The organism is Pseudoflavitalea rhizosphaerae (assembly GCF_003991355.1).
Classification (GTDB): Bacteria; Bacteroidota; Bacteroidia; order Chitinophagales; family Chitinophagaceae; genus Pseudobacter; species Pseudobacter rhizosphaerae.
Genome location: NZ_RCSU01000004.1, coordinates 346,028 through 403,698, shown reverse-complemented (window position 1 = coordinate 403,698; position 57,671 = coordinate 346,028). Strand labels below are relative to the sequence as shown.

Sequence of the window (57,671 nt, the reverse complement as noted above, 5' to 3'; positions counted from 1 at the left end):
ATCATCCTGATACATTGCCGCCATTCCTCGTCAGAAAGTGCTTCTCCTGGCATACCAAGGCGAAACTGGCGATTGGTGGTGGTCTCAGTAAGCATGATGTTTTCACGGGTACTGTGCACAACTTTCACAACACCTGATTGTATATCTTCTTCCCGCAATAAGTCTTCGAGCAAGCCCCCTGTTGAACCTCCGGATGGGAACAAAGCTTTTACTGATGCACCAAGCCTCCTGATCACACGCGCTACATTGATACCTCCTCCACCAGGTTGTCGCATCAAAACAGAACAATATAATTTCTTGTCGGCGATCAGCACCGGAACAGATACAATCTTGTCAATACATGGATTGGGTGTGAAAGTTAGAACCTGCGTCACGATGTACTATTTAAACCTGAAGGTAAATAAAATAGCGCTTATTCAAACACCATGAGCTATCTCATAAGCGGGCCTGACAGCAGACAGGCGAAAAAGGAGCCAGGAAGCTTACATTCAGTGTAGAATTGTTCCTTACCAAACACAATTGTATGTCAATTCTTAAAATCATTGAACTGCTGATCATCAGCTTTACATACCAGCAGCATACATTGAGAATAGTACAACACGAAGTCCCCGTGATATGCTATCATAATATCAGGCCATTGGTTTCAGGACAGGCTCCTGATTATACCATCAGCACTGAAGTTTTTAGCAGACATATCAAAATGCTTCACGACAGTGGCTATCACAGTATAACACCAGAACAATTATACAATTACCTTACCCGTGGAGACAGCCTCCCCTCGCACCCTGTTCTGATCAGCTTCGACGACTCCAGGGAGGAGCAATACTCAATAGCCCCGCCAATACTCAAACAATATGGCTTCAAAGCAGTTTTTTTTATAATGACCGTTACAATTAACAAACCGGGTTATCTGACGGCTGAACAAATAAAAATCTTGTCAGACAATGGGAATTGTATTGCTCTTCACACCTGGGATCATCCTGATATGCGCAAAGTCTCTTTGGAGGAATGGCCATTGCAAATAGATCAACCAAAAAAATTATTACAAAGGATTACAGGAAAGACGGTTGACTATTTTGCCTGGCCAAATGGGACCTGGAACGAAAAATCGGCTGGCGAACTGAGCAGGCACAATATTAAAGCAGCTTTTCAACTCTCCGGTAAACTATCCGGTACCTACCCATTGTATACTATCAGGCGTTTACTGGTTTCAGGATCCTGGAGTGGTGCTACGCTCCTGTCTTCTATCCGTTCCTCATTCAGGTAATGCCCTTACCTGCACAATGCCTGTTTTCATTTGAGCATAATCAACAATGGCAATGACAGCTGTCATCTTTAATCACTGAATGTTGTAATTAATTTTATCAAAACAGCAATTACAATGAAAAAGATCCTGTTAGTGGTGGACCCGGTTCATCTAAACCAACACACATTGGCATTCGGTTGTTATCTGGCCAGGCTTACCAAATCCGGCATCAAGGGCATTTTCCTGGAGGACCAGTCCGCAGACAGGGACAATTTGAGTACCGGCAATGAAGAACAACCATATGTAGAATACGAATTGAACGAAGCATCCACCCTGCTTAAAGAAAAACAGAAATCGATTGAACAGCAGATCCAATATTTCAAATCTTATTTCGACAATCACGGAATCATCAATCATGTTCATGAAAACAAAGACATGACCTTACAGGAGATCATCCGTGAAACGAGGTTTTCCGACATGGTGGTAATCGATGCAGAAGCAGGTTTTGATGCAAGCATCAATGAAGTACCAGGCGCTGTGGCAAAAAAAGTACTGGCAGAATCAGAATGCCCCGTAATTATTGCTCCATTAACGTTTGAAGGAATTGACGAAATCATTTTTGCCTACAATGGTGGTCAGGCCTGCATGTTTGCGATCAAACAGCTCGCAGACCTGCTGCCGGACCTTCATGAACTCAGAATTACCGTATTGGAAGTAGTGGAACCGGGCAGAGAGCCGGCTTTATACAGCAACAGCTTCAAAGAATGGATGGAAACCAGGTTTAGTAATATCAACTATGTGCTGCTGCCGGGACCTACAGACAATGCAATGCTCGGTTACCTGATAGAAAAAAACAAAAGCCTGATTGTAATGGGCGCTTATGGGCGCAATACAGTCTCTAATTTTTTCAGGCATAGTTCTGCTGATGTGGTATTGAAAACAACTTCACAGCCACTGTTTATCACCCATCATTAATCGTAGATCATGAAAAAATTCATAGCCGCTATCGATGGTCTTAAATATTCAGAGAGCACAGCGCTCTATGCCACACGGCTGGCAAACCTGTCAAATGCACACCTGACCGGAGTGCTGCTCGACGATTGGACCAACCATTCCTATAAGATCTATGAGCTTGTGAGCAATACAGCCAGTATTGAAGAAAAAAGGGAAGAAATGGACAAAGAAGATATGAAGACCCGGCAGGAATCGGCCCGGAAATTCCAGCAATTGTGCACAGAAGTGGATATCGAGTACAACCTGCATCGCGACAGAAGTTTTGCCATACAGGAGATCCTGCATGAAAGCATCTATGCAGACCTCTTGTTCATTGACGGGAAAGAAACATTTATGGCCTATGAGGAAAACCAACCTACCAGGTTCATGCGTACCCTGCTGGCCAATGTTGAATGTCCTGTTTTCATCGCTCCGGCACAATATGAACCCATCAAAAAAGTGGTATTGTTATACGATGGGGAGCCATCTTCGGTTTATGCTGTCCGTATGTTCAGTTATTTGTTGCCTTCGCTGAAATCGCAACAAATTGAAGTGATTACCGTGCAATCCGGGGAAGATCAATTATCCCTGCCTGACAAAAGACTGATGACTGAATTCATGGACAGGCATTTCAACAATGCGGAATACAAGATCCTGAGAGGCTTGCCGGAAACAGTGATACTTGATCACCTCAAACATGAGCCTTCCGGCACACTGGTAGTACTGGGCGCCTACCGGAGAGGCATGGTTTCCCGTTGGTTCAGACCCAGCATGGCTGATATCCTCATGAAATCACTTCATTTGCCTTTATTCATCGCACACAGTTAACTATGAACAACAAACAAATGCAAATGCAACTGCAAATACAAACACATACTACCATCTGGGAGTTGCAAAACAAGTTCTCCGATTATTTCCCATTTCTGAAGATTGAATTTTTCAAAGGTGGGCCGGTGATGAGTGAAATACCTGAGCAATTATTACATCCTTCAGTCAGGGTAAGCAAGGCCACACAGGGAAAATTCAAAACTGGCGCACTCACATTCTCCCCGCGTACAACAGTAGCAGAGCTGGAAGAGTCATTTGAAAAAACATTCAATCTGAAAGTACAGGTATTCAGGAGATCAGGCGAACTTTGGCTGGAAACCACCGCTACTGACAACTGGACGCTGGATCAGCAGAACAAGCATGGAATGGAAAGTACAATTACCGCCAGCGGAACTGAAACAGGTGATTATGATCTGAACCGCGACAATAACTGATCAATACAGAAGATTCTTCAATTTTTCTATTTCAAGGACCATGATCTTACCATCTCTGATTTCGATCAACTTCTCGGACTTGAATTCACTAAGGGTTCGTATAAGCGACTCCGTGGCAGTACCCACATACCTGGCAATATCTTCCCGGGGTATTTGAATATGATCGGCAACTGCCTGTTCCTTACTGAACTTCTGATGAATATCCGTGAGCGCTTTTGCTACCCGCTTTCTCAATGAATCGTAGGCCAGGTGTAATAACCTGTCCTCTTTTTCCTTTACTTCCTTTGAGATCAATCTAATGAACTTAGTGGCAATATTCAGATCATTGAAAATTGCCTGCAAGAAGTCCTCCCGGGGAATGGAAGTGATCTCTGCATCCTCCAGCACTTCGGCATTATCATCGTAATTGGCATTTTCCAATAATGCCATATGACCGATATAATCTCCTTTGCCATACAGGTTGGTCACATACTCTTTGCCATCCGGATGTAATTTATAGGTCTTGATCTTTCCACTCCTGACATAATAGAGAAACTTTGGCCTTTTACCTTCCTGGTAAAGCAACATTTTTCTTTGCAGGGCAACTGCATCATATTGTTCGGGGTCCAATGGCAGGAAACCGGAAACCTTCAGTTCCCTGATGAATTCATTAGCGCCCTTTTCTCCGGTTTCATATTTTGCCTGAACGATTTCCAGCTTCTTCAATCGGGCTTCCACCGCCCTGAGCAGATCAATGTTCTCAAATGGTTTGGTGATATAATCATCCGCTCCCATTTCCATTCCTTTTCGCCAGTCACCCCTTTCAATTTTGGCAGTGAGAAAAATAAATGGGACACCGGCAGTTTCGGGCTTCATCCTCAGCAGGTGCAACACTCCATAACCGTCTAACTCGGGCATCATGATATCGCAAATGATCAGATCTGGATGGCTGTCAATGGCCAGTTCCACTCCACGTTTACCATTCTCTGCCACAACAACATTGTAACCAGCCAGCTCCAGTATCTCAGCAATATTTTCCCTGATATCAGTATTATCATCTATTACTAAAATTGTTCTTTTCATCGGATGCAATTGTATGGTTATATTTTTCGGATGCCTATAAGTGCGGTATTTCAAGGGTAACGGTTGTACCAGCAGCACCGTAAAAAAAAAAAAAAATATAACCTCCAGTAATGAAACATGCAATGGCCCTTTTTAAAGTTATCGAATTTTAGCGCAATAGTCTTTATAAATCATACAAATCAATGATCACCGTCATTTCCACTGCTATTTACAGGCTGTACATTGAACCAAAAAATGAGAATTATCAATAGTGCCTTCTTCGCTTTAGTTTTAATCGCATGTTTGAGCGCAATACAACCAGCCTCCTTTCCTGACCAAATCAGTCCGCCGGGCTCTGTCTGTCAAAAAGATTCAATAACACTTTACCTTACGTTTGACGATGGCATCGTGCCCGGCAGCCAGGCTTTGCTGCAAATTGCCGACTCCTGCCAGGTGCCCATCAACGTATTCCTGATCGGATGTTTTGTATTGAAGAACGACAGCACTAAGCTGATCTGGAAACATATGCAGGCCTCACCCTGGATAGAAGCTGGTAATCATAGTTATTCCCACGCCAACAGAAAGTACCATCAGTATTACAGTCGCCCCGGTGATGTGGCGAAGGATTTCAAAAAGAACCAGGACTCACTGGGCTTTACCAATCAACTCGCCCGCCTGCCTGGGAGGAATGCATGGCGGACCGGTACACGCAGCAGGAATGACCTGGAAGACGGCAACGCTATCGCAGATTCGCTTGCCCGTAACGGTTACCAGGTGATTGGCTGGGACCTTGAATGGAATTATTCCGGCACAGACCTGTCCCTGGAACCGGAAGATGATCTTATTTTCAGGATCAGGCAAACCATCCGCAACCATAATACTTTCACCCCGCAACATCTTGTGATCCTCTGTCATGACCCTGCCCTGGATAATCCGCTGAGTGTATTGCGCCTGAAAGCGTTCATCCAAAAGATCAGGAATGCCGGACCGTTCAGGTTCAGTTTCCTGAGCAAATACCCGGGCCTGTCTTGATGATTCTCATGCATCTGTCTGACGCAGGTCTTTGCTCCGGGGCATTACAGGTAAGTATCTTTAATCAACATCATTCACAATTAAAACAGGAGGTTACAATGTCTACTAAGGAACTTACCAGGAGGTTGGACCAATTCCCTTCAGTATTTGATGATTTCTTTAAACCCTGGGGAGATTGGTTTCCAAACGGAGGATTTTTTAAACCAGCTACCGTACCGGCTGTAAACATCACAGACAACAAAGACCAATACCAGCTTTCACTGGCAGCCCCCGGTCTTAAAAAACATGATTTTAAGATCGACATTGATGGCAATATGCTTACCATCAGTTGTGAAAAGGAAGACACGAAAGAAGAGAAAGATTCCCGTCATACCCGTAAAGAGTACAATTATTCTTCTTTCACCCGCAGCTTTACCATACCAGAAGAAGTGATCAAGGAAAAGATCGAAGCCAGTTATGATGACGGTGTACTGAAAATTGCCTTACCCAAAAAAGAAGAAGCTAAAAAAACTGCTCTGTCAAAGCAGGTCCAGGTTAAATAGGGGGTCTATTAAGGTTGGTTTTTTGTAGTGTTTACCCGCCGGTTGCCGGCGGGTTTTATTCCTGATCATTGTTCAATTCCTTTTTTATGCATGGATCATTTAAGCTCATCAGTGTACGCGGCATCAATATCTTCCTGCACTGGACATTCCTGTTGCTATTCGGTTGGGTATTCCTGGTGAATGCTCACAATGGCAGCAATATCATTGAACTCAGCTGGGCAGTCCTTTTCATTGCCGGCCTGTTCATTTCAGTATTATTGCATGAACTGGGTCATGCCGTCACTGCTATGGAATATGGCATTGAAGCGAAAAATATTGTATTGATGCCATTTGGAGGAATAGCCAGTATCGGGAAATTCCCGGGAAACCCCAGGCAGGAATTACTGATCAGCTTTTCGGGCCCACTGGTGAACCTGATCATTGCCGGGTTATTGAAGATCATGTTTCCTGCTGAAACGATGATCCCTGCAGATTACACACAGGTCAGTATTGCTCACGGCCATGATTTCATTTTGAATTTGTTCCTGGCCAATATAGTTCTGGCGATATTCAATTTGATACCAGCCTTCCCCCTGGATGGCGGCAGGGTATTGCGTGCTTTACTCGCTTTCAGATTGAACTATATCAGGGCTACTTATATCGCCAATATTACAGGCAAGTTCATTGCTGCTGTTATGATTGGAGCGGGCATCGTATTCTTCAGTCCCTTACTTCCCATCGCAGGTTTTTTCATCATTTTTGCAGAAGATACAGAAGAATATTATCTGCAGATCCGGTCACTGGTGAAAGATGTCAGGATCAGGGATGTAACTATGTTTGATTACCACAGCCTGCCATCCAATTTCACTGCCAGGCAGGCCAGTGATATTTTATTGCACAACCATAGTGAGTATTTTGTGGTATTGGAAGAAGACAAACCCATTGGCTCTATCAACAGGCTCAACATTATAACTGCACTTGCAGAGAAGAGAGAAAACACGCAATTGAAGGACCTGCACAGGTATGACGATGAGATCCTGGATGCCAATCAACTGGTAGACCCATTACTGGAGCAATTGGCAGTCAACGACAAAAAAATATTTCCGGTAATGGAGAACGGCTACTTTACTGGCGTGGTCAGTTTGAACCATATTATAGAATATCTCTTGCTGCAAAAAGCAGATTCAGAAGATTATAAACGGGTAAAATCCCTTTCACTCCTGTTGCACTGACCATACAAAACCTTGCTGACCAAATTGGTCAGTATTCATCCTAAGAGTTAAATTGCTTCAGGTGTTAATGAATGACTCCACTACTCTCAATAACTGTTCATCATCGAATGGCTTGATAATGTAATGAGAAGCCCCATTCTGCAAACCTTTCTGCACTTCTGTTCTTTCACTGAAAGCTGAAAGGATAATTACGGGGATCTCATTCAGGGAAGGGTCCTTCTTTACATTTTCAAGAACACTATATCCATCCATTACAGGCATATGGATATCGCAGAGGATGAGGTCAGGTCTTTGAGAGCGGATAATTTGTAAACCTTCCATGCCATTGGAGGCAGCGTACACTTCATAATTTGCCAGTTCCAGCATTTCTAAAGCATTTTCTCGGATATCTCTGTTATCTTCTATAACAAGAATTCTCTTCATTAAATACTTATTGAGATACTTTAACGGGTACACTTATGGATATTAAAAAACGATAACAGGACAACGGGACTAATCACTTCTTTCAAGTTACAATATTTCCTATTATTCCGGCCAATTACTTCAACAAAACAGCTTGTTCCTTTGACAAAGATCATTGTTGCATGTGACGGACATCCTGGTTTTCAACAAATGATGATCCTACCTTCAACAACATAAATCCATAGTTATGTTGGGAAAACTGAACACCCCGGAAATCGAAGACCTGCTATATTCCCTGTCTTAACGGATAAACAATGCAAAAAATCAACCTGGGCGCTTTTAGCAAAGAGACACAATACCTGATCATCGCTATCAGTATATTGGTTGTTGTATATTTTGGACGATCATTGCTGGTCCCCATGAGCTACGGACTACTGATTGCCATGGTGCTGTATCCTGTTTGTTTCCGCCTGGAAAAACGGGGTTGGCCACGAAGTGTTGCCATTGCTTTCGGTTTGACCATTGTGATCCTGATTTTCCTGGCTTTGATCGGCCTGCTGGTACTGCAGGCATCCTATTTTTTAAAAGATGCCCAGGACCTGATGGATAAATTAAAGCCAGCACTGAACCAATTGCAGCACTCAACAGAAGCGAGTTTCCATTTGCCGCAGGCAAGTGACAACGATTGGTGGCAACAATTGACAGACACCTTAAACATGGCTGCAAAGAATATGGCTGAACGACTTGTAAGCAGTGGCAGCCAAACCGGTCTCTCGGTTTTTCTGGTGCCAGTATTTGCAGCTTTGTTCCTGTATAACCGCCACAATTTTGTTGAGTTCCTGCGAAGCATCATTTCCCCAAAGTATAAAGAGAAATTACCGCAAATACTAAATGAAGTGATACACACTTATTATGATTTCATCAGGGGGATGATCAAAGTATACATCATAGTTGGAATACTGAACAGCATTGGGTTACTGGCCCTGGGTATACGGCATGCCATACTATTTGGGATGCTCACCGCAATTATGACTATCATTCCCTATGTCGGCATTATCGTGAGCGCACTGCTTCCCATTTCAGTAGCGCTGCTCACCAAAGATTCTATCTGGTATCCCATTGGTGTGGTAGGTGTATTTGCATTTGTGCAATACCTGGAAGCAAATGTGATCTTCCCCAGGATGGTTGCCTTCCAACTGAAAGTCAGCACCTGGGCAACATTGGTGGCTATACTTGCCGGCGGATTGTTATGGGGCATTTCAGGAATGATACTCTTTATACCGTTCATCGGCATAACAAAACTGGTACTGGACTATATTCCAGAATGGGAACCACTAAAGATCCTGATAAGAAGGTAGCTGCATTGCTCAGTTCAATCGCAGTGGCGATTCACTCCTGCTTCATCCTGATCAAACTCACACTGCGCTTTGATCGGCCTCAAAGGAAAAAGCAGAGCAGCAACTTACATTTGGATATAAAACCTAAGCATATGTTCCCGGAAATCATTCAAGAAGAAAAAGAAATCCTGCAGGCGCCGCATGCTTACCCATCTGTGTCTGTCATTGTTCCTTTTGAGCCCAAAATGTCTTCCAGGAAAGACCTGGAATACCGGCTTGATCGAATGCTTGAACAGGTAAAGCAACAAATGAACGGCAGTTCCATGCAGGAGCAAACAGTGATGGAACGGTTAGAGGGTCTTGTGCGACATCTCAATTACAACACACATAAGAAAACCATTGCACTGTTTGCTTCGCCTCTATTGGAAAAAGTATATTACCTCGATATCCTGGTGGAGGAGAAGATCATTGTTGATAATACTTTCGAGATCCGTGATCTGGTATTCTCCAAGAAGGATATTCACAAATACCTGGTATTGGTGCTGAGCAATAAGCACAGTAAGATCTTCATCGGCAATACCACAGAATTTATCCGCATCGTATCCAATACACCGCAGGGAACAGGCGCCGCGCCCCGGGACCTGCCGGAACAGGTAAGCAATTTTTCCACTGTGCAGGACCTGCGGGAAACAGTGCTGGATAAATTCCTGCACCATGTGGATAGTAGCCTGGGCATCATCCTCAATGCCTACGATTTCCCTCTTTTCATCTTAGGCCCCGAAAAAGTAATTGGTCATTTCATCAAACTCTCGCATCATCATAAAAGGATCACCGGGCTGGTAAATGGCAATTTTGATGAAGCCACGGAAGCAGAGATCCGGGAAGCCATACAACCCCAGGTGGCCGACTGGAAAAAAGTGAAGCAGACAGATTTGCTCCATCACCTGGAGGAAGCCGGAAGCCATCATAAATTAGCCAAAGGCATGCGGGATGTGTGGAAGATCGCTTCTGAAAAAAGAGGCCGGTTATTGATCGTGGAGAAGAACTTTATTTGTCCGGCCCGTTACAAATCAGAATCCGATATTGAACCCGATAATGAAACAAATACAGGGCAACCATTCATCAGGGATGCTGTGGATGATGTGATAGAGAAAGTATTGTCGAGCGGCGGAGATGTTGAATTTGTAGATCCTGGCGTATTGGATGGTTATGAACATATCGCACTGATCCGGCATTTCTGAACCGCATTATGATCTTTCCGTTTTGATGCCTGGCAGTACCAGGATCGGCACAATTGACTCAAACACCAGTTTCCTGGTATCACTTGCCATAAACAACCAATCCAGCAGGTTTTGTTTGTGAGGCATCAAGGCCAGCATCTGAATATCATTTTCCCGGACGAATTCGCTCAAAACCTTTCCGAGATCCTTTCCATGAATATTCTCCAATTCTGGTTGAAGCTCTTTCAACATCCGTTGCAGCCGGAAGGGCTTGTTGAGTACAGCAAAAGCTTCCCTGTATTTGTTTTTTGATACATGCACCAAATAGATGGCGGAATGGAACTTTTCACCGATCATCTGCAAGACCTCCAACAAAGCCGGATCCGTATCCGAAGCAGCATCGGATTGCCAGGCAAGGGCAATATTCGAAGGCTGCTGGAATGAGGCATGTTCGGGCACCACAATCACCGGAATATTTGATTTGTGCACCAGTCCAGTTACAGTACTACCGAAGACCCTCCGGATATTTTTTCCTGCGGCTTTCATACCTGTTACAATAATGCCGGCATCCCACTCTTCAACAGCCTGCAATATGGTCTGTACAGGAAAACCTTCCCGGGAGCTGGTGACCACCTGCAAATCACGGAGCGCATGTAGTCTCACCATTTCTTGTTTAAGAAGGTCTTCATTGCGCTGCCGCATTTCATCGGCCGGAACTATCACTCTTGAAATATCTGTGACCACAACCGGTTCCAATTGCCAGGCATTGATCAATACAAGGCGGGCTTTGAGTGAATCAGCCAGTGAGGCAGCATATGAACAGGCATTCCTGGCTGCAGGCGAAAAATCTGTACACACCAATATCGTTTTCATGAGAATAGTTTTATGATGAATATTATGGTGAGGTTGAATTTGCGATCTCGATCGATTTTATCGAAGCAGGTTCATTCAGACGGCTATACAACAGATTATAATATTCAATCACCATCCTTTCACTATCGAATGCGCACATCACATCCTGCATACTTTGAGCAACGATGGATTGCCAGCGTATGGGATCATTGTAATACATGGGGATTACTACTTCCTCCAGCAGGTCATACATATTGTTCGCATCCTCATCATCCTGTTCATATACATGCGGCGATGGCTTTGCAGGTTTAATGGTGAAGCCGTTTTCCTGGTCCCTGATGAACTCCGGGAACCAGCCATCCGGAATGGATACATTCACCGCCCCATTCATGGCTGCAGACATTCCACTGGTACCAGAAGCTTCCTGGCCGAGCCGGGGAACGTTCAACCATACATCTGCGCCCGCTTTCAGCAATTTGGACAGTTTCAGCTCATAGCCAACCAAAATGGAGCAGTTGGAATAAAGCTTGCAGGCCTCCACCACTTTATTGAATACTGCAATATTGTTGTAGTCCATTGGATAAGGTTTGCCAGCCCAGATGACCTGTACCGGTCTTTCCCGGTTATTCACGATCTTATCGAACCTGTCCATATTGCGCAGCAGCAGATCCGGCCGCTTGTAGTTTGCAAATCGTTTGGCAAACACAATGGTCAACACCTGCGGATCATACATTTCTCCATTCTGGTCAGCCACTTCTTCGAATAGTTTTTTCTTACATTTTCTTTTTCTGTCACCAAACAGATCGAAGTTTTCATTCCAAACTGCTTTATACATTTCATCATCGGACCAGTAGTTGAAACACTGTGCATTGGTAACGGAGCTTATCTCGCAGATATCTTTACGTGCCCCCCATAATTTATTCAGAGTAGCGGCATGTGCTTTGGAAACGCCATTGGCCAGGCCGGCCATTCTGAAGGCAGTAAGTGGGAGATCGAGAATATGCCCGGATTCTCCGGTCACTTTTCTCACATCCTCCATGGGAAGCCCACAAAAGAATCCGATCTTATCCAGCATGAAAATATCCGCCATTTTGCTTCCTGGTGGTTCCGGGTTATGATTGGTGAACAACAAACGTTTTTTAACTGCATTCAAATCCCTGAACCGGTTCAGCAGGTAGAATGCGAGAGGAAGACCATGGTTTTCATTGAGATGGTATACATCTGGTTCAATGTTCAAATGTTCGAGTAGCCTGGCTCCTCCTGCACCCAGGAGGATGGCAGCTGCTGCGCTGGTTTCCGGATTGGAGCTATACAGATTATGAGAGATCGTTTTGGCGAGATAATCATTTTCATCCGAATCTGTACTGAGAAGGAACAGGGGCGCTGTTTTAAAAACTTCCGGAGGCAGGTACCATACCACTACGTGAACATCATGATTATTGATGCGAATGGTGAAACGAATATCTGTACGTTCCAGGTACCCGTATAGTTTTTCCATATACAGCACATCCATTGTTTGATCGGGCTTGCGCACCTGATCATAATAACCGTACTTCCAGAGTATGCCGATACCGATCATATTTTGTCTGAGTGCATAAGCGCTTCTCAAATGCGATCCTGACAAAAAACCAAGTCCACCTGCATACAGTTTCAGGGATTGATGAATGGCGTATTCCATGCAGAAATAAGCTATGCACCTGTCGTAGGCAGGTGATATTTTATAGTCCCGTTGATAATCGAATGACATTGTATTTCATTTTTGTCAAATTACTTTACTGAAACCTGTTTAGAAATGACCAGCATCAGCCCTGTCCCTGACTTTTCTGTCAAAGGCAATGCGATGCGGGATCAAGCGGATGCCTGACAACGCTCATAGTATCATTTCCGGTTTCAATCTATTTTTGAATTGCTCTTCTATTATTCCTTCAATACTTTTTTTATGTTCAGGAACAGACAGGATGCTGCCCTGCAACTAGCAGCACAACTGGAAAAATACCGCGATCAACCTTTGATTGTACTGGGCATTCCACGTGGCGGTATTGAAACAGCTTATTATATTTCCCATCAGCTGGATGCACCATTATCTGTAGTCATCGTGCGAAAACTGGGTTATCCCCGTGACCCGGAATTTGCATTCGGCGCCATCACTGAAGATGGTTCTGTTTATTATACTGCACATCTCAGAAAATCGATCTCACAGGAAACTATGGACAATGTGGAAGATGAGCAACTGAAGGAGATCCAGCGCAGGGTACAGCTGTTCCGGAAAGGACAGCCATTACCCGATCTAACCAACAAGACCGTGATCATTGCAGATGATGGTATTGCTACTGCTGCTACAGTAATCGCAGCCATCAGGCTCTGTAAAAAAAAGGGCGCCGCAAAAGTGATAGTGGCAGCCCCTGTTGCCGCCCTGGATAAAGTGAAGGAAATTGAAATGGAATCAGCAGAAGCGGTGATCATTCAACAACTTCCTGTCTTGTATGCGGTTTCGGAATCCTTTGAAGAGTTCCGGGACCTGACAGACAATGAAGCCTTATTTTTTCTGGAAAAAAGAGAAAAAGAAAAGTTGACCGAACACCACTGAAGGGCCAGAAAGAATGGGGATGAAAAAATCATGAGGAAATGATCCTGCCATCTTCCATTTCTTCAGAAAATCCGGAGTATAAATCTGCAACCAATTCCATCCTTATACAATGAGGAAATTCACCGCCATTGCTGATCATCATCATTCAATATCCGCACTGAATGATTGAATTTAGTTACAGGTATCAATAAGTACTGTTCACCAACATAAAATGAAAGCATGAAAAAGATCCTTATCGCTTTTGACAATATACAGGTTTGCAGATCTGCTGATGATCGGGAATGAGGCTTTTTATGGAGTTAAGGACGCCAATTATATCAATGATTTCCTGCATGATATCCTGCACCGTTCGGAATGCCCGCTGATGCTCATTCCTGAAAAGACAGAATTCCCTACCCGTAACATTATCGCCTACGATGGCAGTGTTGCAGCTGCTTTTGCCATTAAGCAATTCACCTATCTCTTCCCGGAGCTTTGCAATTTGAAAACAGAAGTGGTATATCTCAACGGAGAACAGGATGGCATACTGCCAGAGGAAAAAAAGCTGAAGGACCTCATGGACCTGCATTTCAACAATTTCAATTGCCTCTCTTTACAAATCGATGCCAGAAAGATGCTGGCAACCTGGTTGAGCGGCCGGCAAGGCAGTATGTTGATCAGTGGAGCGTTCGGAAGATCTTTCACTTCCGAGTTGTTCAGACGAAGTTTCATCTACGATGTCATCACTGATCACAAGATCCCGGTCTTTATCGCGCACAAATGATCATCGGCAGCGGAATGCAGTACTGCTCCCAGGCAACGGTGTATTCCCTCACCCATTCCACTAATTATCCCAATGATCTCGTGACCTGGATATTCTGAACAGGAAATAAGATCAGGCCACTGATTCAACAAATTGGTTGAATCGCATCTTCAGATCACTGAACGCTTCATCGAGCGCGCGGAGATCTTTTCGCATTTGTTTTTGCATCAATACCACAGATTTCATGAGTCCGTCATCGTGCAGTTGCCTGAAGAGCATTTTCTCCAATTCTGCAGATCTTTGCCTGACAAAACTGATCTCATGATCATTTTGCAGCAGCCACTCCTGGTATTGCTCTACCTGTTCAAGTAATTCCCTGGCAACTTCCAGTTCCTCCAGCAGACCCGCCAACCTTGTTTTAAGAATGGCATTTTCCTGCATCAAAAACTCAAGAAGTCTTCTTGCAGCTTCATTTTCAAAAACGTATTGCTTTATTTTATTTTCTTCTTTCATATTGAGCTACACAATGTATCGCAACAAGACAATCAGCATAATAATTTTGCTCATCTCTTGCTATGTGATTCCTGCCGCGATGATGACCACTATTTTCAGGTTTCCTGTTCCTCAAAATCAAAATCAACTGTTGTTGCCTTTTCGAAAAAAAGAGGACTCTCCTCTTCAGGCTTTTCTTTTCGTTTTCTCTTTTCCCTCTTCTTCTCCTTCTCAATTCTGTTATCGGGAGTCAGCAATAGTCCCGTGATCATACCTGCAATCACTCCTGTAGTGAAGCCCAGCAGGATTTTTTCGGTCTTGTTCATGCTATTTCGCTTTTATAGATTAAGTCAATTATCATTTCGCCTGATAAATCTCAGTTTTTATCCTTACCCCTCCTATGACGGGTGGCTTTTGAATGCCCGGCCCCATTGTTGATTTTGCCGGGCGGGTCAACTATTCCCGACCTCACTACGGATGCCAATCCCCTTCCTATTGCTGCATATGCAATGCCATTACAGGTACATGACTATGCAATACGAACTGGCGGGTATGACTTTTCTTTAATAAATAATTGATCAGGCTCTTACGCTTTGGTATTACGACCAATAGATCGATATGTTTCTTCTCCGCAAAATCAAGAATTCCCTGGTCAACATCACCATTATCCAGAAAGTGAAATTTCGTTTTTAATGGTTGCAGCTTTTGGTATAAAAGATGGGAAGTATGTTTCACCTGGGAATCCATCGCAGTTCTCAATCCGAAATTCAACAAGTGGAATTCCGCCTGAAAATCCCGGAGAAGTATTCCGATCTCATCCAGCGGTAATGCGTCCACATTCTCCAGATCACAAGCCAATCCTATCTTTTTAATGTTTGAATAGACAACTCCCGGAGGTATGGCTATAACCGGCCATGGCAGGTGTTTCATAGTATACACAGCATTACTACCAAACAATAGGCGCTCTGCTGCCGTTTTACCGGTACTGCCAATTACCACGGCATAAGGTTTTAACTTTTCGCAAACGGTGGTAAGCTCGTTATAAAAACCTCCCATATGCACCTGACCGCGAATGGACAACTTTCCATTTGTTTGCTTTTCCAGTTTATCCTGCAGACTTTTCAGCGCAGACTCTGCATCACTTTGCAATGCATCCACATCAACAGGCAGACTCACTTCTCCCGTGCTGACAGGCATTTCATAAGCATGCAACAGGAACATTTCAGCTTGCAGTGTCAGGGCCATGGCAGCAGCATAAGATGCAGCATTGGCGGCAGACTTTGAAAAATCGGTGGCAACAACGATCGCTCTCATAAAAATTTTTCAATGAAGTTACCGGCCTTTTAATCCGGGAAGAATGATCAATCTCAAGAGGAAGATTGAATTTTGCAAAATCCAATAACCGCGCAGTCCGTTTTTCAGCCGGCCTGCAATGATGACTATCAATAAGTACAATGATAATCCGCAATGAAAAAAAACAAAGAGGCTGCTACCTTCATGGCATCAATAACAACAGCATTATGAAACACAGCCAATTCTGCCAAAGCTGCAGCATGCCACTCACACAGGAGTTGATGGGCACAGAAAAGGATGGTTCACCCAGCCATGAATATTGTAAGTATTGTTACCAGCAGGGTGAATTCACAAACCCTGGTCTTACGATGGAACAAATGATCAACCATATGACCGGTATGATGGAAAGAAAAAAATTGCCGGAAGACATACTGGAAAGAGCTATTGCACGTATGCCCCATTTAAAAAGATGGAGACATGAGCAAAGTTCCCAAGAAGGTCACTGATCCAGACCATCATTGGGCAGTTACCTCTGCCTTTTGTTTGTTCTTCACCCGTATGGTCAGCAGGATACTACCCAACGCCATGGCCACAATGAAAAGCATTACGAACCATCCCACAAATGGCATCATACTGAATAATTTCAGCAACACATATACTACCAGCGCCGCCAGGCTGATCCGCCAGAAATTCCAGTTCCTGTTATTGTAATTATTGATCCAGTTGGCGATCACCACAGCCGTTATGATCATGGATAGCAGTAAAACCACTATGTATGTGCCCGCCAGCAGGATACTAACAGGTATGCCTATCACAGTAACAAAAATGATCACGATGGCAACAGGCACCCCTAACAGGAATAAGAATCCCGTCAATAGTGATCGAAGGCTGTGCTCAAGGGCCATACCCGCGGCATTCTTCATCGTTGATGCAAACAGGTATTGGATAACAAAGATCAATACCAGCACCATACCGGTATACAAAAGAAACCCTGTTATGGTGGCCGCCCCGAGAAAATACCATTCACCAGCGCTGAACCGAAGGGAAGGATCAAATATGGCTTTGCCATTCTCAATGGTATGACCAAAATCTATTTCGCCCTTTTTTGTCCAATAACGCACATTGCCGCCAAACGAAGCGCCTGGATCTATTTTCAATGTTTTTGCAGACAATACAGAACTGCCTTCGATACTGCCTTTGATTTCGATCCTGCCGCCCCGGCATTCTGCATTTTCGGCCACCCTGCCATTCAAAACAAGTTCATTGAAAACACCCGAAAGATTGCCGTTCACGGAGCCATCGATAGTAACATTGCCGCCACTGGCCAATAAGCTGCCTGTGAACGCATCCATCCCTACATGAATGGAACCGCCAGCCACTACTATATCACCAGTCACCTGCTTATTGATCTCCAGTTTGCCACCGGCGCAGCGGATATCACCTCCCACAAAACCATTGAAAGAAACAGTGCCCGCGCCCAACAGGATATCATTGTACACTGAATCATTGATGATCACCGTTCCACCGGCTATCACCAGGTCCCCATGTACAGGCGCATTCACAATAATAGTCCCACCAGCCACATATACATTTTCGAAAACAGGTTTACTGATGGTTACATATTGTCCGTAATGATACCGGACCGCGAATGCAGGTATGCCACAACAAATCCATATTGCCAATACAAATATATTCTTCATAAAATTACGTTTAATCCTTACCATTATACTATCCCATCTCACCAGGAGGCGGTATCTCGCAGGGATGTTCACCAGGTTCTTCCTCAGGTATCCTGCCTGGTTCCTCTTCGGGTTGTTCAAAAGGCTCCTCCGGCACATGCAAAGGATTCAATTCCGGATCTTTGCCGGGAACGGGAATTTCTGTTGGTGGTGTTTTTTTCTTTGCCATGGGATTCACGTTGAGGCATGAACGATCAATTCCATTATAATCCGAACGGGTAGGTTTCCGGCATTTGCTCGCCGGAGGGTTGCACATGCAGTGGATTCAGCGCCTGAGTATGGTCGAGGTGAATGAACAGGTCATAACGCAACGGAAGTATGGTAGGCACATAATTCCCGTATTGTTCAATTGCCGGATTGTACACCACTCCTACGGCACGGTGACCGATATGATTTTCCATCAACACCTCATTATCGAACAGATCATCCATCTGTAATAATTTGTTGGTGGCGCCAGCCTGGTGCAGGAAATATTCAAGGCTCCCTGCTTTTGCTTCGGGAAGTTCGGTCACCTGCATAGGGCTGCCCCATGATCTTCCGGCCATCACGGTGCCGCTAGAGGTTCCGAATCCGATCAGCACCACTCCTTCCCCGGCATCTTTCACCCGGCATAATTCACCCAGATTGTACATGCCCTCATCAATCATATCTGTAGCCCTTGCATCACCAATATGTGTGTTGTGCGCCCAGATAATGGCTTTGGAATCCGGGCCATGCAATTCCAATAAACGTTCAAGCGTTTCAGACATATGGAGATCACGGATATTCCAGCTTTGCGGACCACCCTGGACCATCGACCGGTAATAATGTTCTGCATTTACACTTATGATAGCATTTTGCTCCACGTTGAATGCGTTTTCAGGATCTGTTGTGAATTGTTGTGAGGATTGCCGGATCTTCTTCAGCATTGCAGCTACTTCATCCTGGCATAATACGGGCACCATTTGAGCAGCTTTTGCATATAAGCGACCTTCATCATGTTTATAAGGTTCAAAACACTCAAAAGCTTTCCTGGCCGCAGGAAGGGCAGCGCCATCATGCTTTTCCAGGTAGCCCAGAATATTATCAAGGCTTTCCCAAAGGCTGTAAACATCCAATCCGTAAAAGCCTGCGCGGTTTTCAAGAGGCTGATGCCTGTTATGCTCCAGGAGCCAGTCGCAGAGCGCCACCATTTCCCAGTTGGCCCACATCCAGGAAGGCCAGCGGTTGAACTGCTGCAGCACCCTGAATGCGCTCTTATTTGCCTGATCATATCCCTTGATGAATCGATTCATACGGTAACAATCCGGCCAGTCTCCTTCTACCGCAATAAAATGGAAACCTTTTTCCTCTATCAGTTTGCGTGTGATATAGGAACGCCAGGTATAGAATTCGTGGGTACCATGCGTGGCCTCGCCAAGCATAACGATCCTGGCATCTCCAATGCGATTGAACAAAGGAGACAGATCAGCCTTACTTTGTAATGGGTAAGACCATTGTTTGAAGGCACTCACCACTTCAGTTTCATTCCAGATCGCTCCTTTGTTAAAATACCTGCCCATATAAAAGTATTGTACCCAAATCTGCTCTTTTTACCGGCTCCTTCCAATGAGCAAACTCAGTGTGTAGCCTGATTGTAGTTTCACCAAACCTGATCTGATGCTAACCCTGGTACTCCCCGGTTTCCCTGAATCATTCCTGGCGCTGACCCTACTCATTTTCCGAAAACAGCACGCAGACTAGATTTGATGTTCAATTATTTCTTAACTCAAAAATTGTAATCATGAAAACAGATGTTCAGATCCAACAAGATGTGATTGACCAACTGAAGTGGGAACCTGCATTGAATGCTGCAGAAATTGGGGTATCTGTCAAGAATGGAGTGGTTACACTCAGCGGTATTGTAGATACTTTCTACAAAAAGATCATGGCAGAACAAGCCGCCAACAAAGTGTTGGGTGTAAGAGCAGTGGCAGAGGACCTGCAGGTGGGCGTTTCTCCGGCCTTTCACAGAACCGATGCGGAGATCGCGGATTTTGTAGTGAAAGCCCTGAAATGGAATACAGCAGTACCAGAAGAAAAGATCAAAGTAAAAGTGGAAGATGGGGTGGTAACGCTCAATGGAGAAGTTGACTGGGAATACCAGCGTTCCATGGCCAAAACAGCCCTCGAAAGTATTGCAGGTATCAAGAAGATAAATAACTACGTTTCTGTAAATCCCAAATCATCGCCATCAGATGTAAAAAGAAAAATCCTGGCAGCCTTTCATCGCAGCGCCAACCTGGATGCAGAGAACATTTCAGTGCAAGTGATCGGCACCAAAGTAATCCTCACCGGCAAAGTACGCTCCTTTGCGGAACGTTCCGATGCAGGCGCCGCAGCATGGGCTGCTCCCGGTATTTCACAGGTAGACAATCAACTGCAAATGACCACTGAAGAACTTATCCTCTGAAATTTTTTCTTCTCCTGACCATTTTTTATCACACGTAAAAAACAAACCATGACAGACTTCATCAGACCATTCAACCAAATCCATATTTCCGATACAGCCATCGTAGGTGGTAAGAATGCATCATTGGGAGAAATGATCACTTCACTTTCCTCTGCAGGGATCAGGGTACCAGAGGGCTTTGCTACAACAGCATCCGCTTTCTGGTACTTCCTTGATTCTAACAAACTCAGGGAACCACTTCATAAATTAATGGACCAGCTTGACAAAACTGACTTCAGTAATCTTAGCCAGACCGGGGAACAAGCCAGGCAACTTATATTATCCGCCACGCTTCCCAGGGACCTTGCTGAAATAATACAGCATACTTACTTCAATCTTTGCATGCCAGGTGAAACAGTGGCCGTCAGAAGCAGCGCCACCGCCGAAGACCTGCCACAGGCCAGTTTTGCAGGACAACATGAAAGTTATCTCAATATCCATGGCGGCGACAATATACTGAAAGCAGTGAAGGACTGTTTCGCATCATTGTATACGAACAGGGCCATCAAATACAGGGAAGACCAGGGATTCCCCCATCACAAAGTAGCGCTGTCTGTGGGCATACAAAAAATGGTCCGGTCAGACAAAGCCTGTTCCGGCATCGGTTTCACACTGGAACCAGAATCAGGCTTTAGGGATATTGTGCATCTTTCAGGTGTATGGGGCCTGGGTGAGAACATTGTGCAGGGAGCCATCACGCCTGATGAATTCTATGTTTTCAAACCAACACTCAAACAAGGCAAAGACGCAATCATTCAAAAAAGATTAGGCACGAAAGAAAAAACTTTGATATATGCAGAGCAAAACAGCAATAATTCAACGATCAATATCGATACGCCATTGGAAAAAAGAAACCGCTATGTGCTTACCAGCCAGGAAATAGAACTACTGGCTAAGTGGGCCATTGTGATAGAAGATCATTACCAGCAACCGATGGATATAGAATGGGCGAAGGACGGGTACACAAATGAACTTTTCATTATCCAGGCCCGCCCGGAAACCGTTCACTCACACAATAAAAAGCAGGTTATTACTGAATACTCCCTGAAGAAAAAAGGTAAGGTACTCGCACAGGGTGAAGCAATCGGCACCAAAGTAACAAACGGTATCGCAAGGATACTGGATTCTCCGAAGGAAGCTGACAAACTGCAGCCCGGGGAGATCATCATCACCGATATCACCAGTCCTGACTGGGACCCTATTCTGAAGAAAGCTGCCGCAATCGTAACCAACAAGGGAGGCCGGACCAGCCATGCATCCATTGTAGCCAGGGAACTGGGCGTTCCGGCCATTGTAGGCGCCGGCAATGCAACAGGCTCTGTTAGAGAAGGTAGTCAGATCACCATTTCCTGCTGTGAAGGCAGAACAGGGTTTGTGTATGAAGGAAAACTGGAATACGCAGAAAAAGAAACAGACGTTTCAAAGATCACCATGCCGGACACAACCCAGCCGATGCTGATCACCGGTGATCCGGAAAAAGCCTTCCAGTTAAGTATGTATCCCAACAATGGCGTAGGACTGATGCGCATGGAATTCATCATTACACATCATATCCGTATTCACCCGATGGCGCTGGTTAAATTTGATGCTATCGGTGACCCACAAGTGAAAAATGAGATCCTGAAACTAACCAGTGCCTATCCCGATAAAAAAGAGTATTTCATTGAAAAACTTTCGGAAGGTATAGCCACCATCGCAGCTGCTTTCTACCCAAAAGATGTGATCGTGCGCATGAGCGATTTCAAGACCAACGAATACGCCAACCTGTTAGGAGGAAAGGACTTTGAGCCCAGTGAAGAAAACCCGATGATCGGTTTCAGGGGCGCTTCCCGGTATTACAATGAACGTTACAAGGAAGGTTTTCGCCTGGAATGCGCAGCCATCAAAAAAGTAAGAGAAAAGATGGGGTTTCAGCATGTGAAAGTGATGATACCCTTCTGCAGGACCGTGGAGGAAGGAAAGAAAGTATTGGACGTAATGAAGGAATTCGGTCTCAACAGGCAACAGGACCCTTCTCTCGAGATCTATATGATGGTAGAAATCCCCAGCAATGTGTTGCAGGCCGATGAGTTCGCAGATCTCTTCAATGGTTTCTCCATTGGCTCCAATGATCTTACTCAACTGACCCTCGGCATAGACAGGGACTCTTCGATTGTTTCAGATCTTTTCAGTGAACAGAATAAATCCGCCAGGACCATGATCAGCATGGCAATCGAAAAGGCCAAAGCCAAACACATTAAGATTGGATTGTGCGGGCAGGCTCCGAGTGATTTCCCGGAGTTCACACGATTCCTGGTGGAAGCAGGGATAGACAGTATCTCCTTCAATGCTGATGCTTTGTTGAAAGGAATCGAAAACATTCACAAAGCAGAAAAGCACCTATCACTAAGCATGTAAAAGGGCGGCCTTCAGACCGCCTCTTATAGCTAACATCCTTATGATTCCACTTATTTGAAACGAAGGTTCAGAGAAACTATGTTCGCATTCATTTGGATATTCTTCGTGTACCTGCCATAACGCAATTCCAGCATGTTCAGATGCCGTATACCCAATATCGGTTTGGGTGGTGCCAGCCTGATGCCAGCTCCAAAGAAATTACTGTTGAAGGCAGACAGATCATAATTACTCGTGTAGAATTGCTCAGCCGCCGTATGTGTTCCATATGGCGCAAAATATTTCACGGCCGTCTGGTTGTAAAACCGGTAGAATGGGCTTACCGAAAAGAATGGTGTGATCTTTACCGGTAGCTCTATATTGGCAGTATGCGAACTGATGCCCCAATCATCCTGGTAGTAGCGATAGTAGGCCCGGACAATGAAATGATCACCCAAAAAATAACTGGCCCTTATACCAAGCGGCAATTTGAATCTTGCATCCGGCAGTTTTTCCTGGTGCACAGATCCATCCCGGAAATACACCCTGTAGAATGGAAGACTGAGCATTCCATTCTGTTGTACAACGTCTGCCAGCACCGCAACCTGGAAATTCTTATTGATCACCTGCGACCAGCTAAGGGAGGCTGCCAGTGTGGTGCGGCTCTCAGATCCGGCGCCATCATGCTCTCCCCCGCCTGTGCCGGATCTCAACTCTTCCGGCGTTATCAGTTTCACCTGGTCGAAATACGCCTGCAGGCGTGCGCTGAACTCACCGTTACGGTCATGCGTTTTCTTTGAAAAGTTCAGGTTTGCGCCAAACGACTGGTAATCGAATTCTGTTGAAGAAGAAATACCGGCGCCAATGCTGGACCCTTTTTGCTCATTTTCCATGGTCCAGTTAACAGAGGGATAGAACCTCGTGTCTGCATGCGAAGCGGAGGAATTTGCTTTGAGGTCTATCTTGTCTGAGGAGGCCGATGTATAATGATCGATGCCAAGTTCCAGGTCAAAAGTATGTTTGCGCCAGCGTTTATCGTACTTCGTTAGTTTTACATCAAAAACATTGGCAATATCCGTGAGCTTCTGGGAGCCGATGCCACCCGTTACTGCCGCATGGTCCCCATTTTGGCTGTAATAACTGCTGACCAGGTTTACCTCCTCTACTTTAAGTTTCCTTGCGCCTAATGCACTGGTGTCTGGCAATGATTGAGAATAAGACCTCAAAAGGGCCATCAGGCCCAGTGCCGTCAGAAATAGCTGTTTCATGTGTTAATCACTTTCCTGAAAATTGGGTTTAGTTGCAACCGCAGCCCCCGCCTGTTTTACCAGAATTGGCGCCTGAAGCGCCTTCGCGGTACGACTGAAAATTCAATTCTGTTTTTTCCACCCTTCGGTTGCTTAGCGTCATTTCGCCATCATTCAATTTGCTTTTCTGGTACTCCTTTACGGGAGAGCAGGCAAAAGCGCCCAGCATCATCACCAAGACGATCATGCCGGAGACTGGTAGTTGTTTGTTATTCCTTATCATAATAACCTTATGTTGTTGGAGGTATAGATCTTATTGTTGTCGTCTATCAGAATGCAGGCCAGGTGATCCACCTGGTTGATGAGGGAGATACCTGCCTTTACGCCCATCACCATCACCGGCGTGGCCATGGCATCGGCCAATTCTGCATAAGGACTGATGATGGTGACGCTTTTGATACCCGATACCGGTAAGCCGGTTACGGGATTGATGGTATGGGAATAGCGCCTGCCATCGATGATTGCATACTTTTCATAATTGCCGGATGTGGCAATGGCCATATTGGAAATATTGAGACTCGAAAATGCATATGCTGCATTATCCGGGTGTGCGATACCGATAGTCCAGGGCTGTCCGTTAGCCTGCTGCCCCCAGGTGATCAGATCACCCGACGCATTGACGATGCCGCTGGTTACGCCTTCTTTTACCAGCAAGGCTTTGGCCATATCTGCTGCATAACCTTTACCGATGCCGCCAAACCCTATACGCATGCCTTTTTCCTGCAGCATCACTGAATGATCGTTTTCATTCAGCATCACTTTCCGGTAATCGATCAACCGCACCATCGCAAGGGCTGTTTCGGCATCAGGCAGGGCCGTCATGTGTTGATCGAAGTTCCAAAGCCTTTTGTCGATAGACCCATAAGTGATATCAAAAGCCCCGTCAGTTATTGCAGAAATCCGGAGGGAACGCCTGATCAGTTCAAACACTTCCTTATCCACAGCTACTGCGCTGATGCCAGCCAGCCTGTTGATCTCGTTGGTTTGACTATCTTCCCGGAAAGTGGTGAGCAACTGTTCTATACGCCTTATCTCAGCAATGGCGAGCTCAATCTTCTCTTCAGCCCAGGACGCATCCCCCGCTACTACTGTTATCTCGAAATGATTGCCCATCAACTTTTCAGAGCGCCGGAACTCCAATAATTGATTACTGACGAGCGTTGGCATCACAGGCGGCTTTTATCTGGTCTATGAATGATTGTTTGTTGGATTGAGGATATCCTTCCCATCCCTTCAATAATTTTCCATCTGCTGATAACAATACCGTATAGGGAAATTTTCCGTAAGGATTGTATTGTTCAGCCAGCGATTCATTCTTCTTTTGTTGCTCTGCAGGCAGTTGATTTTTTTTGCCCCTTGGAAAATCAGCATTACAAAGTACCAGGCTACTATCTGCCAGTTTAAGGAAGGTTTCGCTGTTGAAGACTTCTTCTCTTAAACGGATGCAGGGTCCGCACCAGTCAGAGCCGGAAAAATTCAACAATATAAGATGACTGTTCTCGCGCGCTTCTTTTTTGGCTGTGTCCAAATCAGTATGCCAATGCGGCGCCACAAAGTGGAAAGATGCAAATGCCAACAGAAGGATCCATTTCATAAAAGATCTTTTAATGATATGCGCAGGCGTGCAAGCGATAGAAAGCATTACAGGATGAGGTTACCAAAAATATTGAACAGACGGTCAGGTAAAACGGAGGAACAGAAGTTTGTATACCAAATTAACGATACAAAAAGTCAAATCATATCTAAAGGGCAACCGTTAACAAGCCGTTTACAGTAGTTAAATTTTCTTTACAATCATTATAAAAACACCTATGCCTGTCCGGCGATACCGATATAAAGATCGGATGTTACAGACAGGCGTTCGGTGATTAAAGTCACAAAGCGAAAAAATCAATCAGCCGGATATTTACATTTTTACCAGCGTAAGGGTTCTTTTTACTGTTCCCTGCTCTGCAATGATATAATAGGTCCCCCTGCGCCAGGAATCGCCCACCCTGGCCGTAACGGATTTTCCACTCAGGGTGCCGCTATCGATCACATTACCGGAACCATTAAGGATCGTGATCTTGATCGGGTAATTCTGGTTGGTAGTAAGTGAAACCGAAAAGGAAGTGGTAGATGGATTGGGAGTTGCTTTCAGATCCAGTAATGTTGTTCCTTCGGATGGCGCTCCTTTCACCGTTACCGTTACATCATCCTGGGCTGTCGCATTCTTATTGTCCGTTACCAGTAGCCTGAACACATATACACCTTCCACCAGGTTGCTAACCGATGGAGAAATTGCCGAAGTGCTGCTGATGGCAAACTGCGAGGGGCCACTGACCTTGCTCCATTTATACGAAACAATGCTTCCATCAGGATCTTTGGAGGCCGAACCATTCAATACAGTGTTGTTGACAGGCAGGCTGATCACAATATCGGAACCTGCATTGGCAACGGGCGACTGGTTGGCTGCTGCGCTTACCGTAACAGTTACTGTATCGGTAGCAGTAGCGCCTTTATCATCTGTTACTTTCAACTGGTATACATATACGCCTGCTACCAGGTTGTTTACAACGGTACTGGCGGCAGTAGCTGATTGAATAGTATCGCCTGAGGGTCCGCTAACTTTCGTCCATGCATAAGCGCTGATCTTTCCATCGGAATCTGTTGAAGCCGATCCATTCAGGGTAGCTGTTGTTGCAGGTAAGGCCACGGCAATATCAGCGCCTGCATTGGCAACCGGAGCGGAATTGGCCGGCGGTGTTACAACACCTCCGCCTTCAGCGTAGAGCTGGCTTTGCGGAACATATTCAAGTGGAAGACTTTTGGAAGTCCAGAGCAGTCCCATTCCTGTACCGGCATCTGTATTGAAATATTCCAGTTTGATATCGTAGAGTTTGCCTGCCTCGAGCGATATGGGAGTTGCCTGGAAGCTGCCGGGATAGTGTTCCTGCCAGCTATCGAGTATAAGTTTACCATTCACCCAAAGTCTGTGACCACCGCCGGAGCCAAGGAAGAAGGTATAGGCTTCCGTGAACTGCGGCTGTATCTTACCTGTCCACCTGACTGAGTATGTATTACTCTTGATGGCATAATGCACGCCGGCGCTCCATTCAGTAAAACTGACATTTGAATCGATCCGGGTCATTGCAGGATTGGTGAAGTTATTGCTGTTGAAATATTCTCCCTTCAATCCTTTTCCGGTTCCCCAGATAGAAGGTGCAAATGCAGGTATATTGGAGGTCCCGGATTTGGTGATCTGGTACGGTTGACCGGAAACCGGTTGTACACGGATGGTTTCACCGCCGGCAGCCTGGGGATGTAATACTATCTTTCCTGAAATGATGCATTGTATCAGATCTGTGGAATGCACTTCCGGTTCAGCCGCATCCAGGATGGCGGCTGATTTGCAATTCCTGATGGTTACATTGCGGACGAAAACTGGTTTATCTCCTGGCAGCGGGCTGTGAATGACCTCGATGCCGTTATCGATCAGGTTAGCGCCATCAACCAGGAAATTCTCCAGACGAACCCTGTTGGAATTGACCGATGCTGCCTTTATCTGCAAACCATTGCCATAAAAAATACCTCCGTTGTATGTATAACTGTTTGCATAAGCTCCATGGAATAATCCAAGTTTATTATGATAAGCATAGAAGTTCTCCACTACGTGATTGCGGGTGGAGTTCTGCCATACGCGTATCCCGCAGTCGCAATTGTGGGCAAGGTTATCAGTGAAGGTCCACACGCCTTCATTGATCACTGCTTCCCAGTTATAGGCGCCGCCATCAGCAACATCGCCCTGACCTCCGGCTACCACTACGTTGTTCATACAGATATTGCCATCGCCAGTGTTCAATCCGAATCCGCTGGATGAAAAAGTAGGTGCATCTTCGGCATTCATATTGAGTGAGCCCGGAACATATTTACAGATGGCAACGATGTTGTGGTCGTAGATCACATCATGCGTGGGATCGCCCGGGTCCCACCAGAAAGCGGTTTCAGTAATATTGTACGCGATATTGTCTTTAAATTTTATTCCGTGCGAAACGTGGGGCACATAGCTATGGTTGCCTGTATCGCGGATCACATTGCCTTCCACCAGGGAGCCGCGGCTACCATCCATGCAGTGATGGAAGTGCATACCGTACCGGCCTGAAACCAGTTCGGTGGCATTGGAACCACCCCTGTCTTTCCTGGGGCCCATATGCCTGAATGCAGTATACCTGATATTTTGCGTGGCTGTAGAACGGATGAAGAGATGTGCTTTACCGGTAGTGGTGCCTTCGATCCGAACATTGCGGGTAAGGTTCATCACCTCTGCTGTCCAGATATTGTTCACCCGCGGATGCGACTTACTGGTATTGACAGTTAAATTGATGGTTGTACCTGAAACGCTTTTGATGGTCCGTTCTTCAAAGCTTCCTGTAGCCGTAACACCACCCACCGGTGCTTCGGTAGGTACGATACAGATCTCATCTCCCTGCGCCCACCCGCTGGACTCTTCTACCTTAATATAAGATGTGCCTGAAGGAACAGAATCAGCTGCGCGGGTCCAGGATGTTTTGGAAGCGCCCATCAGGTCCAGCTTTCCTGCTCCCATCACCCATAGACCAATATCGCTGGCCAATACATCCATACCGCCACCCTTGAAATTGTTTTCATTGATACCGGTAAAGCGCAGGTTGTGCACACTGGATGCAGCAGCAGGCCGCATCTGTAATTTACCTTCCACTACTACATTGGCAGTAGTGATGAGCAGCGCGCTTTTGTTGGCGTCGAAAACAAGATCAGCTCCAATATTGATGTTAACTCCGTTCACTGTGGCTTCATCAGGATCAAAGGTCACCGCATGACCTGCATTGATCACCGGCGTATCGCCGGGACCCGGTAACTTACCGCCCCAGGTATCGGGCGATGACCATTTGCCTGATTTTACAGTGCCGATAGTGCCGGCCAGAAAGGATTTTGAAGCGGGGGCGCAACCAATGATTTCCCTGGATTCGAGACCTTTTGATTTCAGTTGCACAGATGTCAGAGCCAAACCAGATGCAGTCAGTGATGCACTTTGGAGAAATGTTCTCCTCGAGTTTTTCATATAGGTATTAATTTGTGGTTTATCATTCAGGTGAGAATGGAGGAAAGAATTCCAATTATTATGCCCAAAGCAGGACATAATTCAGGAATCCATATCTGCAAACGACACTTTTAGATTAAGATGAAGTGCTGCAGTTGCAATAAAAAGAGAACAAATGGAAAAAATCGAATGTGTGAGATGAACAGGAAGGGAATATCTCAGTAGTGTCTGATCAACCTGAGGGTTTTGCTGAGACCTGCCACTTTCAGGAAGAGAACGCCTGTGGCGGCGCTGCTGATGTAAATTGAATTTGAGCCGGCAATGATCTTACCGGCCTGCAACAAACGACCAATACTATCGTATAACTGATAGTTATAGTTGCCGGGGCTTTCAAGCCGGATATATTGTTTGATAACCGTTCCTTTTAAAATAAGTTCAACAGGTTCTGGCGAAGGAGGCGGAACAGTATCTACAGGTTCTGCATATAGCTGGCTTTGGGGAACATATTCAAGCGGCAAACTTTTACAGGTCCATAAAAGCCCCATTCCAGTACCACCATTCCTGTTAAAGAATTCGAGCCTGATCTCAGCGGGCTTTCCGGCTTCCAGAGCAATGGGAATTGAAGGAAACAAACCGGGAAAATGTTCTTCCCATTCGTTCGCGATCAATTGCTGATTGACCCACAAACGGAACCCACCTCCGGCTCCAAGGTAAAAAGTATGCAATTCGCTGTATTGAGGGAGAAGGTAACCTGTCCACCGGACAGAATAAACTTCGCTTGTAATGGCGTAATGCAAGCCTGCACTCCATTCGGTGAAACTGATATTGGAATCGATCCGAACCAGCGCAGGACTGGAAAAGTCGGTACTGTTGAAGTATTCACCTTTCAATCCTTTGCCCGCTCCCCAAATAGTTGCGGCAAATGGTAGAATATTCGTCCTGCCTGATCTGGATATCTGGTAAGGTGTGGCATGCATTGGCTGCACCCTAATTGTTTCTCCTTGCGCAGCATCAGGATGCAAAAGGATATTGCCTTCGATATTGCAATGAACAATATCTACAGAATGTACTTCAGGAGCTGCAGAATCCACCAGTGCATTGCGCCTGCATCCTTTGATGGCTACGTTCCGCAACAGCACCGGTCTATCGCCTGCGAGCGGACTATGGATCACTTCCACGCCATGATCTATCAGGCCCGCGCCATCCACTTCTATATTTTCCACCCTAACCCTGTTGGAATTGGTGGAAGCAGCTTTGATGATGAAGGCATTTCCATAAAGCCTGCCTCCATTATATGTATAGCTATTTGCATATGCGCCGTGAAAGACACCAACACCATTGTAATAGGCAAAGAAGTCTTCGATCACATGATTACGGGTGGAGTTCTGCCAGACGCGAAGACCATTGTCGCAATTGTGCGCAATATTATTCCTGAACACCCATACTCCTTCGTTGATAACGGCTTCCCAGTTATAAGCGCCGCCATCGGCATAATCTCCCTGGCCACCCGATACTACCACATTGTTGATGCAAATATTTCCATCGCCGGTGTTCAGGGCAAAGCCGCTGGAAGAGAAGGTAGGCGCATTCTCTGCATTCATGTTCAGGGCCCCCTGAAGAAAATGACAGCGCGCCACCAGGTTGCTATCGTACAACACATCATGTGTTGGATCACCGGGATCCCACCAGAAAGCTGTTTCCAGCACATTGTAGGCGATATTGCTGAGAAAACTGATGCCATGTGAAATATGCGGCACATAGCTGTGATTGCCGCAATCGCGGATCACACAACCTTCAACAATCGATCCACGGCTGCCATCTTTACAATGATGGAAGTGCATGGCATAGCGGCCGGGCACCAGCTCGGTGGTTTCATTGCCACCTTTGTTCAGCCTGGGCCCCATATACCTGAAAGCTGTATACATTATCTTTTGGATGGCTGTGGAGCGGATGAACAAATGTGCGCGCCCCTGCGCTGTGCCTTCTATCCGCACATTGCGCTCCATGTTCATTATTTCTGCAGTCCATGTATCAGCCACCTTCGGATGCGCATGCGCCAATGCTTCGGTTAAGCTGACACGTTTACCATCTACATTGCTTATGATCCTTTCCTGGAAACCTGTTGCCATGGCGTTGCCATCAGCAGGAGATCCTGTAGGGGCAATGCAGATAAGGTCTCCTTTTTTCCAGTTCACTGCACCTTCAACGTTTATGCTGCTAGCTCCTGCCGGAATTGCTCCGGTGCTGCGTGTCCAGGGGAACTGGTAAGAGCCTTCCAGCTCCAGCCGGCCTGCGCCCATCACCCAAAGACCTATATCTTCCCGGACCACATCCATACCGCCCCCCACGAACTTTGCCTCATCGATCCCGGTAAAGCGTAACACATGTTCTACCGATGCCGATGAGGGATGCATCTGCCACCTGCCTTCCACAATTACATTAGCAGTACTGGTCATAACAGCCGACTTATCCGCATCGAAGATCAGCGCAGCGCCTTCCTTTACATATAAACCTCCCACCTGTGCTTCCTCCATATCAAAAACAATGATATGCCCTGCAAGGACCTGAACGATGTCTTGTTCATCCGGCAAACGCCCGCCCCAGGTAGCCGGTGAAGACCAGTTGCCAGACCGCACAGTACCGATTGTTGCCTTCAGCAGCCCTGGTTCAACAGGGCCGCAACCAATCACTGTGGCCGCCGTTCTGTTATTGTTACCTGTGAGCAAAAAAGAGATGCCTGGTAATGCAAGTGCTGAAAAGGTCAATCTTTTCAGGAAATTTCTCCTTTCATTTTTCATAATGCGATTGTTATGATAAGGTCTACCGGATAAGCAACATTACACCAGTGTGGCTTTCAGCCTGACCTGTAGACCTGACAGTATAAGAGATTTGATAAACGTAACTGCCTGCCGGCTGATCGATGCCGCTGATACGTCCATCCCAACCAGCCAGCGGATCGTTGGTGCGGAACACCAGCTGGCCCCAGCGATTGAACAACTGCATGGTGAACTTTTCGGCCAGATGTCCATTCACCAGCCTGAACAGGTTATTGGTATTTTTCGCGGGCGTGAATGCATTCGGTATTGCCAGCATACAGCCGCCCCGCGCAACAACTGTTTCATCCTGCCCTGATCCACAGCTATTGGTGACTGTTATACGATATGTACCGGGCGCTGTTACAACATACACCGCTTGTGTGTTGCCATCCTGCCACCGGTAGTTGTCGCCTATTGTGCCTGCATGCAGTAGAATTTGCTGCCCCGGACATATAGTTAAGCCCCGCTTCAGAACAGGGGCAGGCTTTAGTGTAAGACCCAGCAGCAGCGAATCACTGTACCGGCAGTATTGATTACTCACCTGCACCCAATACATACCCGGCTCACTGAGTGTATAGGAAGTATGTGCAGCACCGTTCTGCCAGAGAACATTTTCTCCCGGCACATCCAGTAACACCTGCAGGAAAGCGCCTTCACAAATTGTGGTGTCTGCCGGCAATAATCTTTTCTGGTATCCTGCCACAAACGAAGGAAGCCCCACACCTGAAAGGGAGCCAGGGGCCAATCTGAAATATTCCTTTTGAAATCCGCAGGCAAGTCCTTTTCTCTCCGGATGAGTGATAGCGCCCAAATAATCCATTCCATCATAAGCGATATAAAGATTTCCATCCGGCGCAGCCTGGATAGCTCCTGCAGTATGACTATACCCTGAATCTACGGGCACCCTGCTTGCCTCCACTGAAGTTGATTCCAGCTCATACTGGCTCACATAATAGGCTCCTGATCCACTGTTGTTGTAGGATTCGCTCATGTACAGAAAACGTCCGTCGCGTGAAAATTCGAGCCCGTAAGGGCCTGCAATCCTGTTGGGATTGGCATAAACCGTTCGGGGCCTGCTGATGGCGCCCGTATGAATATCGAAATCAAGTACTATAGCCGATGAAGTGAAACTGGCTAGCGCCAGCCATCGTCCATCCGGCGAAGCCTTCAGGTAGCCGATCGCTTCTGAAAGCTGGCTGATTACAAGTCCTGAACGGAATATTTGTGGCGAAGATTGTATCCCCCGGCAATCGATGAGGTAGACCAGTAATTCGTCTGTGCCATACCGTGCGGCAATGAGCCAGAGATCATTCGCGTTGTTCTTTTTTACAGCAGCGATCTTTTCACAGACAGGACCCGTAAGGCGAATATTCTTCCTGCCGGGGATGATATCCCCCAATCCATCATCGAGGCTCATATCGATTACCGAATATACCAGACCGTTATTACCTCCTTCTTTATCAACTGTAAAGAGATAGTACAGGGAATCGCTTCCCGGCCACTGCGTTATCAGGGCAGATTGAGTACTAAGTGTATCGCCCAGCAAAGCGCTTCCATTAGGCATTTGGCGGTGCTGCCGGTTCCAGACCTGCATGCCATCTGAATAGAACAGGAGGTTCCCGTTCACATCACTGATAGCGCTGCATCCTTCCCATCCCGACAGTGAGCCAGTAACAGGCCCGGGACCTCCATCTGTAAACTGTATCCCTGCATGGTAACCAAAGTACCAGTGGCTGGCCTCCTGTCTTGCCTTTGCCGGTAGCATGATACTAACGTAGAAGCATAACTGAAGCAGGCAATACTTCATGATAACAGCACATTAAACAACCGCACTGAATTTACTGTTTTCTATTGCTGCATGGTCCAGCTGCTCAAATTGAGAATTGTTACTGATGAACTCCGGCACCAGCAGTTTCATTTTTTTCACGAGGGTTTTGTCATTACCCTGCCTGCTGATATTGATCAGCTCTTCGATCTGCATTACTGTTTGATCACAACAGGGCGATACACGTGCAATCTTGATCTTGGCATGATGTGTAGGCAAAGTGGTTTCCTGCACATTCAGCAACTCTTCATACAACTTCTCACCCGGGCGGAGCCCTGTAAATACGACCCTGATATCCTGTCCGGGAATGAAACCGGCAAGCCTGATCATATTATATGCAAGGTCGATGATCTTTACAGACTCGCCCATATCGAATACGAAAACTTCAGCTCCATTGCCGATAGTGGCCGCTTCCAGTACCAGCTGAACTGCTTCAGGAATTGTCATGAAGTAGCGGGTGATCTGCGGATGGGTAACGGTTACCGGCCCTCCTGCCTCGATCTGCGCCCTGAAGCGGGGTATCACCGATCCGTTGGAGCCCAGCACATTTCCGAACCGGGTTGTAATGAATTTGGTATTCGAATGCCGGGCATTGTTCACAAACTGACGGCTCCAGGAATGATAGATATGCAGGATATCTTCCGGCGATTTACTGTGCACAATATTGCTGAGCGACTGCACATACATTTCTGCGATCCTTTTGGAAGCGCCCATCACATTGGAAGGGTTCACTGCCTTGTCAGTAGAGATCATGATGAACTTTTCAACATTGAAGCAAACAGACAGATCGGCCACAACCCTTGTGCCCAGCACATTGGTAAGGATTGCTTCGGAGGGATGCTTTTCCATCATCGGCACATGCTTGAAAGCGGCAGCATGAAATACGATCTTCGGAAGGAATTTCCTGAAAGGCAATTCCATCCTTGTCCGGTCCCTCACACTGGCGATGAAAATAATGATCTCCGTATCCGGAAGCTGTTCTTCCATCTCCAGCTGGATCTCGTGCAATCCTGTTTCCGCCTGGTCCACCAGTATCACTCTTGATGGCTTATAACCTACAACCTGCCTCACAATTTCCGATCCGATGGAACCCGCAGCACCGGTGACCAGGATGCAATTCCCTTCCAGCTCTGCACAGATGTTCTGGTTGTTGATCACTATCGGCTCTCTCTGCAGCAGGTCTTCGATCTTCAATGCCTTCATCTGCCGCTGACTGATCCTGCCATAGACCCATTGATCGGGCGGTGGCACGGTAAGTACTTTTATGCCCAGTTGCAGGCATTTTTCAATCACCCTTTTTTTATCGGCACCGGAGAGATATTCGTTCATGAGAATGAGCTTGGTCACTTTCTTGCGGATCTTCAGCAACCCCAGCGCTTTGATATGATAGATCTTTACCTGTTGTATGGTTGCATTCACACGGGAAGCATTGGTCTCAACAAATCCGGCAATCACCATTTCCCCGTGCAGGCCCGATTCAATCGCCTGTTTGATGAGGATGGCCTCTGCATCTGATCCATAGATCAATACATTTTCTTTCCCTGCTGGTGAAATATGCATGAAATAATAATAAACACCCCGTACCAGGACCCGGTAAAAGATCAACAGGGAAGAGGCAATGAAAAAATTCACGATCAATACAACAGGAATATTGAGGGACCTGATATTGTACCTGGCAGCTACAAAAATCTCCGCAGCAACGGGATACAGCAGGCTTATGATCAATACGCCAATGAATATGCGAAGCATGTCATGAATATTCGAGTGCCGGATAATGCCCCTGTAGATCCGCATCAGATAGAATACCACCAGCGCCAGTAAAGCATAGGTGATCGTATAAAGGAAAAAATGCCCCCTGAGGATCACCGGAAACTCAAACTGTTTGACTATAAAATAAGACAGGGAGAAAGATGCCATATTAACCAGCACGTCTGTTAGCAGGATCACCCATCGGGGAACAGATTGTACATAAGTAAATAGTTTTTTCATACAGTTGCTTTGAAGGATTCGTAAATAAGTGCAATCACCCTGTTCAGTTCGGATTCTGTAAGGTTGGAGCCGGAAGGCAGGCATAGTCCCTGCTCAAACAATCGCTCACTCACGCCTTCTCCATAATATGGGGCCGTTTCAAAGAGCGGTTGCAGATGCATAGGTTTCCACAAAGGGCGGCAATCGATATTGTTCGCCAGCAGCATCTGCCGTATTTCTTCCCGCATTTCATTACCTTCTTCAAAAATCAATGTGGTCAGCCAATAATTGGAAAAGAACTCCCAGGAAGGCTCTTCATGGAAATGCACTTTTTCCAGGGAACCAAGCGCCAGTTGATAATAGAAGAAATTCCTCCGCCGGCTTTGCACCCTGTTTGCCAATACTTCCAGCTGTCCGCGGCCAATGCCGGCGCAAACATTACTCATCCTGTAATTGTATCCTGTGCGGGAATGCTGGTAATGCGGCGCAGGATCCAGAGCCTGGGTTGCCAGGAATCTTGCTTCCTCAATGTATTTTCCATTCGCGGAAACAAGGGCGCCGCCGCCGGAAGTGGTAATGATCTTATTGCCATTGAATGAAAAGATCCCGAGATCTCCCATCGTGCCCACAGGCTTTCCCTTGTAAGTACTGCCCAGCGCTTCGGCGGCATCTTCTATCAACGGTATGCCATAACGGCTAGCAATAGCTGAAATCTCATCCATCATGGCGGGCATTCCATACAAATGCACCACAATAATGGCTTTGGGTTTCTTCCTTTTCCTCAGCCGGTCTTTTATGGCCTGCTCTAAAAATTGCGGGCTCATGTTCCAGGTGGCTTCTTCACTGTCTACAAAAACAGGTGTTGCACCCTGGTAAACCACCGGATTTGCTGAAGCAGCAAATGTCATGGACTGGCAAATAACCTCATCGCCTCTTCCCACGCCCAGTAATACCAATGCCAGGTGAAGGGCTGCTGTTCCTGAACTCAATGCGGCCACCTCTACCCTGCTGCCAAGCGAATCGCCGAGCTCTTCTTCAAAACCCGTTACATTCGGCCCCAGTGGCGCTATCCAGTTGGTAGCAAATGCCTGCTGCACCCAATACATTTCCTTCTTCCCTATATGTGGAGAAGAAAGCCAGATTCTATCTTTCATGTTATTTGTTTTATAAGCCTGATCTCATAAAATGAGGAAATGATGTGTACAGAGGGATGGTCAGCAAAATGTTGTTCATGTATATGTTCACCATTATCTTTCATACAGTAGCAGTGCCAGCCCAGTTTCCGGGGCGCCAGGAAATCCTTGATAGGGTTATCTCCAAAAAAATGGAACTCAGCCGCCGGATAACGGTCCTGGAAATACTGGTAATTCCTGACGGATGGTTTAGCCGAACCGAATTCATCCGAAATGATGATATCGGAAAAAAGAGTTTCAATATTCAGCGCCTTCAATTTGTTCCGCTGCGTAGTGCTTCTCCCGTCTGTGATCAGGCCCATTGGCATGTTCATGAGTTGCAGTTGCTGCAGGAAAGGGCCGGCGCCCCTTGCCAGGGAAATGGAAGGAATATGATTCCGGTAATGATGGAGCAAATCAGGAACAGACATCGAAGGAGACCGCATTCCAAAGGCTGATTCAATCCACTGGAAAACGTTCGCGCCGGAATTATAAAGCCGGACCATATGTTGATAATGGTCCTTCCCGGTGAGCTCCAGTACCCGGTCCGCAATACTGCGAAAGGCGGAATAGAGATATTCCCTTTCGAGGTAAAGCGTGTCGTCCAGGTCGAAAATGAAAAAGGCGTTTTTGCTAACCTTTATTTCCATGAACGATCACTTCATCATCGTAGCGCAACATCAGCAGGTCATGTTCCCAGTTATGCATCACAGGGATTTCCTGATCAAGCAGATACTCCTCCAGCAACCAGCGTGGATAATTGGCTCCTGCATGATAGCTGAGCGGATAGCCACCGCCAAAACGCGCATTGATCTCGATCCCTGCAATACTGTTATTGGTCTTATGCATAAAGAATTGAGCAGTGAGGCAACCTCTGGCGCCATCGATACATCCAAGCCGGTCTGCGAGGAATGGCACCAGCCTGTTATAGCAGGTCACTCCCTTGCTGATCTCTCCTGCCCTCACCAGCAATCTTTTCCTGGGCACCAGGCAGCGTAGCAGTCCTGCTTTGTTGTAATACATATCTACCGTATATTCATCATAATCCGCCTTGTCGAAATACTCCATGAACAGGAGCTGTTCATTGGTCATATGCCATTCCGTAAGCTCATGCAGATGCCGGATAACAAAAGTATTTGCGCTCAAACTTCCATTGAATGGTTTGATGAACAGCGGAAAGCTGGGCTGGTGCTTATCGATGGGCGCAGGAACCGCAATATCCCTTTCCCCGAAAAAAAGGTGGGTCTTTCTTTTATCCCTGCAGGTATTAATGAATTCACTGGAAGATATGACCAGGTGAATGCCATTGCTTTCAAACCACTGCCTGTTTTCCGCCATCACTTTCAGTTCTGTATCGATGGTAGGCACAACCATCCTGATATCAAACTGAAGACAAATATCCATCAACTGCTGCGGGTAGGAAGGATGTGTTACCGGGGGTACTTCAAAGAAAGCATCAGCCACCTGGCAGGCGGCGCTGAATTGCGGCTGCAGGTCTGCGGCAAAAACCTTTCTGCCGGGAAAAATATGGCTCAACTCCCTTTTAAAGAACCTGAGCAGCGAAACCCGCTGCCCTGCTGATGTGATCAATACATTCATCATTCATTGTTTCCTTTGAAAACGGGCATGGTAGCATGTCCGCGGTGGCTGACACCACCCGGGTGCAATAGTTTGCGTATGGTAAGTTTGAAGATTTTCCAGTCGAGCGCAGCACTGAGCTGCTCTACATACTTTACATCGAGTAAAAATTTTTCATCCCAGTTGATGGCGTTGCGTCCATTCACCTGTGCCCATCCGGTAATGCCAGGTCTCACCTCATGTCTTCTTTTTTGCTCCTTTGTGTAAAGCGGCAGGTAGGCAATCAGCAATGGTCTTGGACCGATAAGGCTCATATCTCCTTTTACAACATTGATCAACTGAGGCAATTCATCCAGCGAATATTTTCGCATCAGGGCGCCCAGGGGTAAGAGCCGGTCTTCATCCGGTAACAAAACGCCTTCAGCATTTTTCCGGTTGCTCATTGTGCGGAATTTGTATAACCTGAATATTTTTTCGTTTCTGCCAGGTCTGGACTGAATGAAAAACGGATTTCCCTTCCAATAAATGGCCAGCCACAAACTGAGGAGGAGCAGCACCGGCAACAGCAGCAGGAATGCAGGTAAGCTGACAGCGAGATCAAGAACTCTTTTCCAGGTATTCCTGTAGGTGAACATATGAATTTGAACCAAGATTGAATAAGTATTCCTGTAACAGGCAGCTCCAGAGAAGCTGTTGATCAAAGCGCTCCACAATCCTGCTCCTGGCGTTTGACCTGAGTTGCTGGTATAAGAATGGATCGGTCAATAACAGTTCCATAGCTTCGTACAGCGCCCTTGTGTTCTTAGGCGGAATGACCAGGCCGTTATTCCCCTGTTGAATGATCTCATTACAACCATTGATATCCGATACAATGGAAGGCAATTCAAGGCATCCCGCCTGCATAGGAACATTGGGAAAGCCTTCCCGGTACGAGGGGAATACCAGCGCCTGCCCCATCAGCAGCCAGGGCCTGACGTCTGCCTGGAAACCAACATGACTGATGGCTTCGTGCTGCTTCAGTTTCGTTTTAGTTTTAATAGAAATGGGATCAAGCGATTCTTCAAATGGCCCCACCAGCATCAATCTTGTTTCGGTATACCGTTGATGGATCATCGAAAACGCCTCCACCAGTTCTTCAATTCCCTTGTCTTTTACGATCCTTCCCACAAATACAAATACGAAATGCTGCGGTAACCATCCTCTTTCACTCCTTAATCTGGCTGCCTGTATTTCCAGGCTGGCATCTTTTTGAAAATAATCACTGTCTATTCCATTGCTGCTACCGTTGCCCAATAACCGGATCTTCTGTCCGGCACAGTATCTATTTTCTTTCATCACCGATGCCAGCTTTTCTGAATTGGGATATACATGGGTGGCGCAACTGGCAGTAAGGCGTTCCATCCATTCCAGCAGGGTCCTGTATGGGCCTCGTTTTTCCAGCAGGGGAAGCCCGGCTACCGTATGCATCCTGATTTTGACGCCTGCCAGCCTTGCTGCCAACATGCCGAGTAATCCGGCTTTCGGCGTATGTGTATGTACGATAGCTGGCCTTTCCCTTCTTAACAGCAGGAATAATTGCCATAAAGAAAGCAGATCAAATAGTGGCTGCATGCTCCTGCTCATTTTCAGGCCAATGGTGCGTACGCCTTCCCGCCTTTCCACTTCTTCCAGGTCGCTGCCCGGAGAAGAAACAGCCACCACTTCAAAATAGTCAGACATGAACCTGAGCTGGTGCTTCAGCAGAACGTTCATGGAAACGGCCACCGTAGTGATGCGCACCAGTTTTACCATTGTTCCGTTGTTCATAATATTGGTGCGGACCCCTTTCCCCACATGGAACGGCTAACGCTTAAACCATTTGCTCCCGGGAGAACAGAGATCCGCAAAAGAGTTGTGTATTCAGATCAGAACAATTCCATATCCCCTAAAGAGTAACCCCAGTTGGAGCGTTTCAGCAAGGAAGGGAACAGCTCGTTCATATTGAGGTCACGTAGTACAATCAGGGGTCCGTTATTTTTTACAGGCCACCAGCCCATCCAATCGAAGAAACGGCTATACTCTTTGTATTGCTGACCGGAAAAGGAAATGAAATCGATATCGTATTGCCTGTAATACATGGTGATTTCCTGTTTCAGATAATTCCTGATCTTTTTATAGTCTGTGCTCTTTTTCGTCAGGAAAAAATCGGTGATCCGTAATTCGCGCAAATCTCCGTGCAGCTTGATACGCATCACCAGCAGAAAATATTTTTGATCGGTAATATAGTTGTAATTGAAAAGCGGGTTGCTGGCATATCGCCATGAGATATAATGGGATGACTTCAGGGTAACGATCTGATCTTCCACCGGCCATTCCTGGTCTCCCAATTGGATCACATCACTGCTCCATTTCTGAAATGGGGTTGGATCAGTCTTTATGTTTTTATCTGATGCTTTTCTTAATTTCGAGAGGGCGATATGGAAAGGTTTCAGCAATTTAATCTTCACCGGCATTGCTCCCTGCTCCACCCAGCCCATTTTCAAATAACCTGGCAGGCTCTGCCTGTTGGGAGTATTGAAAACAAACTTTACCTGTTGGTCCCGGCAGGCATCCAGTTGCATCAGGGTTAATTTTTTGAATATTCCCTTTCCCTGGTAACGCGGATGAGTAGCCGTATCCACGGCTCGGACGGAAGGATAGATCTTTTGGTTCCTCATCCAGTTCCATTTCATGAAAGCGCGCAATCCCACTAACATACCGTCCTCTTCAGCGAGCAACATATAGGATGGTCCGAATGGACTTTGCCTGTGCTTCCAATCCCACAGTTGCTTTGATTTTTGGATTGTGCTATCGCCCAGCGATGCCTTCAGCAACTCGATTATTGCAGGATCGTCAGATTCTTCAGCCGGTCTGATCAGCATCTTCCCGAATTGTTTTATTTCAAAAGCGGAGATATTGCGCATACTCTCCCATGTTCCAGCTGATCATGCCGTATTGCCCGGCATACCGCTGGTAATGTTGTAATAATCTTTCCAGTCCTTTCATATTCTCTTCCGTGTATTCTCCAAAATTTTCCGGATGCCACCACAGATGATAACATTCATTGTGCAGGGCCGCCTGCTTCATTTCCTGTATGGACCTGTTCACGCGCCAGCGATTGGCAAAATGGTATTTATCGCGCCATGGCCGCAGGAAGCGGCTTGCCGGCAGTTGCAGAGGTTCTCCGGGAATGATCTTTATACTACTGAGTGGATAGGAACTGCGGCTGCGGCCTATCTGAACATATGCATCAGCAGCTCTGGCAAATTTCCTGATGAGGCTGGAGCCATTATTGGTAACCGGTGTCCAGTACCAATCGGAAGGGTTGGAGCGCACGGTCTGGATGCCATATTCATAACAGGTTTTAAGAAGAACAGGATTGAACTGGTTCCTTGGAAACACGAGTGAAACCGGTCTCGATCCAAAAGGCAAGGCAGCACGGATGGCAGCTTCAAGATCTGCTCCAAATGCGGCAGGTTCGCTTTGTGTTTCCAGGCAATAAAAATGGCTGAAGGTATGCGTCCCCAATTCCTGACCGGGGTATTGAACAATCCTGGCAACCATCTCCGGTGCAAAATGTGCCCAGTTGTGTTCCCTGGTAAGATCATGCTCAGCCACCCATCGATAGGGGGAATAACGGTCTACGAGATATGCCGGTTCTATTGCTGGCTTAAGGCGTTCCCATTCCTTTCTGTCTGCCGCCATCAAACTTCCCACAGTGGCCCAGGTAACATGCGCATCATATTGCGCAAACAGTTCCAGCATACGCGGTATCACTGCAATGGTGTTTTGGTAACAAGCCCGTCGTTCCTCCCTTGTTCTTTTGTCGAATACACCCCAGTGCAATTCAAAGTCAAGGGAGATCGTAAATATGCCTGCCATGTGTATTTGTTTTTGGGGCTACTGCCGGTAATTGTTTCGATTCCCTGGCTTTCAGGTAATCGAGGAATGCGAGGATCACCAGCAATAAAAAATACATGACCATGCTTTTTTGCCGGATAATGATACCCAGGTTGGATAAGGTTCCGGATAAAGCAAGGGAGGTGGCCAGGAAAGCCACCATCCCTGATTTGACCATTACCATTGAAGCCCTGAAAAAGTTTATGAAATGAATGTTGAATAATTTTGCCGTCATAAAAAGATACAGCAGGTTCTCAAATGAAACGATGATCCCCATGGGGCCGGGCGCATCAAAGAATAAAGGCCGGTACCAGAAAGTAAAGAGCCTTAACGGAAATGGATAGCCGCTGACATCGATTCCTGAACCTGCCTTGGCCAGTTCCACTGACCGGTGACTGGCCAGTTCATCGAAACTGCCGAACAGATCTTCACTGTCCAGGCTGGCGAAAGCCATCACATTGTCGTACAGGATGAGGATCGCAGCAGTTACCCCGGCCAGCAGCACCAGTTTCTGGAAGAGCGGTATCTTTTCCCGGGCCGTCACGAGTCCGGTGAGAATAGCCACGGCCATTACAAAAAAGATATGTGGCCTCACATGGTACACGATCAGTAAACCGATCAGCATGGCCAGCTTCCGGGTCTTCAGCTTACTCAGACCATACATGGTAAGGCCCAGGCCAAAGAAAATGATACTGCCCTTTCCCAGTGAAGCGGTCCAGTAATGCATATTGGGAAGGAACATGAATAGCGAGATGATGTTGATCCCTTTCAGTGTATGTTTGAAGCGGGTATGTTCCTTGAAAATAATGTAAAAGCAGACAAATCCCCAGTAACCGAACCAGGCAAACAACAACATCATCATTTCATAGGTAAAACCCAAAAAATGAATGAAGGGATAGGAAAGGAAATCGATAAAAGGAGTACCGGTCCCATAAGCATCCTTCCAGTAGTAATAAGTTTCCAAAGTGCGGTTGTAATAAGCAACGGAATCAGAGGCGGCCGACTGAACATACCAGTAATAGATCACGGCAAATAACCAATGATAAGCCAGGAGCGCTCTCAGCAATCCGGCATTGACCCATTGCAACCTGCGGGAAATGATTTCTATGATCAGCAGGGAGATCCCGATCAATATCAGTAATAAAATGAAGAAACCCATTTACACAATTTTTCTTCGAATGATAGTTGAATAGATCGTTTCGAGCTCTTTTACCATTTGCTGCATACTGAAATGTTCCACCACCGTTTCGCGTGCCGCCTTTTTCATCTGTTGCATTTTAACGGGATCTTTCAGAAGTTCGCTGATACGATCAGCCAGCAGTAAGGGTTGCTGAAGGGGGACCAAAATGCCATTGGCCCCGTTGACGATTATTTCCGGTATGCCACCAGCAGCTGTGCAGGCCGGCAGGCAGTTCATGCTCATGGCTTCCAGCAGGGCAACAGGCAATCCCTCGAAAGCGGAAGTCATCATAAAAATATCCATCGCCTGCAGGTAGGGACGAATCTCCTGTTGAAGACCTGCAAAAAAAAGCCTGTTGTTAAGCTGTAACGATGCAGCCAGGGCCTTCAGTTCATTTCGCAATCCCCCGTCTCCCACTATGATGAAGTATAAGTCATGGTTGCTGTTTTTTAACAAGGCGGCAATCCGGAGCCAGAGATGTAATTGCTTTTGTGGCCTGAATACGCAGGCGATGCCGATCACCGTGGCGGAGGGAGGAATATGGTACTGTTCACGGATAGTGATGCCCGTTATACCGTTGCGCACAAACTTTCCGGCATCCACACCATTGAGTACTACCTGCACTGCCGGACGGGGATGGCGATAATATTTATGGATTGAACTGGCCACCTCAGCGGACACAGCAATCACCTGCCGTTGGATAAAAAAGGTGAGCTTATTCATGAGAAATGTGATCCGGTGATAACGCTCCCATTTGTTGTGTTCGGTATATACCACCGGCGTACCTGTAAAAAATCCTGCCAAACGGCCAAGGATCCCCGCCCAGGGAAGATGACAGTGTATAAGTTGTATACGGTTTTTCCTGATATACCTGATCAAAGAAAACAACCTGCATAGGATCTGTATATTGTTTCGCGCAGGCAAACAGGTCACCATACCTCCTGCCTGGCGGATCTCAGCTACTACCTGGTCTTTCCATGGGAGGAAATAGATATAATGAAATTCATACTCCTGGTGGTTGTGTTGCTTCAGGGATTCCGGCAATAACATTTCAGCGCCTCCCCTGCCGAGTGATTTGATCAGGTGCAATACAGTAAGCCTGCGGATGCCCTCGTAACCAGTGGCAATCAGGTCCGGTTGTTTCCATTCAGCCACAGCTATATCATTATTCATACCAGTTTCTGTTTTTTATTCCCTTCTGTGATCAAACGGTTATATACTTCAATGAATGACCTGCATACCACTGAATTGAGATAGCCTGCGGTTACAAGCCGCCTGGCATTTTCAATCATTTGACGGGTTGCTTCCTGGTCCTCGATCACACAAATGATGGCATTTAAAAATGCGCCTTCATCATTTTTTTCTACCAGCCGGCCTGTAAAATTTTCAAATACGACCTCACCAACCCCTCCCACATCATAGGCTACTACCGGGGTATTACAATAAAAGGCTTCCAGGATAACCGCCGGCAATCCTTCTATGATGCTTGGCAACACCAACAGATCTGCGCGGCCGATCAACTCACGGGCATCCTCACGCGCACCAAGGAACGATACATTTTCAGTCAGTCCCATTTCAATCACCAGTTCTTCAATACCTGGCCTGAGTGGCCCGTCGCCTACCAGTTGCAAACAGGCTCCTGGATAGATGGAAACCAGTTTTTTAAAAATGCCGATCAGCCTGAGATGGTTCTTCTCGAAGGTGAAACCGCCTACATGAATAAGTGTTACCTGATGGGGTTTAGAAAGATGATTGTCTACAGGCATTGGTTGCCCTTCAATACCCACCGGCAATGTGATCACTTTATTGCCGAGACTGGGGAACATTTTTGTAAAATCCGCCGCTGAAGCCCGGCTAACGGAAATGATCAGTTGCGGAAATTCAAAAAAGATCCTGTTCAAAAACTTTGCAGGCAATTGCCGGATGTATAAGCTGATCATACTGGCGTTCCTGAACACCAGCAGGGCATGCCATCTGAATAAAAGTTTGGAAGGGACGGCAAATTTCAGGGTATCGCCTGCATTCGCCTGCACAATATCCGGCTTTACTTCCCTGATGATCCTGGCCAGCCTGATCCAGGCCCTTATATCCATGAAGCGCAATATCCTGCTGGCATGAAGATGGTAAACTGGACCATCGAAAGGAATGGAAGCCTTTCCATTGTAAAGAAATACGATAACCGGCTGATGACCTTCCTCTTTCAGGTGTATCGACAATTGAGAAGTGAATGTTTCAACGCCTCTCAACTGCGGCCTTTGAAGTAAATGGAGGATTTTCATGCTTTACCGGACATCAGTTTACATAAATAGTTTTCCATTTTTTCTGCAATCCTCCTTAGTTCAAAATGCTGCCTGGCCCAATCAGCGCCTCTTGCTGCCATCCGTACTGCTTCATACCTGTTGCCTGCCACCCAGTTCAGGGCTTGCACCAGGCTGAGTTCCGAGTAAGGATCAAACAAGTAACCTGTTTTGAGATGCGTAATGATCTCTTTGTTGGCAGGTATATCACTGGCCAGTACAGGAAGGCCGGTCATCATAGCTTCTATCACAGCACCGCTGAAACCTTCACTGAGAGAAGGGAATACAAAACATTCATATTGATGAAGCAGCACGGGAAGATCATCCCTCCTTCCCAGCAATCGCACCTTCCCTTCCATGCCGGTTGCTTTGATCAGGTCTGTAAGCACTTTCCTTTCAGGTCCTTCTCCTGCAATATGGAGGGAAGCACCGGGTTGTTGTTCAGAAAAAAGTTTGAATGCGCGGAGCAGCATTTGCTGGTTCTTGACAGGCACCAACCTACCGGTATTGACTATGCGCAATGAATCCGGCTCATCAATCTGGTGAAGCTGGAAAGCGAAGAGCTTACCATCCCTGCCCCTGTTGATCACTTCTATTTTTCGGGCTGGTATATCCAGCCTTTTTGCATTGGCCTGCTTCACTGCTTCTGAATTGGCGATAAAGGCTGTACAATACTTCCTGGTAAGCCTGTTCAGCATCTCAAAACAACGCACACCCAGCTTTCCTTTCAGGGATAACGACTGATTGAACTGGCTGCCATAGAGATCACTTACAAAAGTGCCAACTACCAGGATCCTGTTAAATTTTGCCACCATTCGCGCCACCAGTTCAGACCTGGTCAGGTAAGCCACCATCAGGTCTGGCCATTCTTTATCCACTATACCCTGTAATGCTTTGTAGGCTTTTATGAAACCGTACCTGGCAGTGATCCCAACCGAATATACTTTGATACCTGCTTCCAGGAAACGGGGTTTCAGAAATTCCCCTGCATACAGGTGGCATACAACGGGTTCTATTTTTGTGAAGCAACGCAGGTTATCGAGCAGGCTTTGCTCTGCGCCTCCCTGTTCAAGGGTATCGATCACGAACAATATTTTCAGCTTACCGTTTCCGTCGGGAACAAATGAGTGATGCTGTTTATTCCTCTGTTGTTCGTAAGCCGGTAAGCCAGTTGCAGGTTTCAATTCAGGTGAACTTTAGTTTATTGATGACCGTTGTTTTGATTCAAAACGAAGTGTTTGCGGATCGAGGGTTTTTCCTGTTTTCCCCATCAATCCGTGCCAGATACCGGTAAGCCTTAGCCTGGTCCTTTTCATCCTGTCGGGCGCATAGATAGCTGCAGCAGCCAGCAATTTTATTTGCAGATAAAAATATCCGAGTAAGTTCATGATGGAAAAGTATTGGCGGATGATCAGCAGGTGGTTCCTCGCGGAATAGTAACCTCTCCACAGGGAGGACCTTGTAAAACCTGCCTGTCCGCCAAGCAGCAGCCGCTCATCGGTCCCATTGTGCAGCACACCTACCCTGTACCCATGAAAATGCAGGCGTATGCTGTATTCATGGTCCTCACACATCATAAAGAACCTTTCATCAACAATACCTACTTTTTCAACAACGCTTGTCTTTATAATGGCTCCATCGATCATGGCATAAGCAGCCGGCTCAACAACAGCCATTCCGGGCAACGGCACTTTTTTGCCGAAACGGATATTGGCCCCTTTCAATCCGAGCATATCGAAATGGTTGCTTTGGATGTAGTGCAATAATTCCTCCAATGCCTGTGGCGCATAGAAAGTGTCATCGTCAAGCACCCAGAAATAATCGAAGCTTTTACCGGCAAGGCCATAAGCCATTCCAACGGCAATGCCGCCGGCTGGTCCGGCATTATCTTCGAGCCGGATGGAATGAATATTCTTTTTGTCTGACAAGGAAGCCAGGTAATCGCCGGTGCCATCGTCACTGTTATTATCAATGATCACAATGAGCGAAGGCTGGACCGTTTGCCGGAGTACATGTTGCAGGGAGCGTTGCAGCACCTGCAACCTGTTATAGGTGACCATGATTGCACAAACATGAGACTGCATAAAAGAATTTACAGGAGGGTATATTTTAGAACACGGAAATAATTGATCAAACGCCGGGGATGATAACGGATGGCCAGCATCAGGTAATGAAGAGACTCCAGCCTCCTGTTCAATTTGTAACAGGAATAAGCAATGGAGGCATAAACATTGCCTGCTTCTGCAGGATCATGCAACCGGATGAACTTAAGGTGCTTCTGAATGAACTGAATGCCTCCTTCCCTTCTTTTCTTCCAGTTGGTCCTTATCCGCTCCCCTTCATGCACATTGATCTGTAAAAGATACTGCTCAACAGGAACAGCTTTCAGGCCGATCATTTCCAGCAGGGTCAGCAAACGGTAACCGAGATCGGTTTGTATATTCGATCTCAGGTTTGCATCGTAGCCCTGGATGGCCCTGAACAGATCGGAACGGATAAAAAGAGATCCTGAGGTGAACTTCAGCATCATATCACGGCCAAAGAACCTGTACCTTTCCATGCCTTCCTTTACCAGTTTTCCATCCGGAAAACGCCGGATAGCGCCCACACAAACAATTCCCGTATCGGCCTGCATATGACTGGCTGCTGTTTCAAGCCAACCAGGAAAGGCAGTATCATCACTGTCGAGAAATGTTATATAATCGCCTTTTGCAAAGCGGGCCCCATAGTTTAAACTGTCTGCCTGCCCGGTATTCTCCTTCCTGAAATATTTGATCCGCCTGTCTTGAAGGAAAGGCTCCACTGCCCCTCCAGTATCATCTGTGGACCCATCGTCTACCAACAGCAGCTCCCAGTCTGTACAGGTTTGATCCTGTATACTGCGGATAGTGTCAGGTACAAGAGCAGCGCGGTTATACGTTGGTGTTATAATAGAGATCATGCCGGTGAGTTTATGTCAGCTTAGAAGTATTTTGAATACATTGAGCAATTTTCCCTTTCTGATAAATTGTTTGATGTACATTATCTTTCTCCTGCGGATCTCTTTTTTCAATTCTTTTTTATCATTTTCATCAAAGCAGGAGGCCTGCAGCATTACCCTCCTGGTTTGAATGCTCTGCAGATACCTGTAGATCATTTTTCGGGAAGAGAATATGCCACCCGGATGGGTCCTGTAGTGTGCACCAACGAATCCCAGGTCTGCGGCTTCTCCATAATGGGCCAATAGCCCGAAAAGAAACGTATCACCACTAGCCACACGGTAAATATCACCGGGAACAAAGTCAAAACATTTTCTGAACACAACAGAGAGTGTGGGAATGCTGATATGAAAGATATCAGTTGCCTTATAGTTGATTATTACGTCAGATGCTTTATCAATATGCAAGACCTGCCCGTTCTCATCCACGTTGGCCACTTTGTGAAAGCAGAATGAATGTTCCGGGTGTTGCTCCAGGAATACGAACTGCTTTTGCAATTTGTAAGGGTCTGTCCAGTAATCATCCCCTTCACAAATAGCGATATATTTTCCCTGCAACCGTGGATAGCAGTATTCATATCCATTCCTGGCGCCGCCCACATTGGAGGAGTGGAAAACGGGTTTTACTTCTTCAGGGAAAAGGTCTGCATATTCCTGCACAATCATCCTGGTTTTATCAGTGGAGCAATCTTCCCCGATCACAACTTCAAAGGGAAAAGTTGTTTGCTGCATCATAATACCTTCGAGGCATTTCCTGATAAATTTTTCATGATTATAGGTGATAACGCAAACGGATAGTAGTGGTTTCATACAAGTTGATTGAGGCCCGGACCCTAAGTGGATCTTTCGCGGCCGGACTTCACTTCCTTCTTCAGGTGTTGCTGACGGTTATACATGGCCCTGGTAAATTCAATGCGGGTAAGCATCATATCTTTAGCCACATCATAAAAGCTGCCTGTTTCCTCGAACCCTGCATTCAATCCCAGGCGAATGGCAGCCAGGTTGGAAGGATTCACATAAGAGTATATGGTATCCAGGGCTATTTCATTGAATCCAAATTCGATGATCTGACAAATGGCCTGATAGGCACGGTCTCCTCCCCAGAAATTGATATCTCCGATGAATATATGCATCTGCGCTTCGCCCTTATCAATATCCGTGAAGAAGATATTTCCGATATACCTGTTGTTGTTATGGCAACAAATGGCGAATCTTTTTTCATCCGGCCGCTGCAATACTTTCATGATCCATTCCATTTCGATCTCCGGCGTAATATAGGTAGTAGGCCTGGTACCGGTGAACCGCCAGATCTTGGGGTTATTACGCCACTCATAGGAGATCAATGCATCAGCGGGAACCAGTGGCCTGATATAGACTGCATCATTCATAGCAATGAAGAAAGTTGGTTTATAATACGGAACATATCTACTGAAGTATACCGGTGATCAACGGGCAGGGGTAACAAACGACTGCTTAATGACCGCTCCCATTCATACCCTCTGCCCTTCCTTTCTATCACCTCCTCCCAGAAAGCCGGCAGGAATATTTTCTTTTCATTCAATAACTTCCTGTTGATGTTCATCCTGGGGAAAAGAGGATACATCATCGGTACGCCTTCCCCTATGGATGCATCCCTGAAAAGATGGAAAGACCAGAATGCATTGTGAAGACGGTGATAATTGGATAACCGCATTTCAGCCACCATTTCATAATCCACCCAGGATAATAAACAAGTAGTGAGACGCGACATCTTCTCCAGTTCCGCACCGGTCCTTAGTTCACTTTCCACGTAAAACGGGTAGCCTTCCTCAACAAATCCATTAAAGCGCTTTAGGAGGTGCGTGACCTCGTACTTTGTATTTGCTGGTCCGGAAAATTCGGGCGACTGATCTGAAGGGGTATACAGGTAAGAGCCATCCGGCACTCCGAAGAACTTCCTGCAAGAGTTGAAGAACCAGGAACGTCCGTTCCCTTTCATAAAAAATGCCTGGGAACAATCCACGATGAGCCTGTTGCCATATCTCTCTGAAAGTTTTTCTACAAAGGGTCTCTTCAGGTCCAGGTAATTGATGTACACAAAGAATTCATTGTTGTTGAGATAAGGTAAGTTGAATGGTTCCAGGTTTTCGTCAACGGCATAGAACAGGTACCTGACACGAGCCATTTCAAAAGACTCCAGGATCCTTCCGCAGGTGTAGAAAGGGATGTATACCAGGTCCGGCTTCAGGAATGAAAGAATGAAATGCAGGGAAGCCCTTCCGGTCTTAAACGTAAGCGAAGTGTTGTGATATTTGTTGGGTCCTTCCTGTAATTCAAGACCAAAATAGCCGCCGATGGGGGTCATATCAATTCAAACTCGTTTAGCATTTGCTTTATTTCCGAAGGATGATTGAACATCATTACATCTATTACGGAAAGTGCAGGCATGAAAGGCTTGTTCAGTTGTGGATACTCCCTTAATCTTGGGTTTACAAAATGCAACCCCAGGTTATTCGCACTAAATCGCTCTTTCTTGTACAATTGAATACCTCCGGGAGGATTGTAATAATGAAGCGCGTTCAACTGCCTGCAAATGGTGATGGCCCAATCATCGGTCACTTTTACATTGGAATAATCCAACTGAAGACGGGAGCTGATTTCCACGTAAAAAGGGATTCCGATATAATTACAGACAGCCTGAATGCATTGAGCATTGAAGACTGTTATATCCTTTTCCTGGCTCAACAGGCAGGTCTCCAACAACCGGATCACCTCTTTATAATAGGGAGCGTCCTTTTTATAGATTTCCAGTTGCCTGAAAATAGTGGCAGGCCATCCATCTACATCCGCAACCTTTACCATCCGGATCGGATCCCTGCTTCCATGCCTCGCCACAGGCAGGATGATATATTGCGGATTTCCATTGCAAGACAAAATCCTGTTCCGGTTGATCCATCCATGACGGATATATTGCACATCATCGCAGAGAATGAACCTGTCTACCGAGGCGATCAGTTGAAAGTACCCTATATAAGGGAAAAAATAGGGTTGCATGATGGCAATCTTCATGATTAATAATTCTGCGCCCTGTATAAGATCCGGATCACGAAATTCACTTCTTCCAGGGACAGGTTATAATGCATCGGCAGGCAAATAACACGGGAAGAAACACAGGCGCTGACCGGACAATCATATTTATCTACAAAACTCAGGGTATGAAGCGATGGATAAAAATACCGCCTGGGAAATATCAGGTTGGCATTCATGTATTGTTCGATCTTCCTGACCAGTTCTTCGGAAGGCAGCAAAATGGGCAGGTAAGCATAATTGAATTCTGTATGCTTTTGAATGGTCTGAAGTGATTTCTCCAGGTCAGCCAGGTGTTCAACATAATAGAGATATAATTGCTTTCTTTTTTCCAGCACGTCATCCACGTATTTCAGATTGGCCAGTCCCATGGCCGCATGGAACTCTGAATTTTTTGCATTGATGCCCACGCAGGCGAAATTTTCCGGTCCATCGAAACCGAAATTCCGCATGTACGCTATTTTCTTCAGCAATTCTGGTTGCGGTGTAAATACTGCCCCTCCTTCAATAGTATGGAAGAGCTTGGTGGCATGGAAACTGGTAGTGCTGATATCGCCGTAACTGAAAACCGATTTCCCTTTATATTTTGTACCGAAACAATGTGATGCATCGTAGATCACTTTGAGTTGATGGGCTTCAGCAATACTGTCGATGGCTTCAATATTGCAGGGGTTCCCGAAAACATGGGTAGCCAGGATAGCACAGGTATTGGGATTGATGGCTGCTTCTATTTTCTCCGGATCGATATTCAGGGTATCAGGTTCGATATCCACGAATACCGGTTTGCAGTTCTCCCAGATAGTGCTGCTGGTTGTTGCAATGAAAGAAAATGGCGTGGTAATGATCTCCCCTTTCAGTTCCAACGCACGGATGGCCAGTTGAATGGCCATAGTGCCATTATTTACATACAGCAGGTGGGGCACATTGAGATATCTTTTCAACCTTAATTCAAGTTCATTCACCAATGGTCCGTTATTGGTGAGCCATTGCCGCTGCCAGATATCTCGCACATATGACTCATATTCTTCCACTGGCGGAAGAAATGGCCTGGTTACCGGGATCATGTATACTATGGATTAATGTGGTTGTGTAGATTATTTTTTCACAGGGCGAATGTCTGCAGTGACACGAGCTTACGGAAACGGATACTCGATTCAAGCATTTCCGAAAAAGTTCCGGAAGCCACCACTTCCCCGTTTTCGATCAGGTAAATGACATCCGCTTTGCGGATGGTTGAAAGACGGTGAGCGATCAGTACCATGGTAAACCTGCCGTAGAGGTTCTCCATATTCTCCTGTATGATCTTTTCGGTTTGGGAATCCAGTGAAGAAGTGGCTTCATCAAAAATCAGGATATCCGTATTCCTGTACAGTTCCCGCGCAATGGAGATGCGTTGCTTCTGGCCTCCTGAAATCAGGATCCCATTATCTCCCAGTATGCCGGCTTCCTTTTGCGGATGCGCTTCTACCAGTTGTGTAAGGGAAGTCATTTTTATCACTTCAAAAAAACGTTTCCTGTTTTCGGGACTGGGCTCATCCCAGAATGTGATATTGTTAAAGATCGTATCATTGAAGATCACTGTTTCCTGCGAGATGTAGCCCACTCTTCGCCTGTAGCTATCCAGGTTGTAACTGGTGAGCGGAATATCATCTATAAGCACCTGCCCTGAATCGGGCTGCACCAGCCCCGCCAGCACATTGGCCAGGGTGGTTTTGCCTGCGCCACTTTCTCCTACCAGCGCGATGGTTTTCTTAACCGGGATGAATAAATTGATGTTCCGCAAAACCTTCTTTTCCTGGTAAGCGAGAGAAACATCCTGTAAACTGATACCGGCGTTGAAGCCAGTGAAAGAGCGGTCACCCTGCTGTTCACGGAGAGATTGCATTTTTCCCATCATCAGGGCAACCGCATTCATTCCACCGATATTTTCAATAAATCCCTGCCAGTTGTTTTGTAAAGTCACCAGGAAATTAAGCGCCCGGTAAAAAAGCAATAAGCTAAGCAGGATCGAAGTCAGGCTTGCACCCATGAAATTCACCTGCAGTAAGATCACCAGGCTGACCACTACAATGATCAGGGGTTCTTTTACGGCAGTGGTTATTGCATTCATATTTCCAATCCGCCGGTTGATCTGTTCTGTTTCAACGATCACCGTATTCAATTTCTTCGTATATCGCTCAAATGAATTGGTTGACTTCAGGTATTTGAAATACAGCGTGGCCTGGTTGATGAAGCCATTGAAATCGCTTCCCTTGCCGGATAGTTCAACGGAAGCTTTCTTGGTAACTTTGTAGATCCTCCTGTACAGAAGATTGGATAGCCCTGCCCCGATTGCCACCAGCACGGCAAAGTGAAAATTGGACACAAAGGCAAGGAGCATATAGGTCAGCAGCATAACGGAAGACTGGGCTGCATCGAAATAGAATTTCATCGTTTGAAAAAGTCTTTGTACATCCACCGTCAAAGTATGATGGATCTCTCCTGAATCAAAGCTCAGGAAACCACTGTAGGGCAGCGCCTGCAAACTATCCACCAGGGACAAACGAACTTTCCGGATAAAGAGCTGTCTCAGCCGGGCATAGTACCTCATCTGCAGGTAACGGACCAGGCCTTTTCCCCAGAACAACAAAACCATCGCCAGGAGAATGGAAGTAACGTTGAGAGGCATGCCCGCCCAATGGATAAGGTCAGTAAAATACCTGGTGATATTGCTGCCGGCCATCGTTTTATCAGCAGGGTCCGCTACGGTCTGCAAAAGTGGTATGAACATTGCCAGTCCTATTCCATCCAGCAGACTGATCAGCATACTCAACAACAGGAATACCAGCACACTGTTTCCTGCAATCCTGTAATAAAAGAGAAAATAGCCCCTGAAATTATTACGATAAGTTTTTTCCATACCTTTTCATATAGTGAAGTAGAAATACAATATCCTGAGGCAATTAACCGGCTGCCCTTTCTTGATGAAGATCTTCACATATAATTTCATCCTGTACATTAATTCCCTTTTTATCTCCCTTTTATTTTTTCTATCGAAGTAGTCCGACCGTTTCATCCATTTCCTGCATTGGATGGCCTGCTTGTATTTATTCAGCTGACTCAGCCGGTTGTATAAGCCGCCGGAATGTTTCCGGTAGCAGCCGCCCGTAAATCCAAGGTCGGCGCCGTTTCCGTGCGTGGCCAGCATTGCCACAATGAAAGCATCGGTGCTTTTTACCAGGAAGAATTCAGAAGGGAAGTGATGCAGGCAGTTCCTGAACATCAGGGAAAGCGTTGGCACAAAAACATGGTACAACTGCGCCGGTTTGAAATGCGTTACGGTTGTGGCCGGTTCTGTTTCTTCAATAAGGTGGCCGTTCTCATCAACTGTATTGATCCGGTGAAAGCATAGTACGTAATGATTATGCGCCTGCATGAAATCCACCTGCTTCTGCAACTTTTTTGGATCCATCCAATAATCATCTCCTTCGCAGAGTGCAATATAAATTCCATCGCAGGCCAGCAGGGTCCGGGCAAGATTTTCATTCTGCCCGTAATTTTTGTCGGAAGGCAGTAACCTGATCTTCGCCGGATACTTTTTTTCCATTTCCTGGCAGATCGCTCTTGTGTTATCGTCTGAGCGATCCTCACCAATCACCAACTCGATGCTGAACCTGGTTTCCTGCATCATTACTCCCTCAATTGCCTCCTGGATGAACTGTTCATGCCGGTAAGTGCTCATACAAATACTGACCATTGGCCTTGTTCTCATTCCTGAAAAATCTATTCTTTCATTCCAGTCTGATCAGGCAATCCTGAGCTTTTGTTTTTTTCGTCCTGCTTTCCTGTGGTATCCGTACCCATATCCGTACCCCAGCACATCATTGAACCCTTCCTTCGGCCTGATGCCGTTGATCACAATTGCAGGAGCAGGCAATTTTTGTTCAGTTGCCATTTGGTTCAGGCGGGCAATGGAAGAGCGCAAGGTATATTGATGCCTTACCACAAATAAAGTTGCGTCGCAGTAGCTTCCCAGGTTGAGTGCATCCGACACGGCTTCTATTGGTGGAGAGTCTATAATGATATAATCGAACTGCATCCGCAGGTGCGCGAACAAATTTGGCAGATGATCGCTCATGAGCATTTCAGCAGCATTCCCCTCTGCATCGTTTCCGGCGGGAATGAAGTGCAGGCTGGCATGATCAGGCAAGAGGAAATCCACCTGCTCCACGGTAGCATTACCAGCCAACAACTCTGCAACGCCGGGTTTTTCGCGGTAGCCAAGCACATCAGACAAACAGGGATTGCGCAGATCGAACTCCAGCAATACAACTTTCTTATTCACCATGGCCAAAGCCTTAGCCAGGTTAAGACTGATAAAACTTTTACCTTCTCCGCTTACGGTAGAGGTAACAAGGAATAATTTCTTACTACCTGATTTATTGAGATAAGCCACATTGGTTCGAAGGGTCCTGAACTGCTCGGCCAATGGAGAATAATGTTCAGTCCATACGGGAGGCATGCCATTCGATTTCACGAAAATGATCTCCCCGGCAACAGGCAATTTGGTGGCTGCGTAAATATCTGTAGCCGTTTCTATTTTTTTATTTACCAGGAAGGTGACCAGCAGCAACATAACGGGGAGGATCAACCCAATAGCGAACCCTGCACTGTAGATGACGTAAGGGCCCTGTCCCTGCACCCTGCTGGTGCGCCAGTCAACGATCCTTGATCCTGCCATGGCTGCAGAAGCAAATTCCATATTCTTGTCTTCCTTCCGTTGCAACAGGAATACAAGCAAGGTTTGTTTGATATTCAGCAGCCGGTTGACCTGGATATAGTTCTTTTCTTTTTCCGGTAAAACAACAAACTTGTTTTCCGTACTGTGCTGCTGGGATTGCAGGAATTTGTCGTTAGCCCTTAATTCCTGCCGGATTGCAGCCACCCTTCTGATGATATGCTGCCTTGTTTCTGCCAGTCTCGCATTCACCGGCTCCAGGCGGAGATCCCGGGAGGTGCCCTGTGAAAGGATATCGTTCTTCTGAAAAACCAGGTCATTGTATTTTGCCACCAGTCCCTGCAGGTCTGCATCCTGCAATCCGGGTACATTGATCCTTTCTTCCGCCTTCCCACTTTCAAGGTTCAGCTCTACCAACCTGAGCAGGCTCTCTTTGTATTCATTTTCACTTCTCCTGGTATCGATGCCTGAAAGGTTCACCAGTAATTGTGCAGCAGAGGATGATACATCATTGACCTTATTACTGACCTTAAAATTCTTTACATAATTCTCCTGGCTTTCCAGCTCTTTGTCAACAGCTTCCAGCCGCTGGTCAAGGAAAGCCATTTCAGATTGAAGCGCCTTGTTCTTGAAAAGGAAATTGACATAATCGTATTCATGGATCAATACTTCGGCCATGCGTCTGGCCCGTTGCGGCAGTTCATCACTCATGGCTACCTGCAACATTCCTGAACCACCCTTTGGCATTGGGGCCACCTGCAATTTGGCCTGGCAATTCCTGATGGCCTGTTGCCTGGTCAGTACATGGAGCAGGTAGGTCTTTTTTACCGGCAATCCTGTAACGGCAGAAAGATAGAATGTATCCGTTGCCACAATCAACGGACTGCCGAATATACCATTGTAAGTTTTCTTTCCCGCTTGCAACTCATATCCGGATGCTCCTATACTGAGCTTGTA

At 46.3% G+C, this 57,671-nt stretch carries 54 protein-coding genes (2 of these 54 running past the window's edge); 14 read left to right on the top strand and 40 right to left on the bottom strand.

The genetic code is table 11. The annotated features are described in order from the left end of the window. Positions 1 to 374 carry the 5' portion of a 1-phosphofructokinase family hexose kinase gene (locus D9Y29_RS09695; protein ID WP_164735334.1) on the bottom strand. It extends 565 nt beyond the left edge of the window, so the window shows 374 of its 939 coding nt (coding positions 1-374); it begins with the start codon at positions 372 to 374; its stop codon lies beyond the left edge, outside the window. Between the two features lie 149 nt (positions 375 to 523). On the opposite strand from D9Y29_RS09695, the gene D9Y29_RS09690 reads away from it, so the two are divergent. The 4 genes from D9Y29_RS09690 (at position 524) to D9Y29_RS09675 (ending at position 3,501) form a co-directional block, all read left to right on the top strand. Next, a complete protein-coding gene (locus tag D9Y29_RS09690; protein WP_127127456.1) occupies positions 524 to 1,267 on the top strand; it encodes a polysaccharide deacetylase family protein in 744 nt (247 codons plus the stop codon). Positions 1,268 to 1,381: 114 nt separating this feature from the next. After that, positions 1,382 to 2,221, top strand: coding sequence for a universal stress protein (locus D9Y29_RS09685; RefSeq protein WP_127127454.1), 840 nt, complete (start codon positions 1,382 to 1,384; stop codon positions 2,219 to 2,221). A 9-nt stretch (positions 2,222 to 2,230) separates the two neighbouring features. Next, a complete protein-coding gene (locus tag D9Y29_RS09680) occupies positions 2,231 to 3,067 on the top strand; it encodes a universal stress protein (protein ID WP_127127452.1) in 837 nt (278 codons plus the stop codon). 23 nt (positions 3,068 to 3,090) lie between these two features. Continuing rightward, positions 3,091 to 3,501, top strand: coding sequence for a hypothetical protein (locus tag D9Y29_RS09675; protein ID WP_127127450.1), 411 nt, complete (start codon positions 3,091 to 3,093; stop codon positions 3,499 to 3,501). On the opposite strand, the gene D9Y29_RS09670 is transcribed toward D9Y29_RS09675, so the two are convergent. Next, positions 3,502 to 4,563, bottom strand: coding sequence for a response regulator (locus D9Y29_RS09670; RefSeq protein ID WP_127127448.1), 1,062 nt, complete (start codon positions 4,561 to 4,563; stop codon positions 3,502 to 3,504). 282 nt (positions 4,564 to 4,845) lie between these two features. Here D9Y29_RS09670 and D9Y29_RS09665 point away from each other — a divergent pair, with 282 nt between their 5' ends. The 3 genes from D9Y29_RS09665 (at position 4,846) to D9Y29_RS09655 (ending at position 7,327) form a co-directional block, all read left to right on the top strand. Next, complete coding sequence (locus tag D9Y29_RS09665) at positions 4,846 to 5,574, top strand: polysaccharide deacetylase family protein (RefSeq protein WP_164735333.1); 729 nt, start codon at positions 4,846 to 4,848, stop codon at positions 5,572 to 5,574. A gap of 98 nt (positions 5,575 to 5,672) precedes the next feature. Then, a complete protein-coding gene (locus D9Y29_RS09660; protein WP_127127444.1) occupies positions 5,673 to 6,116 on the top strand; it encodes an Hsp20/alpha crystallin family protein in 444 nt (147 codons plus the stop codon). A gap of 86 nt (positions 6,117 to 6,202) precedes the next feature. Further along, positions 6,203 to 7,327, top strand: a complete 1,125-nt coding sequence (locus tag D9Y29_RS09655; RefSeq protein WP_127127442.1) for a site-2 protease family protein — start codon at positions 6,203 to 6,205, stop codon at positions 7,325 to 7,327. Positions 7,328 to 7,384: 57 nt separating this feature from the next. Here the strand turns inward: D9Y29_RS09655 and D9Y29_RS09650 are convergent, their stop codons facing one another. Further along, positions 7,385 to 7,750: a response regulator gene (locus D9Y29_RS09650; protein WP_127127440.1), complete on the bottom strand. Its 366-nt coding sequence runs from the start codon at positions 7,748 to 7,750 to the stop codon at positions 7,385 to 7,387. A gap of 293 nt (positions 7,751 to 8,043) precedes the next feature. Between D9Y29_RS09650 and D9Y29_RS09645 the strand changes: the two genes are divergently transcribed. Next, positions 8,044 to 9,087 carry an AI-2E family transporter gene (locus tag D9Y29_RS09645; RefSeq protein ID WP_241237883.1) on the top strand — a complete coding sequence of 348 codons (1,044 nt, stop codon included), beginning with the start codon at positions 8,044 to 8,046 and terminating at the stop codon, positions 9,085 to 9,087. A gap of 131 nt (positions 9,088 to 9,218) precedes the next feature. After that, positions 9,219 to 10,307 (top strand): baeRF3 domain-containing protein, encoded by a 1,089-nt coding sequence (locus D9Y29_RS09640; RefSeq protein ID WP_127127438.1) that lies wholly within the window; start codon positions 9,219 to 9,221, stop codon positions 10,305 to 10,307. Between the two features lie 6 nt (positions 10,308 to 10,313). Here D9Y29_RS09640 and D9Y29_RS09635 read toward each other — a convergent pair whose 3' ends face one another. Together D9Y29_RS09635 and glgP are read right to left on the bottom strand one after the other, a co-directional pair. Further along, on the bottom strand, positions 10,314 to 11,159 hold the full coding sequence (locus tag D9Y29_RS09635) for a universal stress protein (RefSeq protein ID WP_127127436.1): 846 nt from the start codon (positions 11,157 to 11,159) through the stop codon (positions 10,314 to 10,316). A gap of 22 nt (positions 11,160 to 11,181) precedes the next feature. Then, positions 11,182 to 12,885, bottom strand: coding sequence for an alpha-glucan family phosphorylase (gene glgP / locus D9Y29_RS09630; protein ID WP_127127434.1), 1,704 nt, complete (start codon positions 12,883 to 12,885; stop codon positions 11,182 to 11,184). A gap of 192 nt (positions 12,886 to 13,077) precedes the next feature. Here glgP and D9Y29_RS09625 point away from each other — a divergent pair, with 192 nt between their 5' ends. Together D9Y29_RS09625 and D9Y29_RS09620 are read left to right on the top strand one after the other, a co-directional pair. Beyond that, the gene (locus tag D9Y29_RS09625; RefSeq protein WP_127127432.1) at positions 13,078 to 13,725 is read left to right on the top strand and encodes a phosphoribosyltransferase; all 648 of its coding nucleotides are present in this window, start codon (positions 13,078 to 13,080) and stop codon (positions 13,723 to 13,725) included. 241 nt (positions 13,726 to 13,966) lie between these two features. Beyond that, on the top strand, positions 13,967 to 14,488 hold the full coding sequence (locus D9Y29_RS09620) for a hypothetical protein (protein WP_127127430.1): 522 nt from the start codon (positions 13,967 to 13,969) through the stop codon (positions 14,486 to 14,488). Between the two features lie 111 nt (positions 14,489 to 14,599). Here D9Y29_RS09620 and D9Y29_RS09615 read toward each other — a convergent pair whose 3' ends face one another. The 3 genes from D9Y29_RS09615 to D9Y29_RS09605 form a co-directional block, all read right to left on the bottom strand. Continuing rightward, on the bottom strand, positions 14,600 to 14,980 hold the full coding sequence (locus D9Y29_RS09615) for a hypothetical protein (RefSeq protein WP_127127428.1): 381 nt from the start codon (positions 14,978 to 14,980) through the stop codon (positions 14,600 to 14,602). A gap of 95 nt (positions 14,981 to 15,075) precedes the next feature. Beyond that, on the bottom strand, positions 15,076 to 15,285 hold the full coding sequence (locus tag D9Y29_RS09610) for a hypothetical protein (protein WP_127127427.1): 210 nt from the start codon (positions 15,283 to 15,285) through the stop codon (positions 15,076 to 15,078). 166 nt (positions 15,286 to 15,451) lie between these two features. Further along, the gene (locus D9Y29_RS09605) at positions 15,452 to 16,273 is read right to left on the bottom strand and encodes a universal stress protein (RefSeq protein WP_127127426.1); all 822 of its coding nucleotides are present in this window, start codon (positions 16,271 to 16,273) and stop codon (positions 15,452 to 15,454) included. 206 nt (positions 16,274 to 16,479) lie between these two features. On the opposite strand from D9Y29_RS09605, the gene D9Y29_RS09600 reads away from it, so the two are divergent. Then, positions 16,480 to 16,758: a zinc ribbon domain-containing protein gene (locus D9Y29_RS09600; protein WP_127127424.1), complete on the top strand. Its 279-nt coding sequence runs from the start codon at positions 16,480 to 16,482 to the stop codon at positions 16,756 to 16,758. Between the two features lie 9 nt (positions 16,759 to 16,767). Here the strand turns inward: D9Y29_RS09600 and D9Y29_RS09595 are convergent, their stop codons facing one another. The 3 genes from D9Y29_RS09595 to D9Y29_RS09585 are packed head-to-tail and all read right to left on the bottom strand — an operon-like array spanning position 16,768 to position 19,532. After that, positions 16,768 to 17,952: a bactofilin family protein gene (locus D9Y29_RS09595; protein ID WP_127127422.1), complete on the bottom strand. Its 1,185-nt coding sequence runs from the start codon at positions 17,950 to 17,952 to the stop codon at positions 16,768 to 16,770. A gap of 28 nt (positions 17,953 to 17,980) precedes the next feature. After that, entirely contained in the window at positions 17,981 to 18,160 is a 180-nt protein-coding gene (locus D9Y29_RS09590; RefSeq protein ID WP_127127420.1) for a hypothetical protein, read from the bottom strand. 34 nt (positions 18,161 to 18,194) lie between these two features. Beyond that, positions 18,195 to 19,532, bottom strand: a complete 1,338-nt coding sequence (locus D9Y29_RS09585) for an erythromycin esterase family protein (RefSeq protein WP_127127418.1) — start codon at positions 19,530 to 19,532, stop codon at positions 18,195 to 18,197. Positions 19,533 to 19,753: 221 nt separating this feature from the next. Between D9Y29_RS09585 and D9Y29_RS09580 the strand changes: the two genes are divergently transcribed. Next, positions 19,754 to 20,422 carry a BON domain-containing protein gene (locus D9Y29_RS09580; protein ID WP_127127416.1) on the top strand — a complete coding sequence of 223 codons (669 nt, stop codon included), beginning with the start codon at positions 19,754 to 19,756 and terminating at the stop codon, positions 20,420 to 20,422. Between the two features lie 48 nt (positions 20,423 to 20,470). Next, entirely contained in the window at positions 20,471 to 22,858 is a 2,388-nt protein-coding gene (gene ppsA, locus D9Y29_RS09575) for a phosphoenolpyruvate synthase (RefSeq protein ID WP_127127414.1), read from the top strand. A 50-nt stretch (positions 22,859 to 22,908) separates the two neighbouring features. Here ppsA and D9Y29_RS09570 read toward each other — a convergent pair whose 3' ends face one another. From D9Y29_RS09570 to D9Y29_RS09430, 29 genes are all read right to left on the bottom strand, one after another. Continuing rightward, on the bottom strand, positions 22,909 to 24,102 hold the full coding sequence (locus tag D9Y29_RS09570) for a DUF3570 domain-containing protein (protein ID WP_127127412.1): 1,194 nt from the start codon (positions 24,100 to 24,102) through the stop codon (positions 22,909 to 22,911). Positions 24,103 to 24,130: 28 nt separating this feature from the next. Next, positions 24,131 to 24,364, bottom strand: coding sequence for a DUF4266 domain-containing protein (locus D9Y29_RS09565; protein ID WP_164735332.1), 234 nt, complete (start codon positions 24,362 to 24,364; stop codon positions 24,131 to 24,133). Further along, positions 24,361 to 25,308 carry an FAD:protein FMN transferase gene (locus D9Y29_RS09560; protein WP_127127410.1) on the bottom strand — a complete coding sequence of 316 codons (948 nt, stop codon included), beginning with the start codon at positions 25,306 to 25,308 and terminating at the stop codon, positions 24,361 to 24,363. The genes D9Y29_RS09565 and D9Y29_RS09560 overlap by 4 nt, the downstream gene beginning before the upstream one ends. Continuing rightward, the gene (locus D9Y29_RS09555) at positions 25,289 to 25,735 is read right to left on the bottom strand and encodes a thioredoxin family protein (RefSeq protein ID WP_127127408.1); all 447 of its coding nucleotides are present in this window, start codon (positions 25,733 to 25,735) and stop codon (positions 25,289 to 25,291) included. Before D9Y29_RS09555 ends, D9Y29_RS09560 begins: the two co-directional genes overlap by 20 nt. A 312-nt stretch (positions 25,736 to 26,047) precedes the next feature. Then, positions 26,048 to 29,221 carry a PKD domain-containing protein gene (locus tag D9Y29_RS09550; RefSeq protein ID WP_164735331.1) on the bottom strand — a complete coding sequence of 1,058 codons (3,174 nt, stop codon included), beginning with the start codon at positions 29,219 to 29,221 and terminating at the stop codon, positions 26,048 to 26,050. Between the two features lie 197 nt (positions 29,222 to 29,418). Beyond that, entirely contained in the window at positions 29,419 to 31,998 is a 2,580-nt protein-coding gene (locus D9Y29_RS09545) for a PA14 domain-containing protein (protein WP_127127404.1), read from the bottom strand. A 22-nt stretch (positions 31,999 to 32,020) separates the two neighbouring features. Beyond that, positions 32,021 to 33,823 carry a T9SS type B sorting domain-containing protein gene (locus D9Y29_RS09540; protein WP_127127402.1) on the bottom strand — a complete coding sequence of 601 codons (1,803 nt, stop codon included), beginning with the start codon at positions 33,821 to 33,823 and terminating at the stop codon, positions 32,021 to 32,023. A 12-nt stretch (positions 33,824 to 33,835) separates the two neighbouring features. Next, positions 33,836 to 35,830 carry a polysaccharide biosynthesis protein gene (locus D9Y29_RS09535; RefSeq protein WP_127127400.1) on the bottom strand — a complete coding sequence of 665 codons (1,995 nt, stop codon included), beginning with the start codon at positions 35,828 to 35,830 and terminating at the stop codon, positions 33,836 to 33,838. Further along, positions 35,827 to 36,963 carry a DegT/DnrJ/EryC1/StrS family aminotransferase gene (locus D9Y29_RS09530; RefSeq protein ID WP_127127398.1) on the bottom strand — a complete coding sequence of 379 codons (1,137 nt, stop codon included), beginning with the start codon at positions 36,961 to 36,963 and terminating at the stop codon, positions 35,827 to 35,829. The genes D9Y29_RS09535 and D9Y29_RS09530 overlap by 4 nt, the downstream gene beginning before the upstream one ends. Continuing rightward, positions 36,960 to 37,631 carry an HAD family hydrolase gene (locus D9Y29_RS09525; protein ID WP_127127396.1) on the bottom strand — a complete coding sequence of 224 codons (672 nt, stop codon included), beginning with the start codon at positions 37,629 to 37,631 and terminating at the stop codon, positions 36,960 to 36,962. The genes D9Y29_RS09530 and D9Y29_RS09525 overlap by 4 nt, the downstream gene beginning before the upstream one ends. After that, positions 37,615 to 38,583: an ATP-grasp domain-containing protein gene (locus tag D9Y29_RS09520; protein ID WP_206513750.1), complete on the bottom strand. Its 969-nt coding sequence runs from the start codon at positions 38,581 to 38,583 to the stop codon at positions 37,615 to 37,617. Before D9Y29_RS09520 ends, D9Y29_RS09525 begins: the two co-directional genes overlap by 17 nt. Beyond that, positions 38,580 to 39,194, bottom strand: a complete 615-nt coding sequence (locus tag D9Y29_RS09515; protein ID WP_127127394.1) for a sugar transferase — start codon at positions 39,192 to 39,194, stop codon at positions 38,580 to 38,582. Before D9Y29_RS09515 ends, D9Y29_RS09520 begins: the two co-directional genes overlap by 4 nt. Then, the gene (locus tag D9Y29_RS09510; protein ID WP_206513749.1) at positions 39,157 to 40,365 is read right to left on the bottom strand and encodes a glycosyltransferase family 4 protein; all 1,209 of its coding nucleotides are present in this window, start codon (positions 40,363 to 40,365) and stop codon (positions 39,157 to 39,159) included. The genes D9Y29_RS09515 and D9Y29_RS09510 overlap by 38 nt, the downstream gene beginning before the upstream one ends. A 98-nt stretch (positions 40,366 to 40,463) precedes the next feature. Further along, positions 40,464 to 41,501 (bottom strand): GNAT family N-acetyltransferase, encoded by a 1,038-nt coding sequence (locus D9Y29_RS09505; RefSeq protein WP_127127392.1) that lies wholly within the window; start codon positions 41,499 to 41,501, stop codon positions 40,464 to 40,466. After that, positions 41,479 to 42,459 carry a polysaccharide deacetylase family protein gene (locus tag D9Y29_RS09500; RefSeq protein WP_127127390.1) on the bottom strand — a complete coding sequence of 327 codons (981 nt, stop codon included), beginning with the start codon at positions 42,457 to 42,459 and terminating at the stop codon, positions 41,479 to 41,481. The genes D9Y29_RS09505 and D9Y29_RS09500 overlap by 23 nt, the downstream gene beginning before the upstream one ends. Beyond that, the gene (locus D9Y29_RS09495; protein ID WP_127127388.1) at positions 42,431 to 43,636 is read right to left on the bottom strand and encodes a hypothetical protein; all 1,206 of its coding nucleotides are present in this window, start codon (positions 43,634 to 43,636) and stop codon (positions 42,431 to 42,433) included. The genes D9Y29_RS09500 and D9Y29_RS09495 overlap by 29 nt, the downstream gene beginning before the upstream one ends. Next, positions 43,637 to 44,830 carry a glycosyltransferase gene (locus D9Y29_RS09490; RefSeq protein ID WP_127127386.1) on the bottom strand — a complete coding sequence of 398 codons (1,194 nt, stop codon included), beginning with the start codon at positions 44,828 to 44,830 and terminating at the stop codon, positions 43,637 to 43,639. After that, positions 44,827 to 45,936 (bottom strand): glycosyltransferase family 4 protein, encoded by a 1,110-nt coding sequence (locus tag D9Y29_RS09485; protein ID WP_127127384.1) that lies wholly within the window; start codon positions 45,934 to 45,936, stop codon positions 44,827 to 44,829. Before D9Y29_RS09485 ends, D9Y29_RS09490 begins: the two co-directional genes overlap by 4 nt. Beyond that, positions 45,933 to 47,138: a glycosyltransferase gene (locus D9Y29_RS09480; protein WP_127127382.1), complete on the bottom strand. Its 1,206-nt coding sequence runs from the start codon at positions 47,136 to 47,138 to the stop codon at positions 45,933 to 45,935. The genes D9Y29_RS09485 and D9Y29_RS09480 overlap by 4 nt, the downstream gene beginning before the upstream one ends. Positions 47,139 to 47,150: 12 nt before the next feature. Continuing rightward, on the bottom strand, positions 47,151 to 48,038 hold the full coding sequence (locus tag D9Y29_RS09475) for a glycosyltransferase (protein WP_127127380.1): 888 nt from the start codon (positions 48,036 to 48,038) through the stop codon (positions 47,151 to 47,153). A gap of 8 nt (positions 48,039 to 48,046) precedes the next feature. Beyond that, positions 48,047 to 48,895 (bottom strand): glycosyltransferase family 2 protein, encoded by an 849-nt coding sequence (locus D9Y29_RS09470; protein WP_127127378.1) that lies wholly within the window; start codon positions 48,893 to 48,895, stop codon positions 48,047 to 48,049. 15 nt (positions 48,896 to 48,910) lie between these two features. Continuing rightward, positions 48,911 to 49,741, bottom strand: coding sequence for a glycosyltransferase family 2 protein (locus tag D9Y29_RS09465; protein WP_127127376.1), 831 nt, complete (start codon positions 49,739 to 49,741; stop codon positions 48,911 to 48,913). Between the two features lie 23 nt (positions 49,742 to 49,764). After that, positions 49,765 to 50,319 (bottom strand): GNAT family N-acetyltransferase, encoded by a 555-nt coding sequence (locus D9Y29_RS09460; protein WP_127127374.1) that lies wholly within the window; start codon positions 50,317 to 50,319, stop codon positions 49,765 to 49,767. Further along, positions 50,316 to 51,275, bottom strand: a complete 960-nt coding sequence (locus D9Y29_RS09455; protein ID WP_127127372.1) for a hypothetical protein — start codon at positions 51,273 to 51,275, stop codon at positions 50,316 to 50,318. The genes D9Y29_RS09460 and D9Y29_RS09455 overlap by 4 nt, the downstream gene beginning before the upstream one ends. Continuing rightward, a complete protein-coding gene (locus tag D9Y29_RS09450) occupies positions 51,272 to 51,979 on the bottom strand; it encodes a WbqC family protein (RefSeq protein WP_127127370.1) in 708 nt (235 codons plus the stop codon). Before D9Y29_RS09450 ends, D9Y29_RS09455 begins: the two co-directional genes overlap by 4 nt. Positions 51,980 to 51,981: 2 nt before the next feature. Beyond that, complete coding sequence (locus D9Y29_RS09445; protein ID WP_127127368.1) at positions 51,982 to 53,061, bottom strand: DegT/DnrJ/EryC1/StrS family aminotransferase; 1,080 nt, start codon at positions 53,059 to 53,061, stop codon at positions 51,982 to 51,984. Positions 53,062 to 53,099: 38 nt separating this feature from the next. After that, positions 53,100 to 54,896: an ABC transporter ATP-binding protein gene (locus D9Y29_RS09440; protein WP_127127366.1), complete on the bottom strand. Its 1,797-nt coding sequence runs from the start codon at positions 54,894 to 54,896 to the stop codon at positions 53,100 to 53,102. Positions 54,897 to 54,902: 6 nt separating this feature from the next. After that, entirely contained in the window at positions 54,903 to 55,748 is an 846-nt protein-coding gene (locus tag D9Y29_RS09435; protein WP_127127364.1) for a glycosyltransferase, read from the bottom strand. Positions 55,749 to 55,781: 33 nt separating this feature from the next. Next, positions 55,782 to 57,671, bottom strand: the 3' portion of a protein-coding gene (locus tag D9Y29_RS09430) for an exopolysaccharide transport family protein (RefSeq protein WP_127127362.1). The gene runs 441 nt beyond the window's last position; the window shows 1,890 of its 2,331 coding nt (coding positions 442-2,331); its start codon lies beyond the right edge, outside the window; the stop codon is at positions 55,782 to 55,784.

What these genes read in the sequence shown, in the direction of transcription:
- D9Y29_RS09655 (WP_127127442.1), top strand. Translation starts at nt 6,203, where the DNA reads ATGCATGGATCATTTAAGCTCATCAGTGTACGCGGCATCAATATCTTC.
- D9Y29_RS09450 (WP_127127370.1), bottom strand. Translation starts at nt 51,979, where the DNA reads ATGAAGATTGCCATCATGCAACCCTATTTTTTCCCTTATATAGGGTAC.
- D9Y29_RS09445 (WP_127127368.1), bottom strand. Translation starts at nt 53,061, where the DNA reads ATGATCCCGGTAACCAGGCCATTTCTTCCGCCAGTGGAAGAATATGAG.
- D9Y29_RS09685 (WP_127127454.1), top strand. Translation starts at nt 1,382, where the DNA reads ATGAAAAAGATCCTGTTAGTGGTGGACCCGGTTCATCTAAACCAACAC.
- D9Y29_RS09530 (WP_127127398.1), bottom strand. Translation starts at nt 36,963, where the DNA reads ATGAAAGATAGAATCTGGCTTTCTTCTCCACATATAGGGAAGAAGGAA.
- D9Y29_RS09560 (WP_127127410.1), bottom strand. Translation starts at nt 25,308, where the DNA reads ATGCCAACGCTCGTCAGTAATCAATTATTGGAGTTCCGGCGCTCTGAA.
- D9Y29_RS09565 (WP_164735332.1), bottom strand. Translation starts at nt 24,364, where the DNA reads ATGATAAGGAATAACAAACAACTACCAGTCTCCGGCATGATCGTCTTG.
- D9Y29_RS09440 (WP_127127366.1), bottom strand. Translation starts at nt 54,896, where the DNA reads ATGGAAAAAACTTATCGTAATAATTTCAGGGGCTATTTTCTCTTTTAT.
- D9Y29_RS09545 (WP_127127404.1), bottom strand. Translation starts at nt 31,998, where the DNA reads ATGAAAAATGAAAGGAGAAATTTCCTGAAAAGATTGACCTTTTCAGCA.
- D9Y29_RS09465 (WP_127127376.1), bottom strand. Translation starts at nt 49,741, where the DNA reads ATGAAACCACTACTATCCGTTTGCGTTATCACCTATAATCATGAAAAA.
- D9Y29_RS09535 (WP_127127400.1), bottom strand. Translation starts at nt 35,830, where the DNA reads ATGAAAAAACTATTTACTTATGTACAATCTGTTCCCCGATGGGTGATC.
- D9Y29_RS09550 (WP_164735331.1), bottom strand. Translation starts at nt 29,221, where the DNA reads ATGAAAAACTCGAGGAGAACATTTCTCCAAAGTGCATCACTGACTGCA.
- D9Y29_RS09460 (WP_127127374.1), bottom strand. Translation starts at nt 50,319, where the DNA reads ATGAATGATGCAGTCTATATCAGGCCACTGGTTCCCGCTGATGCATTG.
- D9Y29_RS09580 (WP_127127416.1), top strand. Translation starts at nt 19,754, where the DNA reads ATGAAAACAGATGTTCAGATCCAACAAGATGTGATTGACCAACTGAAG.
- D9Y29_RS09680 (WP_127127452.1), top strand. Translation starts at nt 2,231, where the DNA reads ATGAAAAAATTCATAGCCGCTATCGATGGTCTTAAATATTCAGAGAGC.
- D9Y29_RS09455 (WP_127127372.1), bottom strand. Translation starts at nt 51,275, where the DNA reads ATGACCCCCATCGGCGGCTATTTTGGTCTTGAATTACAGGAAGGACCC.
- D9Y29_RS09495 (WP_127127388.1), bottom strand. Translation starts at nt 43,636, where the DNA reads ATGGGTTTCTTCATTTTATTACTGATATTGATCGGGATCTCCCTGCTG.
- D9Y29_RS09690 (WP_127127456.1), top strand. Translation starts at nt 524, where the DNA reads ATGTCAATTCTTAAAATCATTGAACTGCTGATCATCAGCTTTACATAC.
- D9Y29_RS09660 (WP_127127444.1), top strand. Translation starts at nt 5,673, where the DNA reads ATGTCTACTAAGGAACTTACCAGGAGGTTGGACCAATTCCCTTCAGTA.
- D9Y29_RS09625 (WP_127127432.1), top strand. Translation starts at nt 13,078, where the DNA reads ATGTTCAGGAACAGACAGGATGCTGCCCTGCAACTAGCAGCACAACTG.
- D9Y29_RS09510 (WP_206513749.1), bottom strand. Translation starts at nt 40,365, where the DNA reads ATGAACAACGGAACAATGGTAAAACTGGTGCGCATCACTACGGTGGCC.
- D9Y29_RS09600 (WP_127127424.1), top strand. Translation starts at nt 16,480, where the DNA reads ATGAAACACAGCCAATTCTGCCAAAGCTGCAGCATGCCACTCACACAG.
- D9Y29_RS09650 (WP_127127440.1), bottom strand. Translation starts at nt 7,750, where the DNA reads ATGAAGAGAATTCTTGTTATAGAAGATAACAGAGATATCCGAGAAAAT.
- D9Y29_RS09595 (WP_127127422.1), bottom strand. Translation starts at nt 17,952, where the DNA reads ATGAAGAATATATTTGTATTGGCAATATGGATTTGTTGTGGCATACCT.
- D9Y29_RS09670 (WP_127127448.1), bottom strand. Translation starts at nt 4,563, where the DNA reads ATGAAAAGAACAATTTTAGTAATAGATGATAATACTGATATCAGGGAA.
- D9Y29_RS09485 (WP_127127384.1), bottom strand. Translation starts at nt 45,936, where the DNA reads ATGAAAATCCTCCATTTACTTCAAAGGCCGCAGTTGAGAGGCGTTGAA.
- D9Y29_RS09675 (WP_127127450.1), top strand. Translation starts at nt 3,091, where the DNA reads ATGCAACTGCAAATACAAACACATACTACCATCTGGGAGTTGCAAAAC.
- glgP (WP_127127434.1), bottom strand. Translation starts at nt 12,885, where the DNA reads ATGTCATTCGATTATCAACGGGACTATAAAATATCACCTGCCTACGAC.
- D9Y29_RS09470 (WP_127127378.1), bottom strand. Translation starts at nt 48,895, where the DNA reads ATGATCTCTATTATAACACCAACGTATAACCGCGCTGCTCTTGTACCT.
- D9Y29_RS09520 (WP_206513750.1), bottom strand. Translation starts at nt 38,583, where the DNA reads ATGATGAATGTATTGATCACATCAGCAGGGCAGCGGGTTTCGCTGCTC.
- ppsA (WP_127127414.1), top strand. Translation starts at nt 20,471, where the DNA reads ATGACAGACTTCATCAGACCATTCAACCAAATCCATATTTCCGATACA.
- D9Y29_RS09515 (WP_127127394.1), bottom strand. Translation starts at nt 39,194, where the DNA reads ATGTTCACCTACAGGAATACCTGGAAAAGAGTTCTTGATCTCGCTGTC.
- D9Y29_RS09615 (WP_127127428.1), bottom strand. Translation starts at nt 14,980, where the DNA reads ATGAAAGAAGAAAATAAAATAAAGCAATACGTTTTTGAAAATGAAGCT.
- D9Y29_RS09590 (WP_127127420.1), bottom strand. Translation starts at nt 18,160, where the DNA reads ATGGCAAAGAAAAAAACACCACCAACAGAAATTCCCGTTCCCGGCAAA.
- D9Y29_RS09490 (WP_127127386.1), bottom strand. Translation starts at nt 44,830, where the DNA reads ATGAATAATGATATAGCTGTGGCTGAATGGAAACAACCGGACCTGATT.
- D9Y29_RS09585 (WP_127127418.1), bottom strand. Translation starts at nt 19,532, where the DNA reads ATGGGCAGGTATTTTAACAAAGGAGCGATCTGGAATGAAACTGAAGTG.
- D9Y29_RS09635 (WP_127127436.1), bottom strand. Translation starts at nt 11,159, where the DNA reads ATGAAAACGATATTGGTGTGTACAGATTTTTCGCCTGCAGCCAGGAAT.
- D9Y29_RS09640 (WP_127127438.1), top strand. Translation starts at nt 9,219, where the DNA reads ATGTTCCCGGAAATCATTCAAGAAGAAAAAGAAATCCTGCAGGCGCCG.
- D9Y29_RS09435 (WP_127127364.1), bottom strand. Translation starts at nt 55,748, where the DNA reads ATGAGAACAAGGCCAATGGTCAGTATTTGTATGAGCACTTACCGGCAT.
- D9Y29_RS09540 (WP_127127402.1), bottom strand. Translation starts at nt 33,823, where the DNA reads ATGAAGTATTGCCTGCTTCAGTTATGCTTCTACGTTAGTATCATGCTA.
- D9Y29_RS09525 (WP_127127396.1), bottom strand. Translation starts at nt 37,631, where the DNA reads ATGGAAATAAAGGTTAGCAAAAACGCCTTTTTCATTTTCGACCTGGAC.
- D9Y29_RS09645 (WP_241237883.1), top strand. Translation starts at nt 8,044, where the DNA reads ATGCAAAAAATCAACCTGGGCGCTTTTAGCAAAGAGACACAATACCTG.
- D9Y29_RS09505 (WP_127127392.1), bottom strand. Translation starts at nt 41,501, where the DNA reads ATGCGCAATATCTCCGCTTTTGAAATAAAACAATTCGGGAAGATGCTG.
- D9Y29_RS09610 (WP_127127427.1), bottom strand. Translation starts at nt 15,285, where the DNA reads ATGAACAAGACCGAAAAAATCCTGCTGGGCTTCACTACAGGAGTGATT.
- D9Y29_RS09500 (WP_127127390.1), bottom strand. Translation starts at nt 42,459, where the DNA reads ATGGCAGGCATATTTACGATCTCCCTTGACTTTGAATTGCACTGGGGT.
- D9Y29_RS09475 (WP_127127380.1), bottom strand. Translation starts at nt 48,038, where the DNA reads ATGCAGTCTCATGTTTGTGCAATCATGGTCACCTATAACAGGTTGCAG.
- D9Y29_RS09605 (WP_127127426.1), bottom strand. Translation starts at nt 16,273, where the DNA reads ATGAGAGCGATCGTTGTTGCCACCGATTTTTCAAAGTCTGCCGCCAAT.
- D9Y29_RS09555 (WP_127127408.1), bottom strand. Translation starts at nt 25,735, where the DNA reads ATGAAATGGATCCTTCTGTTGGCATTTGCATCTTTCCACTTTGTGGCG.
- D9Y29_RS09570 (WP_127127412.1), bottom strand. Translation starts at nt 24,102, where the DNA reads ATGAAACAGCTATTTCTGACGGCACTGGGCCTGATGGCCCTTTTGAGG.